The 57,671-nt window shown below is 55.8% G+C and carries 46 protein-coding genes (1 of these 46 running past the window's edge); 25 read left to right on the top strand and 21 right to left on the bottom strand.

Annotation, left to right across the window (positions count from 1 at the left end; all coding sequences use genetic code 11):
- Nucleotides 1-238, top strand: partial view of a sensor domain-containing diguanylate cyclase gene (locus tag C5Y96_RS19745; RefSeq protein WP_105356938.1) — the final stretch only. 1,055 nt of this gene lie to the left of the window's left edge; 238 of the gene's 1,293 nt are visible here — the last part of the coding sequence; the start codon falls outside the window, past its left edge; it ends in the stop codon at nucleotides 236-238.
- A 10-nt stretch (nucleotides 239-248) separates the two neighbouring features.
- Here the strand turns inward: C5Y96_RS19745 and prmC are convergent, their stop codons facing one another.
- From prmC to rpmE, 3 genes are all read right to left on the bottom strand, one after another.
- Complete coding sequence (prmC, locus tag C5Y96_RS19740; protein WP_105356936.1) at nucleotides 249-1,130, bottom strand: peptide chain release factor N(5)-glutamine methyltransferase; 882 nt, start codon at nucleotides 1,128-1,130, stop codon at nucleotides 249-251.
- A 52-nt stretch (nucleotides 1,131-1,182) separates the two neighbouring features.
- Complete coding sequence (gene prfA / locus C5Y96_RS19735) at nucleotides 1,183-2,259, bottom strand: peptide chain release factor 1 (protein ID WP_105356933.1); 1,077 nt, start codon at nucleotides 2,257-2,259, stop codon at nucleotides 1,183-1,185.
- 130 nt (nucleotides 2,260-2,389) lie between these two features.
- Nucleotides 2,390-2,617, bottom strand: coding sequence for a 50S ribosomal protein L31 (gene rpmE, locus C5Y96_RS19730; RefSeq protein ID WP_105356931.1), 228 nt, complete (start codon nucleotides 2,615-2,617; stop codon nucleotides 2,390-2,392).
- Nucleotides 2,618-2,858: 241 nt separating this feature from the next.
- Here rpmE and ubiE point away from each other — a divergent pair, with 241 nt between their 5' ends.
- The 5 genes from ubiE (at nucleotide 2,859) to C5Y96_RS19705 (ending at nucleotide 7,250) form a co-directional block, all read left to right on the top strand.
- Nucleotides 2,859-3,569 carry a bifunctional demethylmenaquinone methyltransferase/2-methoxy-6-polyprenyl-1,4-benzoquinol methylase UbiE gene (ubiE, locus tag C5Y96_RS19725; protein ID WP_105356928.1) on the top strand — a complete coding sequence of 237 codons (711 nt, stop codon included), beginning with the start codon at nucleotides 2,859-2,861 and terminating at the stop codon, nucleotides 3,567-3,569.
- On the top strand, nucleotides 3,566-4,219 hold the full coding sequence (locus tag C5Y96_RS19720) for a UbiX family flavin prenyltransferase (RefSeq protein ID WP_105356925.1): 654 nt from the start codon (nucleotides 3,566-3,568) through the stop codon (nucleotides 4,217-4,219). Before ubiE ends, C5Y96_RS19720 begins: the two co-directional genes overlap by 4 nt.
- Complete coding sequence (locus tag C5Y96_RS19715; RefSeq protein WP_105356923.1) at nucleotides 4,212-5,120, top strand: UbiA-like polyprenyltransferase; 909 nt, start codon at nucleotides 4,212-4,214, stop codon at nucleotides 5,118-5,120. The genes C5Y96_RS19720 and C5Y96_RS19715 overlap by 8 nt, the downstream gene beginning before the upstream one ends.
- A gap of 115 nt (nucleotides 5,121-5,235) precedes the next feature.
- Complete coding sequence (gene mqnE, locus C5Y96_RS19710) at nucleotides 5,236-6,387, top strand: aminofutalosine synthase MqnE (RefSeq protein WP_105356921.1); 1,152 nt, start codon at nucleotides 5,236-5,238, stop codon at nucleotides 6,385-6,387.
- Nucleotides 6,388-6,458: 71 nt separating this feature from the next.
- Nucleotides 6,459-7,250, top strand: coding sequence for a hypothetical protein (locus C5Y96_RS19705; protein WP_105356919.1), 792 nt, complete (start codon nucleotides 6,459-6,461; stop codon nucleotides 7,248-7,250).
- A gap of 68 nt (nucleotides 7,251-7,318) precedes the next feature.
- Here the strand turns inward: C5Y96_RS19705 and C5Y96_RS19700 are convergent, their stop codons facing one another.
- The 5 genes from C5Y96_RS19700 to priA all read right to left on the bottom strand — a co-directional run bounded on the left by C5Y96_RS19700 (nucleotide 7,319) and on the right by priA (nucleotide 15,841).
- On the bottom strand, nucleotides 7,319-8,776 hold the full coding sequence (locus C5Y96_RS19700) for a sulfatase (protein WP_105356916.1): 1,458 nt from the start codon (nucleotides 8,774-8,776) through the stop codon (nucleotides 7,319-7,321).
- Between the two features lie 83 nt (nucleotides 8,777-8,859).
- Nucleotides 8,860-10,956 (bottom strand): ATP-dependent DNA helicase RecG, encoded by a 2,097-nt coding sequence (gene recG / locus C5Y96_RS19695; protein ID WP_105356914.1) that lies wholly within the window; start codon nucleotides 10,954-10,956, stop codon nucleotides 8,860-8,862.
- A gap of 29 nt (nucleotides 10,957-10,985) precedes the next feature.
- Nucleotides 10,986-11,450, bottom strand: a complete 465-nt coding sequence (rnhA, locus tag C5Y96_RS19690; RefSeq protein ID WP_105356912.1) for a ribonuclease HI — start codon at nucleotides 11,448-11,450, stop codon at nucleotides 10,986-10,988.
- Nucleotides 11,451-11,532: 82 nt separating this feature from the next.
- A complete protein-coding gene (locus tag C5Y96_RS19685; protein ID WP_105356909.1) occupies nucleotides 11,533-13,440 on the bottom strand; it encodes a sensor histidine kinase in 1,908 nt (635 codons plus the stop codon).
- 115 nt (nucleotides 13,441-13,555) lie between these two features.
- Nucleotides 13,556-15,841: a primosomal protein N' gene (gene priA / locus C5Y96_RS19680; protein WP_233199028.1), complete on the bottom strand. Its 2,286-nt coding sequence runs from the start codon at nucleotides 15,839-15,841 to the stop codon at nucleotides 13,556-13,558.
- Nucleotides 15,842-15,969: 128 nt separating this feature from the next.
- On the opposite strand from priA, the gene nadD reads away from it, so the two are divergent.
- Nucleotides 15,970-16,593 carry a nicotinate-nucleotide adenylyltransferase gene (nadD, locus tag C5Y96_RS19675; protein WP_105356906.1) on the top strand — a complete coding sequence of 208 codons (624 nt, stop codon included), beginning with the start codon at nucleotides 15,970-15,972 and terminating at the stop codon, nucleotides 16,591-16,593.
- 4 nt (nucleotides 16,594-16,597) lie between these two features.
- Here the strand turns inward: nadD and C5Y96_RS19670 are convergent, their stop codons facing one another.
- On the bottom strand, nucleotides 16,598-16,858 hold the full coding sequence (locus tag C5Y96_RS19670; protein WP_105356904.1) for a hypothetical protein: 261 nt from the start codon (nucleotides 16,856-16,858) through the stop codon (nucleotides 16,598-16,600).
- A 225-nt stretch (nucleotides 16,859-17,083) separates the two neighbouring features.
- On the opposite strand from C5Y96_RS19670, the gene C5Y96_RS19665 reads away from it, so the two are divergent.
- Nucleotides 17,084-17,938 carry a sensor histidine kinase gene (locus C5Y96_RS19665; protein ID WP_105356902.1) on the top strand — a complete coding sequence of 285 codons (855 nt, stop codon included), beginning with the start codon at nucleotides 17,084-17,086 and terminating at the stop codon, nucleotides 17,936-17,938.
- A gap of 274 nt (nucleotides 17,939-18,212) precedes the next feature.
- The gene (aroF, locus tag C5Y96_RS19660) at nucleotides 18,213-19,238 is read left to right on the top strand and encodes a 3-deoxy-7-phosphoheptulonate synthase (protein ID WP_105356900.1); all 1,026 of its coding nucleotides are present in this window, start codon (nucleotides 18,213-18,215) and stop codon (nucleotides 19,236-19,238) included.
- A 43-nt stretch (nucleotides 19,239-19,281) separates the two neighbouring features.
- Here the strand turns inward: aroF and C5Y96_RS19655 are convergent, their stop codons facing one another.
- The 4 genes from C5Y96_RS19655 to C5Y96_RS19640 form a co-directional block, all read right to left on the bottom strand.
- Complete coding sequence (locus C5Y96_RS19655; protein ID WP_146115740.1) at nucleotides 19,282-21,387, bottom strand: hypothetical protein; 2,106 nt, start codon at nucleotides 21,385-21,387, stop codon at nucleotides 19,282-19,284.
- A gap of 25 nt (nucleotides 21,388-21,412) precedes the next feature.
- Entirely contained in the window at nucleotides 21,413-24,421 is a 3,009-nt protein-coding gene (locus tag C5Y96_RS19650) for a serine/threonine protein kinase (RefSeq protein WP_105356895.1), read from the bottom strand.
- Nucleotides 24,422-24,710: 289 nt separating this feature from the next.
- A complete protein-coding gene (locus tag C5Y96_RS19645) occupies nucleotides 24,711-25,754 on the bottom strand; it encodes a threonine aldolase family protein (RefSeq protein ID WP_105356893.1) in 1,044 nt (347 codons plus the stop codon).
- Nucleotides 25,755-25,856: 102 nt separating this feature from the next.
- A complete protein-coding gene (locus tag C5Y96_RS19640) occupies nucleotides 25,857-27,587 on the bottom strand; it encodes a DUF1559 domain-containing protein (RefSeq protein WP_105356891.1) in 1,731 nt (576 codons plus the stop codon).
- Nucleotides 27,588-27,792: 205 nt separating this feature from the next.
- Between C5Y96_RS19640 and rlmKL the strand changes: the two genes are divergently transcribed.
- From rlmKL to hisB, 4 genes are all read left to right on the top strand, one after another.
- Nucleotides 27,793-29,964: a bifunctional 23S rRNA (guanine(2069)-N(7))-methyltransferase RlmK/23S rRNA (guanine(2445)-N(2))-methyltransferase RlmL gene (gene rlmKL / locus C5Y96_RS19635; RefSeq protein ID WP_105356889.1), complete on the top strand. Its 2,172-nt coding sequence runs from the start codon at nucleotides 27,793-27,795 to the stop codon at nucleotides 29,962-29,964.
- A gap of 157 nt (nucleotides 29,965-30,121) precedes the next feature.
- Complete coding sequence (gene hisD, locus C5Y96_RS19630) at nucleotides 30,122-31,486, top strand: histidinol dehydrogenase (RefSeq protein ID WP_105356887.1); 1,365 nt, start codon at nucleotides 30,122-30,124, stop codon at nucleotides 31,484-31,486.
- Between the two features lie 301 nt (nucleotides 31,487-31,787).
- Entirely contained in the window at nucleotides 31,788-32,846 is a 1,059-nt protein-coding gene (gene hisC, locus C5Y96_RS19625; RefSeq protein WP_105356884.1) for a histidinol-phosphate transaminase, read from the top strand.
- A 21-nt stretch (nucleotides 32,847-32,867) separates the two neighbouring features.
- On the top strand, nucleotides 32,868-33,461 hold the full coding sequence (gene hisB / locus C5Y96_RS19620; protein WP_105356882.1) for an imidazoleglycerol-phosphate dehydratase HisB: 594 nt from the start codon (nucleotides 32,868-32,870) through the stop codon (nucleotides 33,459-33,461).
- A gap of 7 nt (nucleotides 33,462-33,468) precedes the next feature.
- On the opposite strand, the gene C5Y96_RS19615 is transcribed toward hisB, so the two are convergent.
- Nucleotides 33,469-35,070 (bottom strand): M60 family metallopeptidase, encoded by a 1,602-nt coding sequence (locus tag C5Y96_RS19615; RefSeq protein WP_158261327.1) that lies wholly within the window; start codon nucleotides 35,068-35,070, stop codon nucleotides 33,469-33,471.
- Nucleotides 35,071-35,335: 265 nt separating this feature from the next.
- On the opposite strand from C5Y96_RS19615, the gene C5Y96_RS19610 reads away from it, so the two are divergent.
- The 4 genes from C5Y96_RS19610 (at nucleotide 35,336) to C5Y96_RS19595 (ending at nucleotide 41,574) form a co-directional block, all read left to right on the top strand.
- Entirely contained in the window at nucleotides 35,336-36,127 is a 792-nt protein-coding gene (locus C5Y96_RS19610; RefSeq protein ID WP_105356878.1) for a hypothetical protein, read from the top strand.
- A gap of 109 nt (nucleotides 36,128-36,236) precedes the next feature.
- Nucleotides 36,237-37,994: a hypothetical protein gene (locus tag C5Y96_RS19605; RefSeq protein ID WP_105356876.1), complete on the top strand. Its 1,758-nt coding sequence runs from the start codon at nucleotides 36,237-36,239 to the stop codon at nucleotides 37,992-37,994.
- Nucleotides 37,995-38,045: 51 nt separating this feature from the next.
- Nucleotides 38,046-39,827, top strand: coding sequence for a hypothetical protein (locus C5Y96_RS19600; protein WP_105356874.1), 1,782 nt, complete (start codon nucleotides 38,046-38,048; stop codon nucleotides 39,825-39,827).
- A gap of 148 nt (nucleotides 39,828-39,975) precedes the next feature.
- Nucleotides 39,976-41,574 (top strand): hypothetical protein, encoded by a 1,599-nt coding sequence (locus tag C5Y96_RS19595; protein ID WP_146115739.1) that lies wholly within the window; start codon nucleotides 39,976-39,978, stop codon nucleotides 41,572-41,574.
- A 10-nt stretch (nucleotides 41,575-41,584) separates the two neighbouring features.
- On the opposite strand, the gene C5Y96_RS19590 is transcribed toward C5Y96_RS19595, so the two are convergent.
- Entirely contained in the window at nucleotides 41,585-42,688 is a 1,104-nt protein-coding gene (locus C5Y96_RS19590) for a hypothetical protein (RefSeq protein WP_146115738.1), read from the bottom strand.
- Nucleotides 42,689-43,694: 1,006 nt separating this feature from the next.
- Between C5Y96_RS19590 and C5Y96_RS19585 the strand changes: the two genes are divergently transcribed.
- On the top strand, nucleotides 43,695-44,693 hold the full coding sequence (locus C5Y96_RS19585) for a DUF1559 domain-containing protein (protein ID WP_105356867.1): 999 nt from the start codon (nucleotides 43,695-43,697) through the stop codon (nucleotides 44,691-44,693).
- Nucleotides 44,694-44,797: 104 nt separating this feature from the next.
- A complete protein-coding gene (locus C5Y96_RS19580) occupies nucleotides 44,798-44,983 on the top strand; it encodes a hypothetical protein (RefSeq protein ID WP_105356865.1) in 186 nt (61 codons plus the stop codon).
- 57 nt (nucleotides 44,984-45,040) lie between these two features.
- On the opposite strand, the gene C5Y96_RS19575 is transcribed toward C5Y96_RS19580, so the two are convergent.
- Nucleotides 45,041-45,493: an RrF2 family transcriptional regulator gene (locus C5Y96_RS19575; protein ID WP_105356863.1), complete on the bottom strand. Its 453-nt coding sequence runs from the start codon at nucleotides 45,491-45,493 to the stop codon at nucleotides 45,041-45,043.
- Between the two features lie 148 nt (nucleotides 45,494-45,641).
- Here C5Y96_RS19575 and C5Y96_RS19570 point away from each other — a divergent pair, with 148 nt between their 5' ends.
- The gene (locus C5Y96_RS19570) at nucleotides 45,642-46,232 is read left to right on the top strand and encodes a protoglobin family protein (RefSeq protein WP_105356861.1); all 591 of its coding nucleotides are present in this window, start codon (nucleotides 45,642-45,644) and stop codon (nucleotides 46,230-46,232) included.
- A 116-nt stretch (nucleotides 46,233-46,348) separates the two neighbouring features.
- Here the strand turns inward: C5Y96_RS19570 and C5Y96_RS19565 are convergent, their stop codons facing one another.
- Together C5Y96_RS19565 and C5Y96_RS19560 are read right to left on the bottom strand one after the other, a co-directional pair.
- On the bottom strand, nucleotides 46,349-47,242 hold the full coding sequence (locus C5Y96_RS19565; protein ID WP_105356859.1) for a mechanosensitive ion channel family protein: 894 nt from the start codon (nucleotides 47,240-47,242) through the stop codon (nucleotides 46,349-46,351).
- Between the two features lie 160 nt (nucleotides 47,243-47,402).
- Nucleotides 47,403-48,974, bottom strand: a complete 1,572-nt coding sequence (locus C5Y96_RS19560) for a sialate O-acetylesterase (protein WP_105356856.1) — start codon at nucleotides 48,972-48,974, stop codon at nucleotides 47,403-47,405.
- 603 nt (nucleotides 48,975-49,577) lie between these two features.
- On the opposite strand from C5Y96_RS19560, the gene C5Y96_RS19555 reads away from it, so the two are divergent.
- The 4 genes from C5Y96_RS19555 to C5Y96_RS19540 all read left to right on the top strand — a co-directional run bounded on the left by C5Y96_RS19555 (nucleotide 49,578) and on the right by C5Y96_RS19540 (nucleotide 52,685).
- On the top strand, nucleotides 49,578-50,276 hold the full coding sequence (locus C5Y96_RS19555) for a DUF1080 domain-containing protein (RefSeq protein WP_105356854.1): 699 nt from the start codon (nucleotides 49,578-49,580) through the stop codon (nucleotides 50,274-50,276).
- Between the two features lie 200 nt (nucleotides 50,277-50,476).
- Entirely contained in the window at nucleotides 50,477-51,262 is a 786-nt protein-coding gene (locus C5Y96_RS19550) for a site-2 protease family protein (protein ID WP_105356852.1), read from the top strand.
- On the top strand, nucleotides 51,256-52,053 hold the full coding sequence (locus C5Y96_RS19545) for an SGNH/GDSL hydrolase family protein (protein WP_105356849.1): 798 nt from the start codon (nucleotides 51,256-51,258) through the stop codon (nucleotides 52,051-52,053). The genes C5Y96_RS19550 and C5Y96_RS19545 overlap by 7 nt, the downstream gene beginning before the upstream one ends.
- Before the next feature lie 362 nt (nucleotides 52,054-52,415).
- The gene (locus C5Y96_RS19540; RefSeq protein WP_199188748.1) at nucleotides 52,416-52,685 is read left to right on the top strand and encodes a hypothetical protein; all 270 of its coding nucleotides are present in this window, start codon (nucleotides 52,416-52,418) and stop codon (nucleotides 52,683-52,685) included.
- Between the two features lie 328 nt (nucleotides 52,686-53,013).
- Here C5Y96_RS19540 and C5Y96_RS19535 read toward each other — a convergent pair whose 3' ends face one another.
- The 3 genes from C5Y96_RS19535 to C5Y96_RS19525 all read right to left on the bottom strand — a co-directional run bounded on the left by C5Y96_RS19535 (nucleotide 53,014) and on the right by C5Y96_RS19525 (nucleotide 56,050).
- Nucleotides 53,014-54,081: an Mrp/NBP35 family ATP-binding protein gene (locus tag C5Y96_RS19535; RefSeq protein ID WP_105356847.1), complete on the bottom strand. Its 1,068-nt coding sequence runs from the start codon at nucleotides 54,079-54,081 to the stop codon at nucleotides 53,014-53,016.
- 81 nt (nucleotides 54,082-54,162) lie between these two features.
- Nucleotides 54,163-54,609, bottom strand: a complete 447-nt coding sequence (locus C5Y96_RS19530) for a hypothetical protein (protein ID WP_146115737.1) — start codon at nucleotides 54,607-54,609, stop codon at nucleotides 54,163-54,165.
- 67 nt (nucleotides 54,610-54,676) lie between these two features.
- Complete coding sequence (locus C5Y96_RS19525; protein WP_146115736.1) at nucleotides 54,677-56,050, bottom strand: sigma 54-interacting transcriptional regulator; 1,374 nt, start codon at nucleotides 56,048-56,050, stop codon at nucleotides 54,677-54,679.
- A 229-nt stretch (nucleotides 56,051-56,279) separates the two neighbouring features.
- On the opposite strand from C5Y96_RS19525, the gene C5Y96_RS19520 reads away from it, so the two are divergent.
- Complete coding sequence (locus C5Y96_RS19520; protein WP_105356839.1) at nucleotides 56,280-57,458, top strand: M20 family metallopeptidase; 1,179 nt, start codon at nucleotides 56,280-56,282, stop codon at nucleotides 57,456-57,458.
- The last annotated feature ends 213 nt before the right edge of the window (nucleotides 57,459-57,671 follow it).

Genomic DNA, 57,671 nt, shown 5'->3' with positions numbered 1-57,671 from the left:
TGACGGAACGGTATTCGATTTCGATGGAGAAGAACTGGAGCTATCCGTCAGTGCTGGCGTCACGGAAGTCAAACCAGATGACACGGTTCCCAAGCTGTTCACACGAACGATCACGGCACTTCGGACAGCGAAAAAGAATGGACGCAATCGCACGTTCATCGACGAAGGATCGGGACCACAGCCCATTGATCCTCCAACCTACCAGATCCGCAACAAGGTCATCCTGGTCAATAAATAGGCCGGTCTGATTAGGCTGCTTTCTTCGCGATCAAGTAGCGATCGAGCTTCGCGAGATCTTTACCAATCGAGATCCGCTCGTAGAAGCCGGTTTCCTCAGCAATCTTGGCAACACGCTTGGCAACCATCGGACTGAATTCCAACAGCAGCCATCCGCCGGATTTCAAATAGCCTGCTGCCTGTTCCAGAATTCTTCGCAGCACAGCGATGCCTTCTTCTTCGGCGAACAATGCAACATGCGGCTCATGCTCGATCACATGAGCATCCATCAGCGTGCGTTCCGATTGAGCGATGTACGGTGGATTGCTGACAATAACATCGAATTGAGAACCGCTGGACACCGCATCGAATAGGTCTCCTGCGGCAAACTCGATCCGCTCGCTCACGCTGTGTTTCTCGGCATTTTGCTTAGCGACGGCCAACGCTTTCTCGCTGATGTCGGTCGCCAGTACACTGGCCTTGGGGGCCTGCTTGGCAATGGTCACCGCGATAATCCCGCTACCGGTACCGATATCGAGAATGCTGACCGGCTCGTTGGTCGAACGCCCTTTGAGCAGGTCGAGCGTCTCGATCACCAGGTGCTCGGTCTCAGGGCGCGGAATTAGAACGTCCGGCGTGACGACGAACTCCATCGAGTAGAACTCGCTCGTCCCCAGGACGTATGCAACCGGCTTGCCGGCGGCCCGCTGCTTGACCAGTTCGCGAAACTTGGCACGCTTCCCGTCGTCAACCACTTCCTCGAACCGAGCATAGAGCTGAATCTTGGGACACTCCAGGGCATGTCCCAACATCAGTTGGGCTTCGAGCCGAGCCTCTTCGCTTCCCTTCGATTCCAGGTACTCCGTCGTCCAATTCAAGAGACGGCCAATCGTCCATGTTTCGGCAGTCGACATGAGGGCAAATTTCGCCTTGTGGTAAGGGTGGGAACCGACGGCAGTCAGCGGCTTAGTCGAGATCTCCCATCTCGCCGCGAAGCTGCTCGCGATCGTGATCGATCAGGGCATCAATAACCGGCTGCAAGTGTCCGGCCATGACCTGATCGAGTTTGTATAGCGTCAGATTGATACGGTGATCGGTGATGCGGTTTTCCGGGAAGTTGTACGTCCGGATACGCTGACTTCGGTCACCGGAACCGACCAGGCTTTTTCGCTCGTCGGCACGCTCTTTGGCTTCTTTCTCGCGTTGGCTGTCATACAGCTTGGTCTTCAAGAGACGCAAAGCGCGATCCAGGTTCTTGTGCTGACTTCGCTCCTCACAGCACTGAACGATGACGCCTGTTTCCTGGTGAATCAGTCGCACGGCCGATGCTGTCTTGTTGACGTGCTGCCCACCGGGACCGCTACTAGCCGCGTAACGCTCGACCGTATAGCTGTCAGGACTGAGGTTGAACTCCACTTCTTCCGGTTCGGCCATCACCGCAACGGTCGCCGCCGAGGTGTGCACACGTCCCTTGGTTTCGGTTTCGGGAACACGCTGCACACGGTGGCCACCACTTTCGTACTGCATCTCGCGATAGACACCTTCGCCGTGGACCGAGATGATCACTTCCTTGAACCCACCCAACTCGGTCGGATTCGATTCCATGACCTCGTACTTCCACTTCTTCATTTCCGCGAAGCGTTTGTACATTTCGTACAAGTCACGAGCGAACAGTGCCGCTTCATCACCGCCGGTACCGCCACGAATCTCCAACACGATCTTATCGCGATCAGCATCTTCGCCGCCGATGGTCATATCGAGTAGATCACGCCAAATCTTCTCTCGTCTGGCCTTGAGGTCGACGAGATCCGCTTCGGCCAATTCGGCCATCTCGTCGTCATCCCCGTCCATTAGCTCTCGCGCGTCATCGATTTCGCTGACAACATCTTTGAACTGACGGTAACGCGTCGCGACACGCGCCAACGAGCCATGTTCGCGCGCGACATTGGCCATCTTAGACGAGTTCGACAACACGTCCGGATCGCTCATTTGCTTTTCGAGAAACTCGAAGCGAGCAAGCTTTTCTTCCAAAATCTCGCGCATGAGAGGCTTCGTCCTGAGAGATACCTGACCGATAGTAAACGGGGTCAGACCGATTGCGGGATTCTACGAAAACACGCGAGTCCCCAATGCCCGGAAACTCGCGTGATGATGACGTTCAAATTGGAAGAAGCTACTTCTTCTTCTTCGACAGACTGGCGTAGTTGCCAGCGAACTTGTTCTTGAACTTCTCGATACGGCCGCCCGAGTCGACGAAGCGTTCCTTACCGGAGTAGAAAGGATGGCACACGTTACAAACGTCGACCACGATTTCCTTTCGAGTGCTGCGCGTGCTGAACGTATTGCCACAACCGCATTTGACGACGGTTTCGTTGTACTTAGGGTGGATGTTTTCTTTCATTGACCTTCACTCCGTGGCAAGTTCGCGGACGAGCCCTGCGCCGGTCCGTTCCCTTGATGTGCTGGAAAACCTACGATTATAGAGGCCTGCTGCCAGATCGGCAATCGCAGATACCCCCCTATCCCTGGGCTTATCGGCAGAATGCGATTCCGGGGGCATGGGATGTTACCAGAGAGTGACAATTCCGGTAAATTAAATAGTTTCACCCATTAGGCTTAAGACAATTCAGGCCCAAGCACGCATGGCGATCGACAAATCGGGGACACGCGTTAAGCAAATGTTCTCGGAAATCGCGGGCAATTACGACCGCATGAACCATCTCTTGTCGATGAATATCGATAAGTACTGGCGTTGGCGGACCGTTAAAATCGTCCCCCCGACTGGTGATAGCCCTATTCTGGACGTCTGCACCGGCACCGGCGACCTGGCTCTAGCCTATTACAAAGCAGCCGGCGGCAAAGTCCAGGTCGAGGCGACCGACTTTTGCCCCGAAATGCTCGAGGTGGGGGAAGTCAAGAAGCAAAAACTGGGCATCAATGGCCAGGTTCGCTTCCAAGAGGCCGACACGCAGCACCTTCCCTTCGAGGACAACACGTTTCAGATCGTATCCGTTGCGTTTGGCCTTCGGAACGTAGCCGATACCGACCTGGGGCTGAAAGAGATGGCACGCGTCTGCCACCCTGGCGGAAAGGTCGCCGTGCTGGAATTCTCGCAGCCCCGCTATCAGCCGTTTCGTGGGGTGTATCAGTTCTACTTCAAGAACATCCTTCCCCGGGTCGGTCAGGCCTTGGCGAAGAACAAGCAAGATGCCTACAAGTATCTGCCAGACAGCGTCGGCGAATTCCCTCATGGCGAAGCCCTGGCCGAGCGCATGCGGGCAGCCGGTCTGAAGGATGTCTTCTACAAGCCGTTCACCTTTGGCGTGGCAACTTTGTACGTGGGGACGAAATGAGTCTGCCCGTTGTCGTGGCGATCACCGGAGCAAGCGGGGCCGTCTATGCCCAGCGGCTTCTGAATGTGCTGCACCACAGTGGATACGACGTCCAGCTCTCGATCAGCCCCTCGGGCAAGATCGTGTTCGAGCAGGAAATGGGCATCCGGCTGGAACTCGACAACTTCGATCCCGAAACGCTCATTCCCCTGACTGTCGACTCTGGCGACAAGCGACTCCTTGAGACGATCGAGCTGAACGAGGCCACCAAGCCCGGCTGCTTTCAGTACTACCATTACACGAACTTTATGTCCCCCATGGCCAGCGGATCGGCGCGTTCGGCAGGGATGATCGTTTGCCCATGTTCGGGTGGCACACTGGCTGGGATTGTTAACGGCACGTGCACGAACCTCATTCAACGGGCCGCGGAAGTCCATTTGAAAGAACGCCGCAAACTGATCCTGGTACCGCGTGAAACACCCCTGTCGCTGGGGTACATCGACAACATGAAACGGGCCACCGAAGCAGGTGCCGTCGTCATGCCGGCTATGCCGGGCTGGTACCATGGGGTCAACTCACTGGACGACTTGATCGACTTCATGGTGGCCCGAATCTTGGATCAGTTGGAAATTCCACACGCTTTGATGCAACGCTGGGGAGAAGATGCCTGAGCGACTTCGTCACATCCTGGAAATGATCCGCTTCAGTCATACGGTCTTCGCCATGCCGTTTGCCGTACTGGCAACGATCATGGCCTGGTGCCTGCCGGCTCCGGAAGGGGAAACCGTCTCGCTCTCCTGGCAAGCTGGCCTGGGGATTGTGCTGTGCATGGTCTTTGCCCGCAGCGCGGCGATGGCGTTCAATCGGCTGGTCGATCGCAAAATCGACGCCGAGAACCCACGCACTGCCACGCGACATCTGCCGGCCGGAATCCTCTCGGTACAGAGCGTCATTCTGTTCACGGTTATTTGCAGCATCAGCTTCGTGGCCTCGACGCTGCTGTTCTGGCCCAACTGGCTACCGCTGGCGTTGTCGGTGCCAGTCTTGGCGTTTTTATGCGGATACAGCTATACCAAGCGATTCACCTCGCTGGCCCACTACTGGCTCGGTATCTCGCTGATGCTGGCCCCCATTTGTGCCTGGGTAGCCATTCGCGGCGAGGTTGTTCTGCAGCATCCGGCCGATCTCCTGCCGGCACTGATGCTGGGGCTGGGCGTTTTGTTCTGGGTCGCTGGTTTCGACATTATCTACGCCTGCCAAGATGCCGACTTCGATCGCGACGCCAAGCTGCGGAGCGTGCCAGCTAAGTTCGGTGTATCAGGGGCTTTACGGATTGCCGCGGTTAGCCATTTTCTGGCCGTGCTGGCATTCGCCGCCCTCCCCTTTACGGCGTCGTCACTGGGAATCATTTACTGGATCGGCCTAAGTGCCGTTGCCGCACTTTTGCTGTACGAACACGCTTTGGTTCGCCCGAACGACCTGTCGAAGGTCAATCTGGCGTTCTTTAATGTGAATACGGTCATCGGGCTGGGTGTTCTGGCGTTTACCAGCATCGACCTACTCTGGAACTGACCCACCTTGCGGCCTGACGCCCAAATCGCGACCATAAACGTTAAGAATCGCGCCGGCAGTGCGGTTCCCCTAGCATAAGAACATTCTCTCCCTTTACTGAGCCAAGCGACCTGGAATGATTCGAGCAGACAAGATTTCGTTGGATACGATCGGCAAGAAGGTCGAGAATGGCGAACGCCTGAACCTGGACGAAGGGGTTTTCCTGTACCAGGACGACGTGCCGCTGAACGAAGTCGCCGAGCTGGCCAACATGGTCCGCGAACGGAAGAACGGCAACTACGCGTATTACAACATCAATACGCACTTGAACCCGACCAACGTCTGCGTCTACCGTTGCAATTTCTGTGCGTTCCGCGCCGACCTCCGCGACCCACGCGGCTACCTGATGAGCGACGAGCAGATTCTCGGTCGCGGCCAGGAAGCGATCGACAACGGCTGTACCGAAATGCACATCGTCGGTGGTCTGCATCACCAGATGAAGTTCGAGTGGTACGTCAACGTCGTGAAGATCCTGCACGATGCCTTCCCCAAGCTGCACCTCAAAGCCTGGACCGCGGTCGAGATCAACTGGTTCGAGTTCCTCACCAAGAAGTCGGTTCGTGAATTGCTGGAAATTCTGCGTGACGCTGGCCTCGGTAGTATGCCAGGTGGCGGTGCCGAAATCTTCCACCGCGAAGTCCGCGACCAGATCTGCGAACATAAGGCCGACACCGGCAAGTGGCACGAGATCCATCGCACGGCTCACGAGATGGGCATCAAGACAAACGCCACGATGCTGTACGGTCACATCGAGAACGCCTATCACCGTGTCGATCACTTGATTCGCCTGCGAGAAACGCAGGACGTCAGTGGCGGCTTCCAGACGTTCATCCCGCTGGCCTTTCACCCCGATAACACCGAACTGGCCGAACTCAAGAAGCTGAAAAAGCCTTCGGTGATGATGGACCTGCGAACGATGGCCGTCTCGCGTCTGATGCTGGACAACTTCCCCCACATCAAAGCGTACTGGATCATGCTAGGTATTGGTACGGCGCAAACGGCCCTGTCGTACGGAGCGGACGATATCGACGGCACGGTTCGCCACGAGTTGATCTACCACGACGCCGGTGCTACCACCCCGGAAGTCATGTCGGTAGAAGACATTCAGCGTTTGATCGTTGAAGCTGGTCGAGAACCGGTCGAACGCGATACGGTCTACAACCGCGTCATCCGCGATCCGCAGAATATGTCGGAGTGGACGACCGGCGAACCGCTGGAAGTGGGTTAATTTGACCCTTCATCGAAGATTTTTCGCGTAAGATAGGGAACACCGTACCCTAAACGCGGAGAATCTTGTCCGTGAGTGATCTACTTGCCATCATCTTTGCCCCGCTGCTCGTACTAATCGAGGCCTTAATGGGCCTCGTTCTGGCTTTTGCTACGCTTCTGGGTGAGCTTGTCGGATTCTTTCTGGAACTTCTCTTCCACGCGTTATTCCATGGAATTGCCTCCACGAAGGATCGCTATCGCCAAGGTCCTCGCAAGTCCGCTGAAGTGCCGGTGCCCGTTATCACGGCGATTGGCTCGGTGGGATTCGTGATCTTCCTGGCGATTGGCTTTACTTTTCTCATTCGCAGCGGAATCCAACACTCGCGAACGCAAACCACTCAGGCCCAAGTCGACAAGCTGGCCGATGCCTATATCGCACAACGACTAGCCGAAAAAGGAGGAGGAACACTATCGCCCGGCCCTTCAGACCAACACGATGCCTGGGGCCATGCGATCGTGCTGCGAGAGAAAGACTACGTCGTCGGCACCCAAGTCGTCGTTCGTTCGAATGGCCCCGACGGGCGGCCCAATTCTACGGACGACATTTCAGCGATTCGCTATCACAAGACAACCGCGACAGAGATCCGCGATCATTTCTTCGATAAAGCGGCTAAAAAGTTTGGCCAGTTCTTTGCCAAGCAAGATGAAGCTCAAGCCGAGTTAGAAGTACAGAACGACGCCCCTAGTATTGCCCGGTCACTTAAGATTGATCCCGACAGGGCACTGCCTTCCGAAAATGCGGACCTAACCACACAGGACGAAAACAAACACGTCTGGAAGCTCCCCACGTTCAGATTTAGCTGGGGCGAGAAAGACGAGTAGCCCTCATTTAGTTAATCCAGTACGAGAATGCTGACTGGGATGATGTCGACTGCCCGACGTAACTAACGCTAGTGCTTGGGAGCATGCCGACGCAGCAAGGCATCCAATTCCTTGATCTTATGCTGAATCTCAGGCCGTGGGTCGTGAATCAGGTTGTGATTCTCGCTAGGGTCTTCCGCCAAATCGAAGAACTCGTCGCATCCATCATTGTGATCATCGCGTACCAGTTTGTAGTGATCGGTTCGGTAGCAGCGCAGAGAAGCGGTCGCGTAGTGGATCATGTCGTATTCGGCGTAGACGTCGTTATTCCAACCATCCGGCTGCTCTCCCTTAAGTAGCGGAAGAAGGCTCCGTCCTAATAGCTTTGGGTCTGAATCCACACCGGCCACTTGCGCAAGTGTGGGAAACACATCCAGCGCGGTGGCTGTGCTGCTGATGACGGTTTCTGGCGCAACCATCCCAGGCCAACGCACGATTGCGGGAACACGGAGAGACTCGTCGTACAGATTGGGGCGATACTTGTCGGAAATGACCCGCACACCGTTGTGGTACTCACCTGGTGGCTGTTTCTTCGTCGCCCACAAGCCGTTCCCTTTGTGCCAGATGCCATGGTGCCCCATGTTGAAGCCATGATCGGAGGTGAAGATCACGATCGTGTTGTCAGCCAAATGATTCTTTTCCAATGCGTCGAGTATTCGCCCCAGGTTGCGATCGACACCAGAAGTACTGGCCAGGTACTCGCGCATCATCTTCTTGACCCGCATGATATCGAGCCCCGGATACTTGGGAATCGTGGGGTCTAACTCGGCGTAAGGCTTCCAGTCTTCCGGTGCCACCGGCAACCACTTGCCATGGGGTGCCCTGGTCGCCAGGCACAGAAAGAAGGGATGCTCTCGATTGCGTTCGATAAAGCCAATCGCTCGATCGGTCAGAATGTCGGTCGTGAGTCCCTTGAACTTGCGAACTTCACCATCTTCTTCCAGCATGGGACTGTCTGGTGTCGTACCACCACCGGTGAGCCCCATGAAGTAATCGAACCCATGCCGCATGGGATGAAACTTCTCGTTGCCTGGTGCCGTCCAGTCTCCCAGGTGCCATTTGCCGACCAGGCCGGTACGGTAGCCTGCCCCTTTCAGAAGCTCGGCGATCGTAACGGTGCCGTCCGGATCCAAGCGAGCTTCGTTGTTTGGGTCGTACAGCTTATGCCCAGGCTGAGGAATGAAGTCGGGAATCCCCAGTTCACTGGCATACCGACCGGTCATGAACGAAGCCCGAGCAGGGCTACACACAGGCGTCGTGCAGAAGAAGTTACGAAAGACGGCCCCTTCGCTGGCCAGTCGATCGATATTGGGTGTCGCCGCCGCCGGCACATCTTGGAATTGGCCAGAGCGAACCGCCGAACCAAATGCCCACGGTGCCTGGTCGTCGGTCAGCACGATGACAATGTTTGGCTTGGCTGCCGACAACGACGTAACGGTCGCGAGCGACAACAACACCGCGAAGAGAACGTATACACTTTTTGACATGGAAGGAGCTCGACGCACAAGTGACACTGGTATCCCAGCAGTATACCAGCTCTCAGACTCCACTCAACATTCCGCAAGCAGGCTTATCCCAAGTCGCCGATATCAAGCGATTTTCCGTAGCGGATCATCACCATCCGCTGCAGCTTTTCCCACTTTGCTCCGGCCAGGTTGGGGTCGCTGTCGGTGATCGAAAACGCATCTTCGCGGGCTTTCGCCAGCAGTTCGCCATCGCGCTGCAAGTCGGCGATTCGTAGAGGAGGCATGCCATGCTGCTTCCAGCCGAACAAGTCGCCGGGGCCTCGAAGTTTAAAGTCGACTTCGGCCAGTTCAAATCCATCGGTCGTGCCAGCAAATGCTTCCAGACGTTCGCGCGAGGCGTCTGTGGCCGGATTGGCGAAGACGCAGAGATAACCAGGATGCTTCCCTCGACTGATTCGCCCGCGTAGCTGATGAAGCTGCGCCAAGCCGAAACGCTCGCCACTTTCGATCGTCATGAGCACGGCGTTGGCGACGTCGACCCCCACTTCCACGACCGTGGTGGCAATCAACACGTCGATCTCGTGATTGGCGAAACGCTGCATCACGGCATCCTTCTCTGCCGGCGGCATACGTCCGTGCAGCATCTCTAAGCGAAACTCTTCGAGTTCGCCGTTGGCCAGGTGCTCTAGAAGTTGCTCAACACCCCCGAGCGTGTCATCCCGCTGAGTTTCGTCGACCAGCGGTGCGATGACATAGCCTTGCCGACCTTCGCGTAGTTTCTTACGAAAGAAATCCCACCACTTGGCCCGCTGTTCGTCTTCGGCAATGTACGTGCTCACCGTCTGCCGACCTGGCGGTGCATTGCGAATGGTCGAGATATCAAGATCGCCAAACATTCCCAAGGCCACCGTACGCGGAATGGGTGTCGCGGTCATCACCAGGTAGTGCGGATCGTTGCCGGCACTACGTAAAGCGGCACGTTGGCGAACACCAAACTTATGCTGTTCGTCGATGATTACCAGGCCAAGCTTCTGAAAGGTAATTTCGGTAGCGATGATGGCCTGAGTACCGATCAGCAGGTCGATCTCGCCAGCGGCCACATCGGCCAGCAGCTTGGCACGTTCCTTTTCTGTCAGCGAGCCTGTCAGCACACCGATGCGGACCTTTGCGTGGCTCAATAGCTTACCCAGCGTTCGTGCGTGCTGCTTAGCCAAGACTTCCGTCGGTGCCATTAACGCGGCCTGGGTCTTGGCGGCCACCGCGGCTAGCATGGCATAGACCGAGACCATCGTTTTGCCAGTACCCACATCCCCTTGTAGCAGCCGGTTCATGGGGATGGTGCGATTCAAGTCGTGGCAGATTTCGTGGATCGCTTTGTTCTGGTCTTCGGTCAGTTCAAACGGAAGCAGCTTGCGAATCCGTTCATCGACGCGAAAATCGACCGGAATCGGCAGCGCACTTTTGCGTTCATTGAGCTGATGTTTCCGCAGCGACATCGCCAGTTGCAAGACGAGCAACTCCTGATAGATGAACCGCTTGCGAGCCTCTTCCATTTCTTCCCGTGAATGGGGGCGATGAATCTTGTTTAGCGCATCGTGAACCGAAAGGAGCTCGTGCTGTTTCAGGAATGAGTCGGGCAAGACTTCTTCCAGGTCGCTTCCATGAATTTCCAATGCTGTGTGTACCATCTTCCGCATCAACCCCTGGCGAATGCCTTCGGTCAGCGGATAGATCGGCAGCAGCTTGCCCCCTTCGGGATGATCGCCAGGCTCGACGATATCGACCACCGGATGGGCCATCTCCCAGCGATTACCTTGCAGCCGTGGCCGTCCCGAGACGATCACGTGCTGCCCTGGCTGGAATCGTTTCCGTAGAAAGGGCTGATTGAACCAGACACCGCGCACATACGATTGATTGTCGCGAACCAGCACGCCCAGGATACTGCGGCCTGGGCCGGTTCCGCGGAAGTCGACGTCTTCGATCACGCCGGTAATCGACGCCGGCTCATCTTCCTTGAGATCATCGGCCGGGACGATCTCTAACAGGTCTTGATAGTCGCGTGGAAAGAAGAAGATGAGATCGAGTGCCGTGTAGAGCTGCAGTTTCGCCAGTCGCTCGGCACGCTGCGGCCCGACCCCTTTCAGGAACTGAACCGGCGTACGAAGACGCTGCAGCGGAGTCGATTCGCGGCTATCTGACATTCCGTCCTCACCAGGGCGATCCGTCGGGGTTATCGATAGGGCTGATAGGCTGCCACGGCTAATTCATCGCAGCGATCGTTCTCGGGGTGGCCGCTGTGGCCGGCGACGCGGGTATATTTAACGCGATGCTTTTGCAGTTGCTCGTCTAGCTGTTTCCATAGGTCGTCATTCTTGACCGGCTTCCACTGCTTGCCTTCTTTACGCTGCCAGTTGTTTTTCTTCCACTTCGGCATCCACTCGGTCATTCCTTTGCCGACGTAGACGCTATCTGTAAACAGTTCGATATTGCATGCGCGGCTCAGGGTTTGCAGGCCCTGGATAACGGCCATCAATTCCATGCGGTTGTTGGTCGTTTCGCGCTCGCCGCCTGACTTTTCCATTTCTTTGCCGGTCGACGGATGACGCAAGATGAACGCCCAGCCGCCTGGGCCGGGGTTACCGCTACACGCTCCGTCCGTGTAAAGAAGAACTTCAGGCTCGAAGGTGGCCGCCATGCACTACTCCCAATAGATCGATCGCTAAACGAGCGATTATGTCCCGGGATGCGGTCGGGATAAAGCCCCACCTGGAAGATGCTTAGTTTCTCGTCGTCGAATCAATTGTTTCCGGCGTTTCGACCTGGCGAGACCCTTGAATGCGGACGAAATCGCCGTGCTTGGTTTTGGTGATCTCATCGATTCGGGAAGTAAACGAATCTTCGCGAACATCAGGACGGTCTTCGATCACCCATGGAATGTCCACAAAGAACGTACTTCCCTTACCTAGCTCGCTCTCGGCCCGCACCGTGCCACCCAGCAGTTGACAAAGCTCGCGGACGATCGATAAGCCGAGCCCGGTGCCGGAGTACTCGCGTGTGAGCGTGTCCCCTTGTGATGCGGTCCCTTGCCGGAACTTCTCGAAGATGATTTCACGATCTTCTTCTGCAATCCCCACGCCGGTATCACTCACCGAAAGCTCGAGGCGATTGTTGATGCGATTTGCCCGCACCACAATGCGTCCCCCTTCCGGCGTGAACTTGATCGCATTGGAAAGCAGGTTCGTCAGGATCTGCTGGAACTTCGATTGATCCTGCAACGCCGGCTCTTCATTCGGATCGACGTGGCAGGTCAGATCGATATTCTTTTCTTCGGTCAGAGAGCGAACCATGTCACATGCACCACTGACGACCGAAGCGACCGAGAACCGCGACGGGCGGACTTCCATGCGTCCACTTTCAACCTTGGCCAGGTCGAGAATGTCGTTGATCATGTCCAGCAGCAACCGCCCTGACTTCTGAATGTTTTCGACGTATCGCTTCTGCTTGTCATTCAGACTGTCGATCCCACGCAGCACATCCGAGAACCCCAAGATGCTGTTGAGCGGCGTTCGCAGTTCATGGCTCATGCTGGCCAGGAAGTCACTCTTCAGGCAGTTCATTTCGTACAACTGCATATTGGCCTGAGCCAATTGATCGACCTTGCCGTCGAGATCACGGTTCACATAGGTCAGTTTGTTCTGGGCATCGATCAAGTGAGCCAACATGCGATTGAACGAAGTCGCCAGGTCTTCGAATTCGTCGCCGGTGTAGATCTCGGCCCGCACGTCCATGTGACCTTGGCTCACCTCATCACTCACGTCACGCAGGTGGGTCAGAGGTTTCACAATGATGTATCGCACGATCAAATACAACGCGATCATCGAAAGCGCCACCGTGATGATCGCCGTGGCCAATAGGTAAGCCCGGTTCTTGGTCAAAGCGATTTGCGTGATCTTGTCGTCCTTGACGATCTTGATCACGTTGAACGGTAGTTCGTTCCCTAGCGGAAATCCAGTCGTCGAAACGGCTAGTTCCAAGTTTGTGTTGTGACAGGCAACGGTACACGTCCGCTTCCAGTAGATCGGCTGGTAGTAGATATACTCTTGATTTTCCGCATCGTAGAAGGCTTCCGATGCCGGCGAATAGGCAATGGTATCTTCGTCGGTGTCGGGATCATTCCCTCCTAGCTCAACGAATTCGTCCGTCGTCTCTTGAGTGGTTACTCCAGGCGTATTAAGAAACTTCTCCAGGATCTCCTTGTCGCGTGTCTGCTGGATTTCCTTCAGTCGCTGGAGAATCTCGGCTTCCTTTTCATTGGCAGGCAGGTGAATTCGATCGTCCGGCCGACTGGTTGCCGCCAACTTGCGGTCGGCAGGATCGAGCGTCATCACTTCCCACCTATACTTCATATACTCCAAATCAAGGCCCGTATCACGGACATGCTCGTCCCACCCTTCAGGGTTCTTTTGGGCCTGGGCGTCATGCTTCCAGTGGATCTTCATCAACACCGCGTCGACCAAGTGACGACCTGTGCTGAGGTTGTTGTTGTGCACCAACTGTTCGGTCGATTGCCCATACCACCAGAAGCTACCGGTAATCAGCAGCAGCAAGCACGTTCCGTACAGAAAGCGGCACTTTCGCTCGAGATTGGTCTCGCCGAGAACGCGCTTGATGGAACGATACGACATAAGTAGTTTTCAGTGCTCAGTTTGAAGTGTTCAGCCGGAACACCTCGGGAAACGATTACCTTTGAATTCTAGGAGTTTCCCCCTTCTGAAACTACCCAGATTTCCTGTCTGTCGCCTACATCATGTCGATCGGGTCGACATCGGCAATCCACAACACCTCGTCCGGAACGGCCACCTTTTCCCGGCAGCGAAGCACCGCGGCACGCATTAACAGTCGATCGAAGCTATGCAGTAGCAAGTGGTAGCGGTAATTGCCCCGTAGTTTTTCGATCGGGGCGGGAGCCGGACCTTGCTGCGAGATCTCTCCCCCCTGCTCTTGGGAGAACCGTGCCAGTTCTTCGGAAATCTGTTGCATGAACAGTTCGACCGCCGGCTGCGAGGGGCCTCGAGCGATGATCCGAACCATATGCGCAAAAGGTGTCATCTGAAAGTCGCGGCGAAACGGTAGCTCGCGTTCAGCAAATAAGGCATAGTCATGCCGCGTGGCCGCTTCGATCGCCGGATGATCGGGGCTTAACGTCTGCACCAGCACTTCCCCCCCTAGATCGCCTCGACCGGTTCGTCCGGCAACCTGGGTGATTAGCTGAAACGTCCGCTCACCGGCGCGCACATCCGGAAAGTGCAGTGCCGTGTCGGCATTGATCACCCCCACTAATGTCACGTTCGGAAAGTCCAACCCCTTGGCGATCATCTGGGTGCCGACCAGGATCTTCACCTCGCGATTACGAAACCGCTCGAGCGCCGCTTCGTGCGACCCAGGCTTCTTCATCGTGTCCGAATCCATCCGAATGATCGGGTACGATCCGAACTTCGACTTCACTTCCTGTTCCAGCTTCTGCGTTCCAATGCCAGAAAAACGAATCCCCGTGTAGCGACACGTGGGCACCGGGCAGACGCGTGGTGCTGAACTGCGGTAGTCGCAATAGTGGCAAACCGTGCTGCCGTCGGTGATATGATGCGTCAGCGGAATTTCGCAGTGAGGACACTCTACAAGGTGACCGCATGCCGGGCACTGAATATGGGTACTATGCCCGCGGCGATTCAGTAGCAAGATGATCTGACCATCCTGCTCCAGCGTACGTTTCATCGAATGATAAAGCTGACGGCTGATCGCCCCGCGAAAGCTGGTTGTTTTGTCGTAGCGCATATCGACGGTGCGCACGGCCGGCAAAGGCCGATTGCCAATCCGGTGGGGCATCGAGATCAACTCGTATTCCCCCTGTTGAGCGCGGTAGAAGGTCTCGAGCGAAGGAGTGGCCGTACCCAGGATCAGCGGGATTCTCTCGTATTCAGCCCGCTTGGCGGCAACTTCCCGTGCATGGTACCGCGGTACCGAGTCTTGCTTGAACGAGCTGTCGTGCTCTTCATCCAGGATGATCATTCCCAGTTGTGGTGTCGGTGCGAAGACAGCACTGCGGGCCCCGACCACCACATTGACGATCCCTGAAGCGATACGTTTCCACTGCCAGTGCCGCTCGACATCGCTCATGTGGCTGTGCAACACGGCGATCCGATCGAACCGCGAAGCAAACCGCTGCTTGGTTTGCGGCGTGAGGCTGATTTCAGGAACCAGGACGATGGCCTGCTTCCCTTGATCGATCACATGCTGAATGGCCTGAATGTAGACCTCGGTCTTGCCACTACCGGTCACCCCATGCAGCAAGATAGGCTTCGGCTGAGGCGCGTTGACCTGCGCGAGGATGGTCTTCAGGGCCGACGCTTGAATCTCGTTCAACGTTTTGACGGGCTCGCGTTCGATATCGATGTCATCGAAGTGAGCATGACTCACCCGTCGAACTTCCGATGTGATGAGCTTCTTTTTGCGCAGCCCAGAGATGGGGGCTTGGGTGCAGCGGCACTTATCGGCCAAATCCCCCGGAGTCATCGGCTTACTCGAAGCGGCCAGGGTCGCCAGTACCTGATGCTGCTTTTCTGGCAGCTTGATGTTCGCAATCCTCATGGCAACTTCCTGAGGAACGCTCAAGAGGGTCACTTCGCGGGTGCCAGCGTTTCCACGAACGGCCGCCGGAATGACAGCATCGAGCACCTGCCCCCAGCTAGCCAGGTAATATTCGGCCATCCACTGGGTCATCTTCAACATCTGCGAAGAAAGCAGCGTCTGCTGATCGAGAGCCGACAGCACGAATTTCAGCTTGCGGCGACCATGCTCCTTTCGCTCGACCGCCACGCAGTAGGCCATCACCCGGCGGTTGGACCTCCCCAAGGGGACGTAAACCCTTCGCCCAGGCAAGATTTCGCCTACCAACTCGTCGGGAACCAGATAATCGAACGTCTGCTCAGGACCGGTCGACATCACAACCGACGCGACCAGCCCTGTCTGGGCATCGTCTTGCTCCCAGGGGGTCGAATCGTCGCCGAAAAGTCCCTTTTGATTCTTCACAAAAACTCGAAATGCTGGCAGTCGAAACGTTCATTCTGGCCAATAGAGCCCAGGACCGATACGATAGCAGTTTGAGAGCGACCTTCCCACCACGCCGATGATCGGCCAGCAGCGAAAGGGGGAGTACCATGCGACTGGGAATTTACGGGGGTTCATTTTCCCCCATACATAACGGGCATTTGCTTCTCGCTGAGTCTTGTCGCGAGCAGTGCGCATTGGACGAAGTCTGGTTCTTGCCGGCCGCTACCAACCCGCTGAAACAAGACGGAGTACTGGCCTCGGATGCCCATCGCGTGGCAATGATCGAACTGGCGATCGCGGGCAACAACGCGTTCAAATGCAGCCCCCTCGAACTCGAACGCGGTGGCCTCAGTTATACCGTCGAGACGCTACGAGATTTACAGAAAATCATCCCCCAGGCCGAGTTATTCCTGCTTGTCGGCGGAGACTCGTTCGCGTCCCTCTTCCACTGGCACAAGATCGAAGAAATCTGCGAGCTGGCCACTATTTGCACCGTAGGGCGGCCTGGCAGCGACTTGGACGACTGGGGACGTCTGTCAGAGGTCCTTGATGACGACCAGATGGCCCACATCAAGCAGCACTTCGTCAAAATGCCGCTGATCGGCCTTTCCAGTACCGACATCCGACGGCGGATCGCTAGCGGAAAATCGATCCGCTACATGGTGCCACGCAGTGTCGAGAAATACATCGAAACGCAGCACGTTTTTCACAAGCAAGTGACGCCAGCATAATTCCCTACGCTGCGCGACGACGACCAAGCACCTGGCCGAGTTGCGGCGTGAGGGTTGTTTGCTCTAAGGATGGATCGCTCTTGAGCGCTTCGAGAACCTGCTCTAACTGTTCCATCGACGAGAGGCTGAGGTCGAGAAAAATCCAGCGTTTGCCGGCAATTTCGCAGACGCCTCCCCCTTGGCCGTCGAGCCATTCGCGGCGAATCTGGTAGCCCAAATCTTGTGCGGTAACGATGGCCTGGTCGAGCAGATCGAGGGTGTGCATCCTTGCGAACTCCGATGATCTAGGTAATTTGCATGAGCAACCATAAAGGTTGCCGGTTATTCCGTCGCAAATTGTAGCGGTCAAAGGGGGATCGTCGATAGACATATTACGGGCCAGTACGACAAGGCCATCGATTTCGTTGAAAGGATTCTGCGATTTCGATTCATGCCAACTGCTAGCTCGACCGCTCACCAGTCGCGATTAACTACGGAAGCAGGGTCAAGGATGAACCACTCGCAATCCCCCTCGGATGCTTCGCTGATTGAACGTCAGGCGAAGGAAATTGAAATCTTGAAGCGTCGTCTGCTTGAAGCGCAGAAACTGACTGCGATGGGGGAACTCGTCAGCACCACCACCCACGAATTCAACAACGTGCTGATGGCCGTGATCAACTATGCTCGCATGGGGCTGCGTCACAAGGACGAACAAACCCGTAATAACTGCTTCGAGAAGATCGCAGCCGCCGGGGACCGAGCCGCCAAAATCACCACCGGTGTGCTGGCAATGGCCAAGAACCGCGGCGACCGTATGGAGCCGACCGATCTGTCGAAGATCGTCGACGACACCATCGTGCTGCTGGAACGTGAGCTCCGCAAATATCGGATCGAGCTCGAGTTTCAAAATGAAAATGCGCCCCAGGCGCTGGCCAACGGCAACCAGATTCAACAGGTTCTGTTGAACTTGATGATCAATGCCCGCCAGGCGATGCCTCAAGGTGGGCGATTGATCCTGAAGCTTTCATACGACCAGTCGAGCCACATGGTCGACCTGTTGGTGCGAGATCACGGTACCGGTATCCCTGCCGATCAACTGCCGCACATCTTCGACGCGTTCTACACGACCAAAACAGGTCCCGATGAAACGGGCAAAGGGGGAACCGGCATTGGCCTGGCCGCTTGCCGCGACATCATCGAAGCCCACCACGGCAAGATCCGCGTGCAAAGCACCGTGGGCATGGGCACGGCCTTCACGATCCGAATTCCGGCCGCTACCGCGAACCCAACGGCAACCTCAGCTGTCTCCAGCGGAGTGCCGATCGCAGGCAGCGAAATGCTTCCCACGTCGCCTGTGCGGCACTAAGCAAGTTGGATACTTCACAGCAAGTTCTTGAAATTCGGACTTGCCACAAACGAAAACGCGCACATAATTAGCGTTATGAACAACTGGCAGTTTACTTTCGGATTCTACTTTACCTACTTTCCGAGTAGGGCCGAGGATTCTTTGTAAACTGCGAACGGCAAAACGCGAGAACTCCAAAAGCCCTGAATCGGAAAGCGATTCAGGGCTTTTTTTGTTTCTATTGCCAACTTTACGACCTGACACCTCACCAAATCAAGCCTGGGAAGAGAAAGCAATGATTATCGTTATGAAACGGGACGCCACCGGCGACATGATTCAACATGCCGCCGAAAAAGTCGAGAAATTAGGGCTCAAAGCCCATGTTATCCAAGGGACCGAAAGGACCGTCATCGCCGCGATTGGCGATAAACGCGAAGAAATGCGGGAGTCGCTGGAAACAGTAGCCGGGGTCTCAAAGGTCGTGCCGATCCTCGCCCCTTACAAAGTCGCCAGCCGCGAAGTGAAACCAGAGCCAACGCTTGTCAAAGCAGGCAGCCTGGAAGTGGGCAACGGCAAGTGCGGCGTCATCGCTGGTCCTTGTAGTGTCGAAAACGAAGACCAGATTGTTAAGACCGCCAAGGCAGTCAAAGCCGCCGGTGCTACAGCGCTGCGTGGTGGTGCGTTCAAACCACGCACCAGTCCTTACTCGTTCCAAGGGCTGAAGGAAGAAGGCCTGAAGATGCTGGCCACGGCCCGCGAAGAAACCGGGCTGGCCATCGTCACGGAAGTCGTCGCCTCTGAAGATGTCCAGCTTGTCGCCAAGTATGCGGACGTTTTGCAGATCGGTGCTCGCAACATGCAGAACTACCGCCTGTTGGAAGAAGTCGGCCGAGTCGATCGGGCCGTGCTGCTTAAACGCGGTCCCTCGGCAACCATCGACGAACTGCTTCTCGCCGCTGAATACATCCTCAACGAAGGGAACAGCCGCGTCATGCTGTGCGAACGAGGAATTCGCACCTTCGAGTCGCACACGCGTTTCACCCTTCCCTTGGCAACGGTGACGTACCTGCACCAGAAGACGCATCTACCGGTTGTCATCGACCCCAGCCACGGCACTGGCCATGCTTCGCTGGTCCCGGATATGTGCGTTGCTGCCGTGGCGATTGGTGCGGACGGAATTATCGTCGAAGTGCACCCCGAACCCGATGAAGCGATGAGTGATGGTTACCAGTCACTTGATCTGCCGACCTTCGCAGAAACGATGAAACGTTGCCGCGCGGTAGCAAATGCCATCGGTATTCAGTGCGGGGCCGACGTTTAAGCCCAGAGGTGTTCAGGCTGGAAAACTCGGGAAGATCTCCGCGTTAGTTGGAGATCTTCCGCTGCAAAGCGAACTGCAGTCGCTGGTGATCGTCTTTCGATAACAGCGCCAGCAGGCGTTTGCTGGCAGGATCGTACAGCAGATCGCCGTAGCCAGTCTTACGAAGATCGGTCAATTCACGTTTGGCGTTGTTGATTAAAGCCGCGGCTTCGGACTTACCTAGTCCTAAGTTGCTGACATCGTAGAACTCGAGCCACGGCATGATCGGCACGCTACGCTGGCTGACCAGTTGCACTGTCGTCGGATTGATCGGCAAGGCCTCCAGCTTCCAAGCTTGGCAGAACTGGTCGAGCGCTTGCTGCACGGTCACGCCGGGTGCGGTTAACGTTACTGGAGTCGCAGGACCCAGCTTATTCATCGCCAGAGAATCCCAGTCGCATAGGATCGTCAATCCGCTCTTCTTCTCTAGTTGGTCGATCACCTTGTACAACGGGGTCGGCACGACGATTTGCAGCTTCACATCTTTCTGCAAAGCCGGCGAAAGCTGATCGCTGCGAAGAGTGAGGTCGAATTGATCTTTCGAGAAGTTACTTCGAATCGGAAGTCCCCGAGCAACTCGCAGTTTTTCCATGAACACCACGGCATTGAAGTGGGCCACTTCGCTTTGCGTAATCATGATCTTGCCCGGATCAATCCGATAAAGACCATCACCGCGAGACTGCTTCCAGGAAAGAGGCTCGACCAGGTGCGTCATCAGGTAAGCGATATCGGCAACCTCTTTCTGATCCTTGGCCAGATCGTCGACCAGTAGCTGCGCGACACGTTTATGGCCATCCAGAGGCTGCGTGATACGTAGCCGAGCACTCTTATCGGTGGCTTCCACTTCCAAGCCAAACGGGCGTACGGCTGCTTCCAAAATGCCTTCGACGGAAGTCTGCGTTTGTTTGACCGAGATCGGCGTTTTGGCGTTGATATCCGCCGATGCCAATGCGATGGGATCGATGGTGACCGGTACAGTGCTCATCTGCGTCACGAACGAAGCAAACTCGTTGAGCGGCATGTTATCGAATTCAATCCGCACGATCGGGTCGCTCAGCCGCCCTGCGACATCCACTTCCGGAATTCGGGGCACCAGTTCCGCAGCGGTGGAAACTTCGACTTGCAGAGCAACCGGCGCTGCATCGGCGGGTCCCGGATCGACGCTGGCCGATTGATTGAATGCTGCTGGATCCAAGACAGGAAACGCCTCACCAAATACTTCGTAAAGCGGGTCGTCCTTGAGTTCTAAGATCGAAGGTTGGGAAGTGGCGACCTTGGGCTTACCCGAATCGATATCAGGTGTTTCCACTACAGGCTTTTCCGCAGCTGGCGCACCGGCCGGATCGTCGAATAAAAATGGATTGTCTTTGTTGGGCATCGCCGGCTTAGGGGACGCTTCAGCGGCGGCCTCCGGCTGAGTCGGCTCTTTGCTGGGCATTGGCTCCAGAGCAGGTTCTTTCGCGGGCTCTTCAGCCGCTGGCTGCGGTGTTTCTTCGATCGGGGCTGGCTCGTTCTCGCCAGATGGTTCTTCTTCGGCCGGAGGCTCGAACTGGGCGACCTGGATCGGTTCTGGCTCTTCAGGTGTGACCGGAGTCTGATCCCTACCGGAGAAGACCGCGTAGCCAATCACCGCGAAGGTCACGATTGCCATGATCGATGTCCCACCGATCAGGGCCATGTTCCGCATCTTGCTAAGGGAAGCGCTGTCGGAAAAACGATTGACCTCGGCGGCCGCAGCCGGCTCTGTATCGGCTGAGTTTGGCTCTTGGGGCGTAGATGATCCGGCCAACATCTCGTCGAGGTTGTCGAACGCTTCGTCCGAAGTGGAGGGTTCGACAGTCGTCACTGGTGGCTCAGCGGCAGAGGTTTCCGGACCAGGAGTTTCCGGCGTAGGGCTTTCCGGTACCGGCGGCTCTGGCTCGGAAGCAACCGGCGCAGCGACAGGAGGGGCCTTGGCATTCGACGTTTCGGTCGATGCAGGCGAATCTGGTGCGGCGATCTCGACCATGCTCCCACACTTCGGACAGTTGACAATCTGGCCGATGAGGGAATGGCTGGTCACCTTCAGGCGAGCAGCACAGGTCGGGCATTGAACTCGGAATAGGGTCACGCGATTACTCTCGCACGGAAACAGGCTATTTGATTTTGAACACGTCAGGCAACGTGTACTTATTCTTTTCCGCGGCAGCGCGGGTGGTGACTACCAGCTTCTTTGCTTCGTCGGGACCATCCATGGGGTCAATCACGTAAATCAGCTTCTGAACTTCGGTATTAGAGCCAGGCGAGGGTTCGGGGTTGGCCCTGACAAGTAGTTGAGCCAGGATCTCGCCAACGGGTTTGTTATCGTGAGTGAATTCCTTGATCTCCTTGTTGCGCGTGATGCCATCCAGCTGCAAATCGGTTCCCTTGATTTCGATCGGAATGCCAGCCTCTTCGCCAATATCACGAAGAGCAAACTCAAGCGAGTTCTGCGGGAAGGAAATACTCATCGTACTGGCCAGCTTCTCTTCGATCGTTTCAGGCTTTTTCGCTGCCGGCATCGCTCCGCCACCGGCAGGCGCGGCAGCGCCGGCTGAGTTGGCCGCAAGCATCAGTTCGGCCCCGGCAACCATGTTTTGACCAGCTGCCGAAGGCAGCATAATGTTGACGACAGCCTGGTTGTTTTCGACGCCGGTTCGTGTCTGCTGGTAGGCAAACTGGACCATATTCGGGAAGCGAGTAGCCAGACGACGCCAATAAGGGGACGGATTCACTGCCGGCACGGCATCTTCCAGTTTACGCGATACGCCGTTGATCTTTTCTTTGACCGAATTGGCCAAACTGGGCGGATCCAAACTGAGCGAACCCATGCAGCGCATTTCAAGGTAGAGATTTTGACCGATGTGTCCACTCACAAGCACCGCGCGAATCCCCTCGCCGAAAAAGTCCTGCACGCCTGCGGTACCAGCGGCTAATTCGCCGCGCATAACCTGGCTTGACGACGAAGTGAGGAACTGCGGTTCGACCAGCAAGCTGACCGTTTGTTGATCGTCCGATTCGCGACGAAGTTGCTCCAGTTCGCGCGTCAACTGGGGTGCGGCAACACCCCGCTGGGCAATCGCTTCCACAACGGCCTTCGAACCGGCAACGAACTGGCGGTCTTCCTTGCCAGGGATCGGCATGACGGTCCACCCTTTCACGTCGTACATGGCCGGGATGCCGCTGGCTGCTGGATTAGGATTGCCCCACAGCGAAAGCAGATTCGTTCCTCCTTTCAGCTTCGCCACCAGGCACGGCGGCCCACCGGCGGTCGATGCACCAAAGCTGACCGTTAGCGACTCGAGTTGCTCGAAACGAACCCCTAACTCCCCTTCCAGTTGCTGTCGCAAAGCGGCGAAGTCCGGTCCCAAGGCCCGCAGGATACGGTCCCCTTCAGGATTGCCAGTAAGGTCGCTTGTTCGCACAACCAGGGCCAGCCGCGTGTCGTTTGGCACACCGGTCAGGTCGATCGGCTGACCATCGGTCGGCGAGGCCCACAGCGTTTGGCCATCGTCTTGCACCAATTGCGGCCCCGTCGGAGCGGCAGGCACCGGATCGACATCCGGGGTTGGATCAACTGGCGGCGTATCTGGATTCTCTTCCGGTGGATTTTCGACCTGCTCGCCATTGTCGGCGATGTCGTCAGGGCTGAAGACCAACTGGTAGCCGTAGATTCCACCCACCACGGCTGCAATCGCCATCACCCCCAACACAACCAGGCTGGTAATCTTGCGCTGCAGTTTCCGTTTGCGAATGCGTTCGGTCAAAGCGGTCGCGCGACTGGCTCCCCCTTCTTGAGCCGGCTGTGCCGCAGGAACCGCGGTGGCGACGGCTGCTTGGGGAACGGCAACCGGAGTTGCTACCTGGGCAACTATTGGCTGAGCAGCGACTGGCTGAGGTGGGGCAACTGGCTGAGGCATTGCTCCTGGAAACGGTGCTGCCGCCGGAGGAACAGGCTGCGGAATGGGCGGAGCCTGACCAGGAAAGGGAACCGCCGCTGGTGGAGGTACTGGGGCAGCTGGTACTGGCGGCGCTGTGGCTTCGCTGGAATTCGTCGCCAAGTACTGCAGGTAGCTTCCCATCGTCGGCAAGGCATCGGCGATCGGTGGCGAGAGCTGACCGGCATCGACAAACGGCCGCAGTGCTTCGGCCACATCCTGAGCGTTTTGGTATCGACCGCCAGGGTTCTTGGCTAATAGATACTGAATGATCTGCATCAAGTTGCCAGGAATGTAGGGGGGCGAAGGTATCTGGGCAGTGGCGTGCTGCTGTAGCCTCTCGGCGATGCTCCCTTCGACGGGCGGTTTGCCTGTTAGAAGATCGAACAAGATCGCTCCGAGCGCGTACAAGTCGCTCAACTTCGTAGGAGCGGCACCTGCTTGTTGCAGTTCCGGCGCGGCGACATTGGCCAATGCGTTCAAGCGTTCGGCCTGAGCTTCATCTGACCACGGAATTGCTTCAACAGGACGCACCGGCAGATGCAATAGCTTGAGGTTGCCAGTCGGTTCCAGCCACAACTGATTCATAGTCAGGTCACCCAGGACCATGCCCTGGCTGTGAATCTGCGTCGCACCAAGTGCTGCTTGACGCACCAGGCGAGCACAGTCAGGCGTCGGAATCGGCACTCCTTCGCCCGGTCGGCTTTCGGCCAACAGGTTGCCATCAAGTTGTTCGGTTACCAGGTAGCTTCGCTTAGAACCCTGACGCAAATGGAAGCAGCGAATCAGGTGGGGATGCGGAACGGACGATCGCAGCTTGCACATCTGCTGAACGATCGGGAACCGGACCGAATCTGCCTGGATCTCAGGCGCAATGGGATGCAGCCAAACCGGATGCCCTGAACCAGTATGCTTGCCGGCATACGTTCCTTGCAGCGGTCCTTCTTCCAGGCGTTCGGTGATCTGGTATTCACCGATGTTGATGGCCTTCGCGCGGCCAGCCAACAACAGCCGAGCCTGATACGTGGTCAGATGTCCCCCTTTGACCAGCCAGGTAGCCAGTGCTCGGGCATCGCCATTATTGGCCGTCTGTTGATACTGATCATGCAGCGGCTTACAGGCCTCTTTGGTCATTAGGCCTGATTCGAGGATCAGCTTCCAGAAGTCGTTCGTCTTGGTAACTTGCATGCTTGTTTGCGATCAGTCTCTATTGTTCCATTACGACGCGGACCGCACGGCTACCCCCACATCCACCAGTTGAGCACCTGAATCAACCGTTTCCAGTAGGCGTAAACCGTTTTCCGTCAACCTATTAGTGTACCGCGCAGGTTCCTAGAAGAGCAAAACTTCGGTCAGGTTTTCGTGGCTTGTGGAATCGTTGCCTGAACGGCCCGAAATACCAGGACAGGCGGCAGAACCGTATCGCGAAAATACCCCTTCGCGCGACTCCCTCAGGCAGTCTGCTGCCCCGCCCCGTTTACGCTAACGCAGGAAGCGTTTGCTTGATAACTTCAATCGCCGTATCGATTTGCGACATCGATACATCCAGGTGAGTCACCATCCGGATCTTTTGGGGGGCGACTGAAAGGACCCCAACTCCACGTTCGGAGAGTACCGCCTGAAGCTGTGCCGCGGTGCCTAATTCGTTGTCGATGCTAAAGATCACAATATTCGTTTCGACCGGGTCGACATCCAACGTAATCCCCTCGGTCTGGCGGACTGCTTCGGCCAACTTGGCGGCTTTCTCATGATCTTCCGACAAGCGAGCCACGTTATTTTGAAGCGCGTACAGTGCCCCAGCCGCGATGATGCCTGACTGACGCATTCCTCCGCCGAACAGCTTGCGGGCTCGTTTTGCCTGCTTGATAAACTCCGCTGGCCCAGCAAGCGCACTACCAACCGGTGCCCCAAGTCCTTTGCTGAAGCAGACACTGACCGAATCGAACATCCCGCTCCAATCGGCCACCGAGATACCAGTGGCGGCGGCCGCGTTGAAAAGCCGAGCCCCGTCGAGGTGCGTCTGCAGACCACTGGCATGTGCCCAACTGGTGATCTTCTGGACGGTATCAAACGGCTGCACTTTGCCAGAACCACGATTGTGGGTGTTCTCCAGGCAGACCAGTTTGGTCCGCACCAAGTGATCGTTCTCGGGACGGACTTTGCCTTCAAACTGCTCGGGCTGCAGCACGCCGTGTTCGCCTGGCAACGTGCGAGCCACCACGCCGCTTAGCTGAGCAAACGCTGCTTGTTCGTAGTTGTAAACGTGACAGTTCTCTTCGCACAAGAATTCATCCCCAGGCTGACAATGCAGCCGGATTGCGATCTGGTTGGTCATGCTGCCTGAGGGCATGAAGATCGCAGCTTCTTTGCCGAGCATCTCGGCGGTGAGTTTCTCGAGTCGCTCGGTCGTCGGATCGATATCGATGACGGCATCACCCACTTCGGCCTGGGCCATGAATTGCCGCATGGCGGGACTGGGCTGGGTAACCGTATCACTGCGAAGATCGATTGCGTAGTTCATGGTGGCCTGAGCAACGTGGAAAGGTGAAATGAAAAAGCCTCCCTACATTTTGCAGGGAGGCTTTGCGAGTGCCAAGCACGTGGAACGAATTAAACGTGCTTGCTAGTTGCGAGGCAAAACCTGGCCATCGTTACGCTGGAACCAAAGCTTCAGGAATTTGTCACCCACGTTCTTACTGATGAACTGGACGCTTCCGTCAGCGAAGAGACCATTGAAGCCACCCAGTTGAGCCTCGCCGAGCCCGTTCCAGACATTCATCAGATCAACCTCCAGGTCGCTCGGCTTGGTCCAGATGACGGCATGATCGTCGTTAACTTCGACACACATAGCCGTGTTGGATAACCCGTCGGTGAAGTGTTGGAATCCCAGTCCCTTTGTCATCATTTGTCCTTCTGGGGTCGGCTTCGAGTCAGGCTCGAAAGCCATTCCTTTTCCGACCGGAACCAGGTAGGTCGTGTAGCCAGCAGGGGCTTTGCTATTGGGGCGTCGATAAGCTTCAGGCATCTGTTTGATGAACTGCTTGTTGTGTTCGCTGTCCCAAGGTTCATCCATATGAAACTGATCGAACATTGTACCCTGTTCGATGAATGGCAAGATCATCACGCGCCACGACAAAAGCGGTTTGCCCTCGGCATCGGTCTTTGCCTGAGCCGGTAGCGATCCGAATGTGTCGTGGAAGTTGTGCATCGCCAGGCCGATTTGCTTCATGTTATTGGAGGCCTGCACGCGACGAGCCGCCTCGCGTGCCGCTTGAACCGCCGGCAGAAGCAGCGCGATCAGCACACCAATCACGGCGACGTTTGCCCCCATGACCGCTTCTTCGTTCTGCTGGAAGTTCAAGACGAGCGAGTTGCCTTCCTTCTTGGGGCGCAGCGCATCGATCATGCTTTCTGAAACGCGAACCTGGTAGCGTCCCATGGCGGCCTCGACTTCGTCTTCGCTGTTTACCATCTTATCGGCCTCCGACAGGATGGCTTGCTTTGCCAGATCGAGCGAGAAGCGGAGCATGTCATCCAATCGCCCGGTAGCCGCTTCATCTACGCCGTTAATCTTCAGTGTCGCCGCCAACTTTTGCGTGCAATGGCAGCTCAGTGTGATCGACTCGGTGTAGTTGGGAACCTGCTTGTACATGGTGAACGGTGGAGGAATCTGCTGCTGCGACAGAATCGCATTAAGTTGATCACGAACTGGTGCCATGTTGAATGCGATGTACCCGTCGGCACCGTCGTTTGCCGCGGCCAAAGCTTCGGCGGGCTTGGTCAGTTGGGCATTGGGCCCTTTAGTGACAATGTCCCCCATCATCCCCAACGAACCGAGCATGAACGTATGCTCGTCCAACATATGAACGGCCAAGTAGTCAAATGGGTAGGCATCGGTATAGAACGCTTTCCCCTTGAGCCCAGGAAACGCGTCTTTGATATCTTCGTCTTCGGCCATGCCGTCTACAAACGTCTCGATTCCTGAAAAGAACGTTTCTTCGTTCAATGTTTCCGACGTTTTGATAATCGAAAACATATCAGGCTGCGGAAAGTCGGGCGAAGGAGGAGTGATCGCAAAGGTGATCGAGGTGATCTTCATGGGATCGAAGCCGAGATACTTTTTGCCGAAAGCTTCGACAACTTCGACCGGATAGGCCTGCATCATGGGGTTCGTCAGAAATCGATCGGCCTGCACAAAACCAACACCGACGGCGTTCTCAGGCACATAATTCAAGCCTGGCAGCGTGCCTTCAGCAGTCGGGGCCGCAGCCTCCTGGGCCATCAATAGCTGCGGCGGAAACGCCATCGTGGCCGTCAAAAATCCGATTAATAGGGCACTCAATAGATGTCTCATGGATTGCTCGCCTCCGCGTTTGCCATGCTGCTGGTAGAAAAGGACTCACTTCACAAGAACGTGGTTATAAACCGATCTGGCAGGAGCTTACAGCAGTTTTTGATGAAGTTTTTACACCCCACGCTCAGCCGAAGCACACTATGCCTTCTGTCGACTGGCACGTACTATGAAGAATTCCCCCAACCTTGCCAGGTAACTTAAGCGCGTGAATCTATCCAGTCCCCTCCAACTTCTGGCCACTACGGCATTCGGCATCGAGGCCGTTACGGCCCGCGAATTGCAAACGCTGGGCTTCGAAACCGAGATCCTCGGTTCCGGTCGTGTGCGGTTCGCCGGCAACTACACCGACGCTATGAAGGCCAACTTGCACCTGCGCACGGCCGATCGCGTACTGGTGGAAGTTGCCCAGATTCCGGCCGGTGATTTCGACGCATTGTTCGATGGTGTGAAAGCGTTGCCTTGGGAGGACTTCATCGACGCTGAAGGGGCCTTTCCGGTCAAAGGCCGCAGCTACCAATCGCAGCTGACGAGCGTTCCCGCCGTTCAGCGAGCGACCAAAAGAGCCATCGTCGAGCGGCTTCAATCGGCTTACGGAGAGAACCTACCGGAATCGGGCGCAACCTACACCGTCGAAGTCGCCATCGCCAAGGATGTCGCTACGCTCACGATCGACACCTCGGGGGCTGGCCTTGCACGACGTGGATACCTCGATCCCGAGCGGCACTCTCCGATGAAGCCGACGCTCGCCGCGGCGCTCGTTCAGTTGAGTCACTGGAACCGTGATCGTCCGCTGGTCGATCCCTTTTGTGGAAGTGGCGTCCTGCTGATCGAAGCGGCGATGATCGGCCGGAACATGGTGCCAGGACTCTTGCGTGACTTCGCGCTGATTGACTGGCCGGCCGTCGATCAGGAAGCGTGGCTCGACCTGGTGGAAGAGGCCCGTGCCCAAGTGCTCGAGACGCTGCCCGAATCGATCATTGGCTACGACGAAGACGCCTCGGCACTGCGTCTGGCCCGGCAACAAGCAATTGCCGCTGGGGTCGACAGTAACATTCACTTCCAACGGCAATCGTTTGGTGAACTTACCAGCAAGCGCAAGTACGGCTGCCTGATCACCAGCCCACCGTACGACGACCACTCGCGTGCTCGGCGTGCCCAGTGGGACTTCTATCGCGGCTTCCCCGACGTCTTGCGTCAGCTACCCACCTGGTCGCACTTCATCCTGACGGCCTTCCCCGAGTTCGAGCGGGCTATGGGGCAGGAAGCGAACCGTCGCCGCAAGATGTACAACGGCCGCAGCGAATGCCATTACTATCAGTATCATGGTCCTCCACCGCCAAAAGCAGGCGACGAGTCGTCTGCCGAGCCAAACGAAGAAAAACCGAAACGCACCTTCACGCCAGCATTTGGCGGGCTCGATGACAAGGCGAAAGAGCAGGCCCAGTTGCTGAAAAACCGGCTCGCCAAGCGGGCACGCCATTTCCGCCGCTGGCCTAAACGCGGCATCCACTGTTATCGCTTGTACGAACGCGACATTCCCGAGATTCCGCTGGTGATCGATATCTATCACGATTACCTGCACATCACCGACTACGACCGACCGCACGATCGCACGCCAGCGCAGTACGCCGACTGGCTCGATCATTTAACCGAAGCGGCTCGCGAGGTGCTGGAGATTCCCGAGGGGCATGTCTTCGTCAAACATCGTACGCGGCAGTCTGGCAGCACGCAGCACGAGAAGGTTTCCGAAGAGTCGAAGATTATCGTCGTGGAAGAAGGAGGCCTGAAGTTCGAGGTCAACCTATCCGACTACGTCGACACCGGGCTGTTCCTCGATCACCGCAACCTGCGCAGCCAGTTTCGCGACGAATCCGCCGGCAAACGCGTACTGAACTTGTTCTGCTACACCGGTGCGTTCAGTGTGTACGCCGCCGCAGGCGGAGCGACTTCGACCACCAGCGTCGATCTGAATGCCAATTACTTGGACTGGGCTGGCAGAAACTTCCAGCTCAACGGCCTATCGATCGCTAAGCATCACTTCATCCGTAGCGACGTAATGGAGTACCTGCGTAATCAAAAGCCGGAACCGAAGTTCGACCTGGCGATTGTCGACGTGCCGACATTCTCGAACAGCAAACGCACCGACGACGTATGGGACGTCCAAGAGGACCACGTCGAACTGATCGGCCTGACGCTGAACCTGCTGAGCGAAGGAGGCGTCCTCTATTTCTCTAACAACTTCCGCCGCTTCAAACTGGATGAAGCAGCACTCGAGAACGTGCAAATCCGAGAGATCTCGAAACACACCGTGCCGGAAGACTTTCGCAATCAGCGCATCCACCGCTGCTGGAAAATGGTGCGAAAGACCGGAGAGTAACCAGGGGACGTCCAACCTTGCCAGCGATGGATCGTCCCCTCCCCCAGAATCGGGAATCAACCGACTTTCGCCCCTTTCCACTAAGTCTCCTGTGCAGCAAAATAGTATGCTTGCCCAGTACTGAGATCGTTTGCTATCAAACCCCCAGAAAGCTGAAATGGATCTGAAGTCGAAAATCGCCCGGATCGATACCCGGCACGACGACGTCGAATCGCAATTACAACAGGTACGCGATAAGCTCAGCCCTAAGGGGGATGTCGTCAGCGAAGCTGGTCGCAAGCGGACGATAGAGGTCTTTGGCGAACCGTTAAGCCCGCTGCAAGTGGTGCAGCGAATCTGCTCCGACGTCGAACGTCGCGGGCTGGCTGCCGTTCTGGAATACGGCAAGAGCCTGGACGGCAAACAGCTTTACGCTTCGACCATTCGCGTTTCGGACGAAGAGCTTCGCATGGCTCACGAAGCTGCCGATCCTGCGTTTCTGCAAACGATCCGTGACATTCGCGAAAACATCCTTCGCTTCCAGACGGCCATTCTGCACAAAGACGTCGAAGTTCCGATCGAACACGGCGGCAAGCTGCGGCACCGTTATGCTCCGCTAAAACGCGTGGGGATCTGTGTCCCTGGCGGGGCAGCCGCGTACCCGTCGACCGTCCTCATGACGGCTGTTCCGGCGATGGCTGCCGGCGTGGAAGAGTTGGCCGTAATCGCTCCCCCCACTCCGTTTGGTTCGTACAACTTGGACCTGCTGGCTACCTGCGTCGAAATCGGCGTGAAGGAAGTTTACCGCGTCGGTGGCGCGCATGGCGTGGCAGCCCTCGCCTACGGTGTCGAAGGCATTCCCAAGGTGCAGAAGATCGTCGGCCCCGGGAATCTTTTCGTCGCCTTGGCCAAGAAGCATGTCTTCGGCGAAGTCGATATCGACTCGATCGCCGGACCGAGTGAAGTCGTCGTCGTGGCCGATACCACGGCGAAACCCCAGTACATCGCCGCCGACATGCTGGCCCAGGCCGAACATTCGCCCGGCAGCAGTGTCTTGATCAGCTGGGACGAAGCGCTAATCGACGCTGCGCTTACGGAACTTGAAAAGCAAGTCGCGGTGCTGGAACGTTGCGATCTGACGGTGCAAAGCTTGATTGACTTTGGTGCCGTGATTCTCACCAAGGACGAAGTCGAGGCTTGCCGCATCGCCACCGACCTGGCACCGGAACACTTACACATCACCACGACCAACAGCGAAGCGACGGCGGAAAAGATTCTGACCGCCGGTGCGACCTTCCTGGGCAATTACACCCCGGTGGCCCTGGGGGATTATGCGGCTGGTCCTTCGCACGTTTTGCCAACTGGTGCTACCGCCCACTGGGCCAGCGGCCTATCGGCCAACGACTTCCTGCGTTCGCGCAGCGTGATTCACTTCACTGAAGACGGACTCAAGGCGATTGCCCCACTGGTGACCACCTTGGCCGACAAAGAAGGCCTGACCGCCCACAAACGCAGCGTAACGATTCGCACCGAAGACAACTAAGACAACTCAAGAACTAGCAAAGAGGAGTAACCGCTGATTTCGCGGATGACCGCGAGCAAGAAGAAAAACTGCAATGTCAGCCCCAACGGGGCGGCCGAACTCAGAGCACATTGCTTCGACCGCCCTTTCAGGGCTTAAGACTTAGATTGAGAACTTCTTTCCAGGGGCTTCCACCCCTGGCTATTAACGGTCGCTCCTTGGGAGCTAAAACAGACCGACAATGTCTAAGTCAGCCCTTCTTCTTATTCGCTTCCATCCACGTTTTCCGCAGTTCATCTCCCAATTGAAATGCAGGAACACCATGGGCTACTTTCGTCCTGAGATTGAAGCGATCGCTGGTTACAAGCCTGGCGAACAACCGCAAGGCGGGAAGTTCATCAAGCTGAACACCAACGAGAACCCCTACCCTGCCTCGCCCAAGGTTGCCGAGGCCATTCGTCAGCGTCTCGACCAGGGTCTCGAAAAATATCCCGACCCGGTCGGTACCGCGTTTCGCATTCGCGCAGCCGAAGTGCTGGGAGTTGAGCCTGACTGGATCCTATGCGGCAACGGCAGCGACGATATCTTGACCATTCTTACACGCGGCTTTGTTGGCGATGGCGAGTGGCTCCGACTGCCCACACCTAGCTACATCCTCTACAAGACCCTGGCCGAGATCCAAGGTGCCGACAGCGAAGAGATTCCGTTCAACGAAGACTGGACACTGCCGGAATCATTCGGCACGGCCAGCAACCACTTGAAGCTGGCGTTCCTGCCTAACCCCAACAGCCCCAGCGGCACGGTGGTACCTAAATCGCAGTTACGCGAGATCGCCGATTCGCTCCCCTGCCCTCTGCTGATTGACGAAGCATACGCCGACTTCGCCGACGATAACTGTATCGATCTCGTGAAAGAGAACGAGAAGATCATGCTCTCGCGGACGCTCAGCAAGTCGTACGCTCTGGCCGGTCTGCGATTCGGGTTCCTGGTCGCTCAGCCGCAGATGATCGAACAATTGACAAAGGTCAAAGACAGCTACAATTGCGATGCCCTTTCATTGGCCGGCGCGCTGGCAGCCATCGACGATCAGAAATGGGTCGCCGAAAACAAAGCCAAGGTCGTCGTTACCCGGGCCAACATGACCCAACGGCTGCGAAAAATGGGCTTTACCGTGCCTGATTCGCAGGCCAATTTCGTTTGGGCGACACGGCCAGGCGTCAAACTCAAACCGATTTACGAATTCCTCAAGCAGAACCACGTTCTGATCAGATACATGCAATACCCGGGAATTACCGAGGGAATTCGAATCTCGGTCGGCACCGATGGCCAAACCGACGTATGCTTGGACTTGATCGAGCAGTACCTTCAGCAGAACTCTTAGAACCCGCATAATCGCTCGCCCATGACCCGCACCGCCAAAATCGAACGCGACACGACCGAAACGCAAATCAAGCTTGAACTGAACCTCGATGGCTCCGGTAACTTCTCCGGCAGCACCGGCGTGGGATTCTTCGATCACATGCTGCAGCTCTTCACGCGGCATGGGTGTTTCGACTTGTCGGTTGAAGTGAACGGTGACCTGCACGTCGATCAGCATCACACGGTGGAAGACACCGGTATCTGCATCGGCCAGACCATTCGCCAGGCAATTGGCGACAAGAAGGGAATCCGCCGCTACGGTCACTTCACGCTGCCGATGGAAGAAACCTTGTGCAGCACCGTATGGGACTTGAGTGGCCGGTACTACCTGGTCTTCAACGCTCCATTCACGACCGAGAAGATCGGCGAGTTCGATACCGAACTGGTCGAAGACTTCTGGCAGGCATTGGCCGCCAATGCCCTGTGCAACTTCCACGTGAACATTCACTACGGCCGCAACAACCACCACATCAGCGAGGCGATCTTCAAGTGCGCCGCGCGAAGCTTGCGGATGGCAGTGGAGCTCGACCCACGTTCCCCTGGCGTGCCGAGCACCAAGGGAACGTTGAACTCGTAGGCTTTCGCTACGGAGCCTTTGCCATGGCCTGCTTCATCATGGGAGACTCCCATGCCGGAAGAGATTTGACCTCTTCCAGGGCCGAGTCGTTCACCTGTACGCCCCACTCAGTGAAGTAAGGGCCCAGGTTACTATTGGTAGCCCGTGACATGCGGATGAGAAAGTCGCTGGCTCGGTCGACATCAGACTTAGGGTGCTGATCGAGCGGCAGCTCTCGGTATTCGCGAAAGACCTGCTTGAAGGGCTCCCAGCCGAACTCGTACGACAGCATCGTGTAGAAGGCCAATCGTTCGAACAATGCACCGTTGACCGTCATCCAGTTTCGTTCTTCGATTGGACGACTCAGGTAACGCTGAGCATTTTCGATCACCGACTCACGCGTAGCACGCTCGTGAGGGTGTCCATAGATCTTCTCAAGTGCATACGCGGCAAAGATATTGACGGTGACTTCGCTGGTGCTTTGATAGGTCCAAGCGCGATGCTGATGCAGATGCCCCAGTTCGTGGGCGTGTCCCCACTCAGGCTCTCCACGGACGATCGCTTCCGCCCAGCCAAGCGGGGCATTGATGGGATATCCAGCGAACGCCGCGCCCCAGTTCACGTGGGCATCGATCAAAAAGCGGTGTGGAAAAGGCTTATCCTTCGGTCGGCCAGAAAGCTCGCTCATGGCATCGATCAACTCGTCCCACTTTTCCATGGCCAGGTCTGGCGTATCAAGTCGGCGGACGAACTTCGATGGCAACGTGAAAATCACCTTGTCACTGCCGATCTCGGCATAGGGTGCCGGGTAGCTGCGAATGGTGGCTCGCCACTCTTGCACGTTGGTTTCGCCATGCACATAACGCGGAGCTAGCACCACATTCGAGAACCGGATTTGCACCATCTTTTTTGGCGGTACATCGTAGTGATCGACCAGGTTGTAAATGTCGCTGTGCTTGGCCAGAAACGTCTTGGCACTGGGCGTGGGCAATTCAATGTACAGCAAGCCACCAAACGAACAGGCAACCTCGGTCGTCCGCTTCTTCAGATCATAAACGCGGTCGATTCGGGGAAAGCGATTCAGCTTGTTGTGCCTGGGAATATCGATGGTCGTGCTGTTGGCACCAATCCGCAGTTTCCAACCTGCATCGACGTACTCTTCCGGAATCATGACATGCACGACTTCCCCCGGCGGCGCGTAAAGTCCGGTGCTTTGCCAGCGATACGAGTTCACATCGATCTCACAAAAATGGGCCTCCGGTTTGATGGCCCGATGGATCGCCCCAGGAAACTTGTCGGCCGATGGATGCTTCTTCAATTGATCCGGCGGAAGCACGCTGCCGGCCAGTTCCGCTTCGACGATCATCCGCAAGGCAATCATCGGATGTTCCAGAACTTGGAACTTGTTCTCCTTCTCTGGACCGATCTCGACCGGCGGGGCATCTTTCAACTTGGTGATCAATTGCTGCATCGCGCCGGTTGACTTAAAACCGGACTTGGCCTCTTTAATGACCGCTTTCTTCACCGAGACAAATTCGTCTTCGGTAAGCTTCTCACCGCTGGCCGCTTTTTGTAGTTCCGCGTCGGTTGCCGCGTGCCCTGCAGCGACCACCCAAGCCACCAGCAACATGCCAGCCACAATGCGAAAAACACCCCTACGAGCCGATTTGAAAACATGAAAAAACAAACTATTTGCCTTACTTTCCCGAGATATCATCCCGTATAAGAAAAAGCGCGACATGGTCGAAAAGGTGATTATGCCGTGGGATCTTTAATATGACAAGCAAAACGTTTTTCAACCCTTGTCAGAACCAAACCGAACTTCTAATCGTCCTACTTAAAGTGAGTCCCCAGCACCAATTAGGTTGTCGCTTCCACCTTAAAGGAATCTTGTTATGGATTACCGCTACGCGCTCGCAGGGGTCATTTTTGGCTTCCTGACGCCGCTGTTGCTTCAGGGCCAGGAGCCGGTCGGCGAGAAGAACGTGATCGTCATTCCGCTCGACACCATGGTCGGGGCCAAGCGAGACGGCGACCTGCTGACTTGGATTCACTTCGGCTCGGTCAAGTTTGGCGGAACCGATCCGGTCTACCGGATACGTGTCTTAAAAGATGGGACAGCGATTGTACCGCCAGACAACCGACAGCGCGAATCACAACTGAAACTATCCGAGGAAGAAGTCAAGTCGCTGCGAAAGGTGCTTCTCGCAGACATCGATCTGCCAACAATTGCCGGCCCTTGGTTTAATAGTGAACCGAACCGCTGGGATGGCAGCCAAGATTGCTTTCTCGTACGCGACGCCCAGAAGCCGATCACGCTGACCTGCGAATACGGTTGGCCCTCTTCCAGCGCGAATCAAGATCTCATGATCCAACGTTACCTCCAGGTAATGCAAACCTACACCGATCTGATTTATCTGGTCCGCGCTGGTGGCAAAGAAGCGATTGCCCGGCAACTTCCGCTGGCCAACAAGGGGCTCCAGCAGCATTTGCCAGAAGCTGCTCCACTCACGATCGAAGACTTCGCATATGGCGAAGACTTTCCCGACAGGCATCGCCGCTTGACCTTCGTGCGAGAGGAGGAACTCGCCGAGGGGCAGTGGGAGAAAATACGCATTGAAGTCCTCGTACCAGACGAAGGTAAGCCTCGCCTGGGCGATATCACCATCAACGGCAAGCGATCTTAATCTCCTACCTATAAGACAAATCAGACCAAATCATTGCACGCCATCCTCCCCTCCGCTAGGGTAATACCGTACCTCCACCTACCCCCTGCTCCGAAATGAGGAGTTTACGATGCGCGCGTTTCTTGGGACGACTCTTCTGATAGCTCTGGCTGCGACTGGATTGATGGCTGAGGACAAAGCAGGCCATGCACTTCGCCCCATCAAAATCATTCCGCATCAGGCCTCGCAAACCTCCTTTGCCGAGGCGCAAAAATGGCAAAAGAAACTGCGGACCACGAAAGCCGATATCAACGTCATCGATACGCCGCTCCGAGATGCTTTACAGTTTATCTCAGAGCAAATTGACGTCCCCATTCGTATCGATCACCGTTCGTTGGATGAAGTTGGTTTGAATAGCGATGCGGAGCTTACTCTCGAGACCCACAAACTCGCCGCCGATACACTTTTGCAACTGCTTCTACGCCAGATCTCCCTTACTTATCGGATCGACTCGACCGGTGTCGTCGTGACCACCTGGGATGCCGCCGAAGCGAATATGGTTCGACGGGTTTATCCGGTGGGGGATCTGATCAACGTCGGCCCCCAATCGGATCCCGATTATTTGATCGACGTGATTGTCACTTCGGTCGATACGCCCCAGTGGGAAGAACTGGGCGGCCCGGCTTCGATTACCCACTTTCAGAACAGCTTGATCGTCGATCATACCAACAAGGCCCACCGCAAGGTCGAAAGCCTCATCGCCCGATTGCGTGAGGTGAAGAATTTGTCCAGCGACTCGTACGCGACCCAGGCCTTGTCCGCCTTTCCTCCCGACGAACAAACGGCGGATGTCGAAGCGAAGCTGAACTCGGTCAAGATCACGGTCGATTTCATCGACTTGCCATTGGAAGACGTGACCGCGTTCCTGGCCAAGACGAGCGAAGTCCCCATCCTGCTCGACAAGGAAACCCTCGCCGAAATTGGCATAGCCACCGACCAGCCCATCAATGTTACGGCCAAAGACCTTACCCTGCGACAAACGCTTAACATTCTTTCTCAGCAGCACGAACTCTCTTGGTATGTCATCGGTGGGATGATCATCGTGACGTCGCATGAAGAGGCCGAACGCGAGTTGGAAATCCGCCTATATCCCGTACGCGATCTCGTGTGGCACGGGCTCAGCGTTAGCGATCCGAAACTTCGCACGCAGTTGTGGGAAGTGACGCGTTCTGCTTCCCAAGAAAATGACCACCCCCTCGGGCGGACCAACTTGAATTCGAATGTTCTGCCAGAGATGCCTGACTACGATAATTTAACCAAGTCGATCACCTCCTCGGTTCGGCCCGAATGGTGGGAAGAACTCGGCGGACCAGGCTCCATCGCCAATTATCCGCTTTGCGACTGTTTGGTGGTGCAACAGACCCGCGAGGTTCACGAAGAGATTGCCGAGTTGCTCGCGGAAATCCGCTCGCAGCAAAACCCGACCGATAAGACAAAATTGGCACAGCAGATCGAAAAGCTCGGCCAGGAAGTCCTCACGGTGCGTTACATGCCGTCCCAGATAACCGACACGCCGTCCGATTTGACTCGCGAAGACTTCCAGGCGATCGGTCGTCAGATGCAGCAGCTGATCGAACCAGACAGTTGGCGTGATGACACCCATTTCATCCTCGCTACCCAAGGTGGTCTGATCGTCCGCCACGAGCGCAACACGCAAGAGAAGATCGCAAAACTCTTAGACCAAATCGGCATCGGCCTGCCTGTCCCGGCGAAGAACAAAAGAGATACCGGAACGGACAAGTCACAGACGCCAGCCACCCAGGAACCTGGCGGAATGGGATCCTCGTTTACGCCTCCTCAAGACGGCCAACAGGGTGGGTTCTTTTAACTTGCGTGTCATTGGACCTCTTTCTCGTTCGACTCCTAACTGGCATTCCTTATGTTCTCGAAGCTGACTCACGCTGCCGTGATTCGATTTCCGATCCCGCTACTGTTCTTCCTACTGCTGCCGACCGCCTGTTTGGGTCAACAAGAGAACTCCGCAGAGGGAACGCACATTCAAATCACGCCAGCCCCGTCGGCACTTACCGAGGCAGAGCGAATCGCCAAGATCGAAGTCCAACTGCGAACCAGCCGAGCCACGCTCGATGCAAAAAACCTGCCGCTGGTTGAAGTCGCTAAGATCCTATCGGCTCAAATCGAAATTCCTATTCGGCTTCACCGCAGTGGTCTTGAAGATGTTGGCCTCGCACCTGATACGCCGGTCACCTTTCGGTTACCGGATGTACCGACGGAAACTCTGCTGCGCATGATGCTGAGAGAATTGGACCTAACGTACGATATCGAAGCGGACGGAATCGTCTTTACCACATGGGACGAAGCCGAAGAGAACGTCCGGGCCCGGTTCTACAACATCGAAGAGATCATCCCTGGTCCCAATCGTGATTACGACGCAATCATCGAGCTGATTTCAACCACGGTCGATCCTGAATCATGGGATGTAGGGTCCGGTCCCTCATCGACCGTACCGTATCAAAACGGGGTCATCCTGTGTCAAACGCTGACAGTGCATCAAAAGATCGAGGCCCTGCTGGCCGCGCTGCGGGAAGCGAAAAAGTTACCGGCACAAGGCTATCCAGCCCAGGCGTTATTCGCTTCTCCCACTGGCTTCGCATCGGCTGCCGTTCACGATCGAATGCGTCAAGTGAAGCTCGACGTGGAAATAAAAGAGCAGCCGCTTCACGACGTGGTCAAAATGCTGGAGCATCAATCTTCCACGCCATTCTTAATCGACCGGAGGGCTCTGGACAATGTTGGGCTTAGCCCCGAGACATTAATCGACCTGTCGCTTGGCGAAACAAGCCTTCACCACGCGTTAGACGTCCTGGCCGAACAGTATGAAATGGCCTGGTACGCCGTGGGGGAAGTCGTTGTGATCACCTCGTCGGAAGAGGAAGAGACCGAACTGGAGGTGCGTGTCTATCCAACTCGCGACTTGACCTGGAACGGCTTGAACCCGGCCGACCCCCAAGTCAAAACACTGATCGATGCAACATCGAGAATCTCTCCTCGATCCTACGGCGGAGGCTTTGGGTATTACCCCCAGTGGCATAGCGATAGCCTGCATGCCTGGGAGATCCCCGAACTTCCCAGCGACCCGGAATACCTGATCGAGGCAATTGCCATTCATGTTCAACCCAATTCGTGGGAGGAGTCAGGCGGTCCCGGGGCAATCGCCTACTTCCAAGAGTCGGACTGCCTGGTGATCTTGCAGACACAGCAAGTCCATCAGAAAGTGGCCGGACTCCTGCAGACCATTCGCAGTCAACAAAAGCCGCTCGACCTGAAGGACCTTGCCGCAAAGATCCAAAAGGCCGACGAGGCCGACTTCATCATGTTCTACACGGTGCCACGAGATCGTGAAGGAAAGCCCAAGCTCAGCAAAGACGATCTGACAACGATTGCCGGTCGAATTCAGACGCTGTTCGGCAAAGGAACCTGGGACCAGGACACCCACTTTATCGACGTCACCCAAGATGGCTTAATCGTCCGCCATCGACGAGACGTTCAGTTGCAAATCAGCCGCTTCTGGTCGCATCTGGGGCCAGACGAATCGAAGCTTCAGCCTTGGCCAAACCACCCAGGCACCGGGAATCAACCACCCTTGCCGCAATCCCAGCAATCGCCTGGTCCCGTTCAACAGCCAGGCGGAGTCTTTTAAGAGGATATTGGAAAGTCGCATGCCCACCACGCCAGCTGTTGCCGGTTGCCTTCGTTGCTATGCAAGGTTCGCTTGCCTGATTGTTGTTTTCTCGTGTAGCACAGCAATGGCTCAGTTTGGCGGGCCACGTCAGGACGAGCCTACTCGCTTGGTACCACCCGATACTGGTTCAACCGTGTATCAGCAGATCGAGGCCATGGAGAAGCGAGTTCAAGCCGCGCGGCTGGGACTGCAGGTTGTCGATATGCCGCTGGATCAGGTGACGCGGGTCATCACGCAGCGGACAGGTATTCCCATGCGTATCGACGAGAGGGCACTCGAAGATGTCGGGCTCAGCACGGACACGCCAGTCACATTCAATCTTCCCGAGGTCGCCGCGGAAACTCTCTTGTATTTGATGCTTAAGGAGTTAGACCTCGTTTACATGATGGATACCGGCAGCGTTTTGATCACCTCGCCGGAGGAAGAAGAATCGAGCCTCCGGGCGAAGTTTTATGCGGTCGAAGACATCTTCAACGATCCCAATCCCAACTACGACATCTTAATCGAGATGATCACCTGCTGCGTTGAACCCGAATCATGGGAAGAACTTGGTGGGCCTGCCAGCATCGTTCATCTTCGCAACGGAGTGATCATTACTCAGACGTATCAGAACCACCGCTTGATCCAAGGACTTTTCGCGGCGCTGCGGCGGGTACAGAAATCGCCTCGCCAAGATGATCTGCCGGCAATGATCTCGATCTCCCCTCACTCCGCACAGTCCGAACGATTGGCCAAGCGACTTCAAGAGGTCAAAACATCGATCACGCTGACCGATGCCGAACTGGGAAACGCGGTTACCGCGATCTCCAATTTCGGCCGCATTCCCATTCTGATCGACAACCGAGCACTTGAAGATGTCGGATTATCGCCTGATGTCCCGGTTACTCTGCAACTTGGTGACGTGAGCATCGACTACATGCTCGATGTCATGCTGGAGAGGCTCGATCTAACGACGATGATTATTGGGGAAGTCGTCATCGTCACCACCCCGGAAGAAGCCGAAAGCGAGTTACCATCCATGCTTTATCCGGTCAAGGATCTCGTGCGCTACAATGCTTTCACACAAAGAGAAAACACCAAACGGGGCGTGACGCTGGAATTCGATGATTTGATCCAGGCGATTACCACCGCCGTGGAAGCGGAGTCGTGGGAAGAACTCGGCGGTCCTGGGTCGTTGGCTTCTTTCCCCTACGCCGACTGTTTGGTTGTCACGCAATTGCGGGATGTGCATCGCCAAGTGGCAGAACTGCTGGAACAAGTCCGCAAAGCGAAACCCAAAGTGACATTCACCCAGCCGGCAACCGTCGTCGTGCAATCGATGCCAGCCCCTTCCCGTCCGCCTGCGAGTGTGCCGGAAACGCATGAAGACGAAAGCATCATCGTGATGGCGTATGCCCCCGAGAAATCTCGCGAAGGGGATTTCTCACGCGAAGATTTTGTCCGCATTGCCCAGCAACTGAAACAGACGATCGCGCCGCAAAGCTGGAGTGACCAGGAACTCTTCGCCGATGCGACCCATAGCGGGTTGTTCGTCCGCCACAATCGGTCGGTCCAACGTTTGATTTCAAGCTACCTGGCCAACCAGGGACTTGTTGCACCGCCGATTGAAGAAGAGGATCCTCCGACGGTTTTAGAACGACAAACGTCAAAGGAAAATATCACTCCGCCGGCGATCAATGCCCGCCAAGGCGGAGATAGTTTCTAGACAACGCGAATTAAAAGCGACGCGTCAGCAGGATAGCGATTTCGCTGTCGAACAGCTTGTTCTCTTCATCCTTTAGCGGAGCCACGACGGCCGCCGTCAGCAAGTAGTCGTCTCCCAATTGGAAACGCAAACCGGCTGTCGCATTGACCACATCGAGTCGATTGTACGGGTTGGTCACGATATCGCCCGAAGGGCCTGCACTGGCCGTGTCGGTATCGTTGAGGGTGGTCGAATAATGAATTTCACCAATGACGGCTGCCCGGCGAACCAGTGCGTTACCGCAGCAATCTTCGTAGAACCAATGCCCCACCGAGTAGTCGAGGTACAGGAAGGTCTGTTCCTGGTAACGCCCGTAGCAGGTGCGAGTGCCACCGTCGTCGTCGAGATAGAACTGAGTCCCGTTCAGGTCAAAGTCGACCTGGGCGATGGCGGTCGACCACGTGCGCGACGAATGTTGACGGTAGTAGGCGACAAACGGCAGCAAGTGAACCGAGTCGTTAGCCACGGTTGAGACCAAAAATCCGGACGTATCAAATAGCTGACCATCCTGGGCGGTTGGCAAGTTCAAAGTAACACCCGCGGTCAAAGCCGATTGGTTACCGTTTTGCAGCAAGATGCTCTTGAAGATCAGATTCACGTTGCCAAACTCAACGGCCGTTTGATCTCCCGACTGACTCGCATTTTGAGTGGAATCGAGACCACCAACAATCGGCACACGGAATTCGATCGAGGACGACCCGTCGAGGAAGGTCTTTTCTAAACCCAACGTGACGCGGTCGACGTCGATACCGGCACCGCTAATATCGCGGACGGGCTGGCTGAAGTGGTTGTAGTTGACAAACCAACGATCAACCGGAATCGGGCTTACGTTTTCGGTAATCTTGTAGCGACGATCGCCACCGCCAAGAGGCATATTGAAGCCATCTTCCGGCAGGCTACTACCGTAGCTGGGACCGGAAATAAGCGCCGTGTTGCCGAAGAAGTCACCAATCGTGGCGTCACGGAAACCAATTCCTTCCGATGCGGAAGCGAACTGGGCGGATGTGGCAAAGGTGGTCGCCGGCGAAGGCATCGGTGGAAGATTCGCGTCCGGCTGCGTCAAGTCGTCCGCCATGGGCATGTCATCCATGGGAAGCATCGGCGGCTTCGCGTTGTTATCGCTGGGAGCCTCATAATAAGGACTCGGCTGACATGGTGAAGAGGGACAAGGACTGACGCACTGGCAGTTCTTTGGAGCGCAAGCGCAGTCGGCTGCCAGACTCACGGAATTCGTGGTCACAGAGGCCATCAGGGCAGCCAGCGACACCATCCATGTGCGGCAATCCATGAGTACGTCCTTGATTCGATTCAAGCGTTTGAGTTTTCGATACGTCCATGCGCAAACGCAGGCGTTGTACTCATTTCTCGGCATCCCCCACAGTGACTCTCCATGCTTGCATCATGGGAATCATTGGAGAAACCCGAAATTGTCGACTCCTCGAACATGCCAATCGGCACACCTTATCCAGACCCCTTAGACACGACGATTCTGCTAGCAGGCAACCGAACAACGCATCCAAGAACACCACGCATGTGGTAAACCGCGTTCAAGAATTACGGATTTCGTACAGCACGAATCAGGCTGATTACCTTGCTCCCTGTTGGAAGGGGCCTTTGTCGCAATCTCCCCCAGTCGTGCGATGCTCGCGTTCGCAAGAAGTAAGAAATATGCCTACGGGATCGACGAGTTCCAACATCGCTATCAAGAATACATCCCCCTTAGCGGGCAACTTTCATCGCCAACTCTTACCCTGCGCAAATGAAAGAGAATGCTTCGCATTGCAGAGAGTTCTACGCGTCCAACCACCTGCCATGAGGGAAACTTTTTTTACTATTGATCTACAAAAATGTCTTCACAGTCACACACTTCTTGGCTTCACTTTTCCTTCACGAACTCCAATTAGCTTTCCTGGCAATGCGAGCCAGTTCCCGGGAACGGACCCGGGAAACGTGGTTGAGCTCGCACGAAGAAACGGTCTCGACTTGCCCCCTTCTCCATAGGATCGCGTGGCACCCCGCCCACACGATTTTCACACCAACTTGGATCGGCAATCGCGACAGTACAGGAATTATCAAAGTCCATGTCCCACACTCCCAAACTGCACACATCCTTTCGAACTGGTTTTACGCTGGTCGAATTGCTGGTGGTGATCGCCATCATCGGCATCTTGATTGCCTTGCTTTTGCCTGCGGTTCAACAAGCTCGCGAAGCTGCTCGCCGCATGCAATGCACCAACAACCTGAAACAAATCGGGCTCGCGTTTCACAACTTCCAAGACACTTACGGCCACCTTCCGTTTGGTGGGGCCGATAAAACAAGCGCGATCGCGCTGGGTGCCTCGGACGATTGCTGCTCCGCTTCGCAACTCGACTATCTGAACTGGACCTACCACATCATGCCGTTCCTGGAACAGTCGAACCTGCATGATCTGGGTGACGAAAACGACGTGGCGAATTCCGCCAGCGTTGTGGCACGCAACCCGGTTGCCGCTTTCTATTGCCCTACCCGCCGCGCGCCGACCGCCTACAGCGGTTACTACCGCACCGACTACGCCGGCAACGCAGGCGAATGGCACGACGACGGCGTCAACAAAGGAACAAGCCCTGGTAAGCATGGGGTTGTTGTGAACAACAAGCTCGGCACGAAGATGGTGATCGAACGTATTCAGGACGGATCGTCCAACACGATCATGGTTGGCGAAAAAGCACTTCACCCTGATTCCCACGGCAGCGAAGGTGGCGACAACGAACGTTACGTCAACGCTGGCTGGGACCAATGTGTGATCCGCTGGGGCGCGTTCTACGACAACGACGACGCAACCTCGCACGGCTTGGCACCAATTCCGGATATCCAATCGGTGCACAAAAACGATTCCGGCACTTGGGTCTTCGACAACAGTGCATTGAGCTACGGCGGAGAGTTCGGTCAGTGGCACGCCTACTTCGGTTCGTCTCACCTGGGCGTTACCAACTTCTGCCTGGCCGACGGCTCGGTTCGCTCGGTTCCCTTCACCGTCGATAAAGACACCTTCCGTCGTGCGGCTCTGTCGGACGATCACCAGGTCTTTGAATGGCCGTAAGCCACCCGGCGATTCCGATTACCTCACTTGCCAACCTCCTCGCGAAGAAACCATCTCGCGAGGAGGACTTTCCCGCTTAACCCCATTGAAAGAAGTGTTGTACGATGAAACTGTTGAAGCTCTCTTTGCTGCTGCTTGGCCTGTGGACAACGGTCGGCTGCGGTTCGAGCACCCCCTCTGAACTTGTCACGGAACTGACCGCAGAAGAAGAAGCGGCCATCAAGGCAGAAATGGAAGCCGTCGAAGCGGATGAAGCCGCCCAGCGACGTCCCGTAAAGAAGTCTCGCTAAGAAGATACGAGGCCCGGCGAAGGATCTTCGCCGGGCCTATTCTATGCGCGGTTGGCGCTACTGTTTTTTATTCGAAGGCCGAGCGGATGGAAACTCGCACAGCGGTATGCTCGTTGTCGGCTCGGCAATCACTTCGGCCAGGGTCGTATCGCGGAAGGCCTCTTCCACGCTGGCCATCGCGTTATCCAAGCGGCGATGAAGTGGGCACAGGTTATTGCCGTGCGCCTTCAAGCCCAACGGACACGATGAAATCCGCACAATTGGATCGACCGCGTTAACCACTTCCAGAATCGTCAGCTCTTCCGGCGATTTGACCAGCGAGATCCCGCCGCCTACCCCCCGCTGCGATTTCACCACCCCAGCGCGGACCAATCCCTGCAGCACTTTCGATAAATACGCGATCGGTACCTTCGTGCTGTTGGCGATTTCTTCGGTGGTCGAACTTCCCGGAGCTGTGTAGGCCAAGTGGCAAACTGCCCGTAACGCATACTCAACGGTTTGTGAAAACATAGGTTTCCCACACCTGGAGCCAAACTGGACATTGACATCCAATTATTCGAATCGTAGATTGCAACATCAAACAGGACATTGGTGTCCTGATTTGAAACCGCCCCATTCAGTTTAGCCTAAGATTGCCCCTTACTCGATTGGGTTAGCTATGAAACAGATCGACGAAGCGCGTTTAGAATCAGATTTGGCCTATCGTTTCAGCTATTTGCTCGAATTTGTGGGCTTTGGTGGGGATGATATCGAAGCCATTCACGGGGCCGCCGGGGCTCTTGCTCCCTTGGTTCCTTCTTTGGTCGACGCCGTTTACGACAAATTGCACGGCTACGATGCCACTTGGCGACACTTCGTTCCCCGCCAGTTCGGTTACGAAGGGGACGTCCCCACGTCGGTCGAAGAACTTTCCATGGATCACGAGCAGATCCAGTTTCGCAAGCAGCACCTGGCCCGCTACTTGGAAGCTCTGGTTACCAAACCCTACGACGAAAAGATGCTGATGTATCTGGACATGGTCGGCAAAATCCATACGCCAGCAGCCGGCAGCAAAGCCCTGGATGTGCCGCTGGTGCAGATGAATGCCTTGATGGGGTTTGTCTCCGACGCTTTCATCGCCACCATCATGGGGCTCGGACTCGATCGGGAAACAGAAGTCAAAACGCTACGGGCATTCAACAAGCTGCTGTGGCTGCAAAACGATCTGATCAACAAACACTACGTACCTGTGCGTGAAACGGTGGCCTAGGAAGGGACACTTCACGCCCCAGCAAGGCAAACCAGGCAAGTTGCCTTGGCCCCACGTTCAAAGCGGTTACCGACAAGAGGACGGTGACCGCTTTTTCTTTTCTTGGAAGGCCGTCGCTATGCCGACTGCTGCGTTTCTTGATAGAGGTGCACATCCCGTTGCGGAAAAGGAATGTGGAAACCACGCTGGTCCATCCCCAGCTTGATCGTCTCCATAAGATCGCACCGCGTTGCCCACCAGTCTGGCGTTTGCACCCAACCACGCACTTTGAAAATGATCGCGCTGTCCCCTAACTCAAACACCCGCACTTCAATCGCGGGGTCCTTCAAGATTCGCTCGTCGGCCTCCAAGATCTCGATGAAAAGCTGTTTCACGGCACGAATGTCGTCGTTGTAGCCGCAGCCTATTTCCAGATCGACCATCCGCGTCGCATGCCCAGTGAAGTTAGTAATGATGTCTTTCGTGATTTCTCCATTGGGGATGACAACTCGCTTGTTGTCGACCGTTCGCATCACCGTATGAAAGACATGCACTTCCTGAACAATGCCGGTCGCCCCCCCCACTTCCACAAAGTCCCCTACGCCAAACGGTCGAAACATGATCAGCATGATGCCTGAAGCGAAGTTCGAGAGCGAACTTTGCAGCGCCAAACCAATCGCCAGGCCAGCCGCCCCGACCACCGCCGCAAGCGACGTCGTATTCACGCCCAATTGATTGAGCGCCGCAATCACCACCAGGACGATCACCAGCGCGTACGCGATGTTGGAAAGAAAACCTGACAACGTGTCGTCGATACGGCTGCGGGTCAGTGCCCGATTGAACAAACTACGAAACACCCGGGCAGCAACCCACCCCAGCAGCAAAACCACGATCGCCGCGACCACATTGGTGATCCAGTAGGGTCCCTGCTCGACGACGAACTTGATCGATTCGTCATAAAAATCGGACAGGCGAGTAATCGCGTCTGGCGGCAACTTTTCGTCGGTGCCGGCCTGGGCAAAGAGCAGCATAGATCGTTCTCCGGTCAATCGGTTAGGCATAGTGCATGGGCAATGCCTCCGATTATCGACACCGCTCGTATCACGCCAAGATCAATCCAAGAAACCAGTCAGGCCGCTGTCGTTGCCAACAGCGGCCTGATCATGGATCTAGCTCAATGGAAGTAAGCCGTTAGTTGGCGTTCTTCGTGACACCATCCCAGTCGTCGGTGCGGAACGGAGTCGCTGGCAGCCCCTGAGTGTTCTGCAGGTTCGAGACGGGGTTATCACCCCAGGCATAACGAACGGCAACCGGTTCTTTCACTTCCTCGCTGGAAACGCGAACGTGCGTCCCATCGACGATCGTGGCCGAGGCGTTCACAAACTTCTTGTCTTCGCCAGCGATGGTGAAGCCCTTGAGGGCCCGCGTGTCGAACGAGTCGAGTTGGCTACCGTACGTGTCGAACTCTAACACGATCGCACCACCGTCGACCTTCATCGACTTGTAGCGTGGGCTCTGGCTGACAATCTTGTAGCCATACTCGTTGGCCAATGCCAGGCGAGCCAAACGTTTGGCAACGTCTTGCTTGTTCTTTGGATGAATGTCTTCCGCTTCGCCCAGGTCGATGATCACCGCTTGCCCGGTGTGAGGCAGCTTGTCCAGCGTCAGCGTCTGTGCTTCACGCAGTTCGGCCCAAGCACTGTCCCCTGGCTGATCTCGTTCTTGCAAGAAGTCGGCCAGCTGTACCCAATAGAATGGGAATTCATCCTGGCCCCACTTATCACGCCAGTTCTGAATCATCATTGGGAATAATTCACGATACTGATAAGCACGACCGGCGTTCGATTCCCCTTGGTACCAGATCACGCCGCGAATGCCGTAGCCGATGATTGGATTCAACACGCCGTTGTAAAGATTCGCCGGACGATGCTGATTGGTCAGCGGGTTGCCTGGTGCCCTTGGCTGTCCGCCGGGTGCTGGCTTGCCTTCCTTCTTGGCCTGGGCGGCCTTTTCTTTCCAAGCTTCCAGGTTCTGCTTGTACTGCTGCAGAGCTTTCTCGTGATCGTATGTTGCTTCGGTCTTTTCCCAGCGTGCCATCAGTTCGTCGAACTTGCCGCTGCTCTTAAGCAGATCACGTTCGACCCAGGCTTCTGCCGAAGAACCACCCCAGGCGTTGTCGATCAAACCAACCGGCACGTTCAGCGTCTGCTGAAGCTGACGACCGAAGTAGTAACCAACTGCCGAGAAGCTACCCACCGAATCAGGCGTGCACACTTCCCACTTGCCGTTGAAGTTGTCTTGCGGCTCTTGTGTACCGACTTGAGGAACACTGATCAAACGCAACTGTGGATAGTTGGCAGTCAGCTTTTCGATGTCCGCATCGTTGGCTGAGTTCACGTCCCACTGCATGTTCGATTGGCCGCTGCAAACCCAGACTTCACCCACCAGAACGTCGGTGATCACCTTCTCGGCTTCACCACTGCGGACAACTACCTGGTGAGGGCCACCCGCAGGCAGCGGTTTCAGTTCGGCCTTCCACTTACCATTGTCGTTGGCAGTGATGGTTGTTTTCTGATCACCCAGCGTGACCGTAACTTCCGCGCCTTTGTCAGCGGTGCCCCAGATAAAGATGGGCTTATCGCGCTGCAGCACCATGTGATCGGTAAACAAGTTCGGCAGGGCCAGTTCCGCTTGGGCGGAACCAATCCAAAGCAATGCAATCAGCGTGGCAAGCGCGCCACTGTTGAACCAACGCAACTTCATGAGGGTATCTCCAGGTAGGAATTACTCGATGTCTGCGTAGCGAATCGAACAACAAGTCATGCCGATTCAATACGAATTCCGGGGTTTCCGTTGATCACCCCTTTCCCATTGCCAGTGCAGACATCATTAGGAACAGTAGTTAAGGCAAGACCGGTCACTATAGCACAGCTAGAATCGAGAAACAGCCAGATATTGCTTGCGCCAGTCCCCCGCTGCATCTCAGGTGAAATGGATACGAAATCGCGCCAACAAGACGCGTTCAGGGATGAATCCGGAGGGAACAACCACGGATTTCACGGATGAGCACGGATATCGATTTCTCGTCATCACATCAGCATGAATAAGGCCGGGCCGAAAAACGCTCTTCTGCCCCCGGCTCCCCCTTATCAGTGTTCATCTATGGGATTCGTGGTCACAACTCTTCCTTCTCCTCGGTGACCACTGTGTTCTCAGTGGCTAGACCAACGAATCTTCCTTGCAAAACACCCCTATTGCCCCAGAAGCCAAGGGATAGACACCGCATAGAAACTCAACTATTCTGAATTCGGTTAGCACCCTCGTCCCTCGCACATCCCCCAACAGATCAGTAAGGATATTTCCCCTATGAACCGACATTGGATCACCCTCCCCTGCGTCACCCTGTTGCTCCTGGCCGCCGGTACCGTTGTTGCCGAGAACGAAGAGAAGTTCGTTCCTCTGTTTAACGGCGAGAACCTGGATGGTTGGGTTCAGAATGGTGGCGAGGCCGAGTACACCGTGGAAGATGGTGTGATCATCGGTACTTCGGTCCCTAAGACTCCCAACAGCTTCCTATGCACCGAAAAGAAGTACGGCGACTTCATTCTGGAAGTCGAATATATGGTCGATCCGCTGCTGAACTCTGGCATCCAGATCCGCAGCAACGTTTACGACGAGCCGAAGACCTACAAAACCAGCGAAGGCAAAGAAGTGAAAGTTGGTGCCGGTCGCGTGCATGGTTACCAGGTCGAAATCGATCCTTCCGATCGCGCCTGGAGCGGTGGCATCTACGACGAAGGTCGTCGTGGCTGGTTGTTCGACCTGAAGAACAAGCCGGAAGCTCAAAAGGCTTTCAAGCAAAACGAGTGGAACAAGTACCGTATCGAATGCCGTGGCAACTCGATCAAGACTTGGATCAACGGTGTTCCTGCTGCTGACCTGACCGACGACATGACCGCAGAAGGTTTCATTGCCCTGCAGGTCCACGGTGTGGGTGGCGACGAAAAGAAAGTTGGCAAGCAGATCAAATGGCGCAACGTGAATATCATTGAACTGAACGACTAGTTCTCGTTCTTCGCCAAAGCTTGAATCCATAAGCCAGGCCGCGAACTCTTTCGTGGCCTGGCTTTTTTTTGGGTCAGGATTCAATTGAGCCAACGAAAAACGTTAAGATGCCCAAATCATGATCCCCATCGACGCAATTCAACGCGTAAGTCATTAGCGACGATGGACCAGTTCTCCTTGCGAAGAAGAAAACTCGCCGCATGTTCCTGACTGAACCGAATCACACTCCGTACGACCTCCACTTCTCGCTGTTCAAAATTCCCATTCGCATCCACCCAATGTTTTGGTTGGTCGCGGTATTGTTGGGATTCAATGGCAGCGATCCGAAGACGGTCGTGTTGTGGGTCGCGACCTTGTTGATCTCGATCTTGGTTCACGAAATGGGACACGCGCTAGTCATTCAATGGTACGGCTGGTCCCCCAGTGTCGTGCTGTACTCGTTTGGTGGACTGGCGATTCATAACCCCTACGTCCAATCGAACTTCGGTCCTGGACGGGGCCGGCGAAACAAATGGACACAAATCATCATCAGCCTGGCCGGCCCCGGGGCAGGTTTTCTATTAGCATCGCTGATCATTGCCATCACTTGGGGCACGGGACTTGCCCAATATGAAGTCACCACCTTTGGCGAAACGATGGTTCCCTCAGGCTACAACATGAATCCCAGCGATCGTTTGCTGACGTATCCCTACATCGCCCTTTGGCTGGATTTCATGCTGTACTTCAACATCATCTGGGGCCTGGTCAATTTGCTGCCAATTTTTCCGCTGGATGGAGGTCAAATCTCGCGTGAGTTGTTTCAAATGTTCGATGGCGGATTAGCGATTCGCAACTCGCTCGTCCTTTCCTTGATCTGTGCGATCGGTGTCGCCATCCTCGGTTTTCAATACGACCGCAAGTTCATCGCAATCTTCTTCGCGTTCATGGCAATTCAAAACTATCAAGACTTAAACGGATCGAATCGAAGCGGAGGCAACCCTTGGTAAGTGAAGAGAGCAACCAACTCGAGCGTCATCGTTTGATCGTCTTAGGCGCTAGTAACGTTGCCAAGAGTTTAGAGGTACTGCTCAACGTTGCTCCGCAGATGATTGCCAAACCTTTAGAAGTCTACGCGGCGATCGGTCGTGGACGCTCTTACGGCACGCAATCCAAATTTCTTTTTCGAAGACTTCCAGGAATTTTAGAAAGCGAACTTTGGCCTACTTTGGAAAGCAGGGCAATCTCTGCAAAGACAAGTTGCGTCATCACCGACATCGGCAACGACCTTCTCTACAGTCGCACCGTCGATCAAATAATTGATTGGTTAGAGCAGTGCATCATTCGATTGCGACTTACCGCAGGCCCCATCGCGATCACAGGAATTCCACTGGCCGGCGTTCGCAATCTAGCCCCTTACAAGTTCCGCGCACTACGCACGTTGATGTTCCCTGGATCGACGTTAGAACTAAGCACCGTGCAGCAGCGCGCGGAAGATTTAGACCAACGCTTGCAAACGTTTGGCAAAGAGGACGACATCACGTTTATCCCGCAAAAACCCGAGTGGTATGGCTTTGATCCCATTCACTGGAAGTCGCGCAAGCGGCCGGAAGTGTGGCACACAATTCTTACCGCGCTGGGTCATTCATCGTTTGATTACACACGCGTGCGATCGAACTTTTTTCATGAGATGAAACACTGGATGACGCGTCCTCATCAGCGCACCCTCTTTGGTGTTTCGCAATCAAAACAACAGCCCGTGATTCAGCGCGGCGAACATCTTACCGTTGCGTTGTACTAAGCACGATGCAACGTGCTGCGCGATGCGCGCGAATGCGTTTTGTTGATCGCGAACAACAACCGCGCGCGTTACTCTACTTCACGCGACCGACATTTTTTCTCAAAGAACTTTCAAGATGCGCGTGTTGAGATGTGGAAAACGTGTTGCAAAAAAAACGAATATACGTACAACTTACCTCAGCTTCTTTTGTGAATGGCCTTATTAAAGGCACCGGGCTGCATCGGAAGCTGCACTGCCCACAGGGCGCCCGGCTAGATTTTTAAGTTTGTTGCAACGTCGCACAGCGATGAACAAGTTCGATCGGTTCGACTTTGTTTTCATCATCAAGCGAATCGCAACGTGATCTTACGGAGGACGTTTACGTGGCCACAAAGAAGAAAACCGTGAAGAAGGCGGCACCTAAGAAAGCAGCAACCAAGAAGGCTGCACCAAAGAAGGCTGCCAAGAAGGTGGTTAAGAAGACCGTGAAGAAGGCTGCTCCTAAGAAGGCTGCCAAGAAGACGGTTAAGAAGACCGTGAAGAAGGCTGCTCCTAAGAAGGCCGCCAAGAAGACGGTTAAGAAGACCGTGAAGAAGGCTGCTCCTAAGAAGGCCGCCAAGAAGACCGTCAAGAAGAAGACTGCCAAGAAGTAGTAGTCATTTGACTCGCTTCGAAGAAAAGTAAGACCACAGCCGTCTCGCTTTTCCCTCAGCAAGATCACAACGAGACAGAGCCGTTTTCTAACTCAGAAGACGGCTCTAACATTTTCTTGTGATCCCCATCGACCCTCTCGCCGAATGGGATTCCCCGCTTCCTGTCCCTTCGCCCAAGGTGGTCTCAATTCTGGTCCTCTCGCCCCTGCGGGGAAAGGGTTAGGGTGAGGGTGAGGGGGCGAAGCAGGTACCAGCCCTCTCCCACAGAAAGGGAGAGGGAACAAAAGAAGATTACTTTCCCATCGATCAGATAACGAAAAGTCGTTATCTACAAAACAGTTAGCGTAGGAATCGGTGGCTTCTCGGCAGCCGAATCGGCCAGTTGTTTCACCAGGTTGTAGGCCAGTTGCTCGAAGCGCGGGGCGGTCACTGCATTCTGCAAGACTTCACTTGTCTTTCCTGCATCCCCCTGCTCACGAATCGAAATCGTGATCGGCACGTCACCCAAAAACGGCACGCCCAGCTCCTTCGCTTTGCGCTCGGCACCACCGCGTCCAAAGATGTCCCATTCCTTGCCGGTGTCGGGGCAAACGAAGCCGCTCATGTTCTCGACCATCCCCAGAACCGGGATCTTCACTTTGCGGAACATGGCCACTGCCTTGATCGCATCCAGCAGCGCAACCTCTTGTGGCGTACAAACCACCACGCTGCCAGTCAGTGGCAACAGTTGGCTGAGGGTCAACGCAATGTCACCGGTACCTGGCGGCATATCGATAATCAAATAATCGAGCGGTCCCCAGTCGGTATCGCGCAGAAACTGCGTCACCGCGCCATGCAGCATCGGACCACGCCAGATTACCGCTTCACCTGGCTCAACGATCAAACCCATCGAGATGACCTTCATCCCATCGACATCTTTCGGCTGGATCCGCTTCTCGATCACTTCCGGTCGACCACTGACACCTAACAAGTGCGGAACACTTGGCCCGTAGATGTCGGCATCCATCAAGCCAACCTTCGCGCCTGCTTTCTTCAGCGCGTAAGCCAGGCACGAGGCGACCGTGCTCTTACCCACACCACCTTTACCAGAGCCCACCGCAATCACGCTGCGCGCAGTCAAACCAATCTGACCGATCGGTTCGATCTTGCGCTGATGCTCGCGCAGTTCGACGTTCACTTCCGTCAGCCCTGGCACTTCTTTCAGTACCTGCTGTTTGACCAACTCTTTCGTTTCTTCCCACAGCGGAGCACTGTGCGTGGTCAGCTCTAAGATGAACGATGCCTTGGTGCCGTTCACATCGACTTCTTTGACCTGGTCGGTCGTCGTGATCGAACGCCCCGAGTATGGGTCTTTGATACTTTCAAGGGCTTTGATGACTTGTTGGACATCAGCCATGGAGAACTCTCCTTCGAGCGGAAGCAAAGGGCAAGGTCGTATAACCGTTGCCGGAAGCGCGTTGAATTGGTTGTTTCGGGGTTACCAGGGAAGCCAGTCGAGTGGATCGTGCTGATCGGCCGCCGGTTGTTCTTCTGCGGCCGGCAGCTGCGTCAGGAACCGCTGGATCGTGCGGCGTATCACCGGAAGCGATTGCGGCCCGATAAATACGAACCCACTGCCCATCTCCCAGCATGCCCGATGCCATGCGTCCATCCGCTCGTCTAAAAGCAGAAACACACGGCACTCCGGCCAGCGCTGGCGAACGTAGGCCACCTGACGCAATCGAGCGGCAACCTGAGCCGCCGTCATCGAACTATGCAGGGCAACCATCAGCAGTCGCCCGCTCTCCTCGGTAAGGAGCTTGGTGACCTCGGATGCCACGCGAACTTCAACCAGGCCAACCGTCGAGGTCGGCGAGAGCACCCGTAAACGGGGAGCCCAGCATGGTTGAGGTTCGTACAGTACACACCGGCCCGATAAATCCATGAAAACCCTCATTCATCGTAAAAAGCGAGGGCAAAAGCCACAACCACACGATATGCCCCTGCCCCACTCATTCGAGCCCCCATTGCTCGATCCGCCGATGCAGCCGGGCACGAGAAATGTTCAGCATATTAGCCGCCTGGGTCTTATTTCCCTTGGCCGCTTTGAGCGTTCGCACCAAAATCTCGCGTTCGTACGCTTCCAGAGCCGCGTCCAGGTCCACCACCTCTGGCTCCCTTATTTCGATCTTCTTCTGCGGTGTCCGCGCCACGACCGCCGGAAAGTCGGTCACATCCAACGTAAACCCGGTCGCAATCTGATGGGCCGCGGTCAACATCTCGTTCAACTGATCGATATTGCCCGGCCACTCTTGCTGCTGCAATCGATCGATCGCCTCGGTCGAGATCGATTGCAACTGCCGATCGGAAGGAATGTTCAACTCTTCGACCACCGCCTGGGCAATGTACGGAATGTCTTCCGGACGATCGCACAGCGGGGGCAGTTCAATCTCTAAGGTCGAAATCCGAAACGCGAGGTCTTCGCGAAACTGCCCACGTCGCGCAAGTTCCAACAGCGACTCCTGGGATGTCGAAAGAATCCGCAGGTCGATCCCCACCAGGTCCAACAGGTGCAACAGTTCTGTCTGCGCGCCCAGGTCCAGCTTCTCGGCATTCAATAGCAGTAGCGACGCATGGCCGGCGTCCTCGTCGTCTTGGCAGCGATTGGCAAACGCGCGGATCGTGGTCTGCATGATCTCGGCATCCATCAACTCCCCTTCGATGGTAATCACTGGGCCGGCGTGACCGGGGTGCGAGGCATAACAGATCGTGCGGGCAACCTGTTCGCGTCCGGTCCCTTGTTCGCCGATCACCAGCACCGGCACGCGCGACTGCGAAGCCAAATCGACCAGCCGCCGCACGCGAATCATCGCCGTGCTGATACCTACCAGGTGACTCACCGAATAACGTCCGCGGTACTCGTGACGCAGCGCCTGGAGCGTTGCATGAATTTCTTCCTGCGGCTGTAGCGGACCCCAGTTCGGATACTTCTCCGGCGGTGCGAGCATTACCACCACGTTGCGAACCAGCGCTACCGCTTCGGTGTCTGGTGCGTCGGTGATCGGGTAGAAGATACCTCGCCAATTCGTTTCGTCAGCGTCGGCCCCGGCAGCCAGCGTGATCTCACGCGTTGCCACTTCCCCCAGCCACACGTTGGAAGCGGGACACAGGTCAGATACCTGCTGCAAGGCCTTGGGCAATTGTCCCAAGCCATGATACCGGGCCGTTTGCTCCAGCAGTTCGTCGCGCGGAGTCCCCAAGGCCCTTTCGGCGGCTGGGTTCAAGTAACGCACCGTATTCCCTTCCCCAAACAACACGACCGGCCATGCCGAAAGATCGAAGGCTTGAATCAGAAACGTCGTCGGTTTTCGGGGAATCGATGGCACCAGTTCACATCCGCAGGGCACTAGGCAACGAAACAAACAAGATTTCGCCAAACTTCGTATTATAAACCAGCGTAACAATCGGCGTGGGATGCTTGTTTGAAAACCTGGAAACAAGACAATGATGAGTTTTAAGTGTTCGGTGTTCCGTTTTTAGTAGGTCAGAAAATTGGCGTTTCTGCACTGAAAACTGAACACTGAAAACTTCAAACTAAATCCGAAGGATTTCACCATGGATGTGGTCCAGCTGACGCAGCGGCTCGTGCAAGTTCCCAGCGTCAACCCAATGGGGCACAAAGTCGATCAGCCAGAGATTCAACTCGAACACCGCCTGGGAGACCTGTTGGAGCAGATCTTTCAAGAGATCGGTGTCGAGTACGAACGGATCGAAGTCGCCCCGCAGCGCGATAACGTCATTGCTTGCCTACCAGGCTCGTCCGACAAGATCATCGTCCTGGAAGCCCATCAAGATACCGTCCCGGTCGAAGGGATGACGATCTCTCCGTTTGGCGGTACCCGCGTCGAGAACCGCATCTACGGCCGCGGTTCGTGCGACGTCAAAGGAGGCATGGCCATGTGCCTGGCGGTGCTGTCGCGGTTGAAGGAGAACCCAGGCAACAACCTGCCGACCGTCCTGGTGGCCTGCACCGTCAACGAAGAGTGCGGCTTCACCGGCGCGCGGCACCTGGCCAGCACCTGGAAGAATGGTCAATCGAAATTGATCTCGAAGCTGCCAGACGCCGTCTTCGTGGCCGAGCCCACATTGATGAACGTGGTCGTCTCGCACAAAGGGGTCGTTCGCTGGCGATGTCATACCCTCGGCCAGGCCGCCCACAGTAGTCGTCCTTCCGTAGGCGACAACGCCATCTACCGCATGGGCAACGTGCTGAACATCATTCGCGAGTACGAACAAACGGTTCTCGCCCAAGCCCCCGACCAAGGCCCGCTCGGCCCGCCCACGATCAGCGTCGGCACGATCACCGGCGGCGTAAGCGTCAACACGGTGCCTGATTGCTGCACGATCGAAATCGATCGCCGCGTGCTGCCGGGCGAATCACAAGAAGAAGTCCGCCAGGAAGTGATCGACTTCATCGCTGCCAAGATCGACGACCCCGAGAAGGTCAAACACGATCCCCCGTACATGAGTTCCCCCGGCCTCCCGCTGGCCGAGTCGAATCAAGCACTCGCCCAACATATAGCCAGTGTCGCGAAAGAATTCGGCGTAACAAGCGACTTTCTTCAGGTAGCCTACGGCACCGACTCGCCAGCCTACTTCGCCATTGGCGTCCCCTCCGTCGTCTTCGGCCCCGGCTCATTGACCCAAGCCCACACCAAAGACGAATTCATCGAAGTCGAACAGTTGCATAAAGCTACCGACATCCTGGAAGCCGTCTGCCGCCAGTTCGTCTAACAACCAATTCCGTTCCCCACGCCCAACACTCACCAACAACCCCAATCATCCGGGTGCCACGCCCAAGTCCGCTTGGGCGTGCGAACCAGGTACCCGCTCTCTCACATTCCAAGAGAAGTGAACCGCGGATTACGCGGTTAAATTCCTTCCTCATCGCGCGTCCTCTTTTCTAGTTACAAACCGACTTTCTCGCCCGTTTTCCTCTAAATAAAA

The sequence above is a fragment of the Blastopirellula marina genome (assembly GCF_002967715.1).
GTDB lineage: Bacteria > Planctomycetota > Planctomycetia > Pirellulales > Pirellulaceae > Bremerella > Bremerella marina_B.
This window is presented reverse-complemented; position numbering and strand designations above follow the sequence as displayed.

Excerpts from the sequence above, each read along its gene's own strand:
- prmC (WP_105356936.1), bottom strand. The coding sequence starts at position 1,130 with ATGTCGACTGCCGAAACATGGACGATTGGCCGTCTCTTGAATTGGACG.
- prfA (WP_105356933.1), bottom strand. The coding sequence starts at position 2,259 with ATGCGCGAGATTTTGGAAGAAAAGCTTGCTCGCTTCGAGTTTCTCGAA.
- rpmE (WP_105356931.1), bottom strand. The coding sequence starts at position 2,617 with ATGAAAGAAAACATCCACCCTAAGTACAACGAAACCGTCGTCAAATGC.
- ubiE (WP_105356928.1), top strand. The coding sequence starts at position 2,859 with ATGGCGATCGACAAATCGGGGACACGCGTTAAGCAAATGTTCTCGGAA.
- C5Y96_RS19720 (WP_105356925.1), top strand. The coding sequence starts at position 3,566 with ATGAGTCTGCCCGTTGTCGTGGCGATCACCGGAGCAAGCGGGGCCGTC.
- C5Y96_RS19715 (WP_105356923.1), top strand. The coding sequence starts at position 4,212 with ATGCCTGAGCGACTTCGTCACATCCTGGAAATGATCCGCTTCAGTCAT.
- mqnE (WP_105356921.1), top strand. The coding sequence starts at position 5,236 with ATGATTCGAGCAGACAAGATTTCGTTGGATACGATCGGCAAGAAGGTC.
- C5Y96_RS19700 (WP_105356916.1), bottom strand. The coding sequence starts at position 8,776 with ATGTCAAAAAGTGTATACGTTCTCTTCGCGGTGTTGTTGTCGCTCGCG.
- recG (WP_105356914.1), bottom strand. The coding sequence starts at position 10,956 with ATGTCAGATAGCCGCGAATCGACTCCGCTGCAGCGTCTTCGTACGCCG.
- rnhA (WP_105356912.1), bottom strand. The coding sequence starts at position 11,450 with ATGGCGGCCACCTTCGAGCCTGAAGTTCTTCTTTACACGGACGGAGCG.
- C5Y96_RS19685 (WP_105356909.1), bottom strand. The coding sequence starts at position 13,440 with ATGTCGTATCGTTCCATCAAGCGCGTTCTCGGCGAGACCAATCTCGAG.
- nadD (WP_105356906.1), top strand. The coding sequence starts at position 15,970 with ATGCGACTGGGAATTTACGGGGGTTCATTTTCCCCCATACATAACGGG.
- C5Y96_RS19670 (WP_105356904.1), bottom strand. The coding sequence starts at position 16,858 with ATGCACACCCTCGATCTGCTCGACCAGGCCATCGTTACCGCACAAGAT.
- C5Y96_RS19665 (WP_105356902.1), top strand. The coding sequence starts at position 17,084 with ATGAACCACTCGCAATCCCCCTCGGATGCTTCGCTGATTGAACGTCAG.
- aroF (WP_105356900.1), top strand. The coding sequence starts at position 18,213 with ATGATTATCGTTATGAAACGGGACGCCACCGGCGACATGATTCAACAT.
- C5Y96_RS19650 (WP_105356895.1), bottom strand. The coding sequence starts at position 24,421 with ATGCAAGTTACCAAGACGAACGACTTCTGGAAGCTGATCCTCGAATCA.
- C5Y96_RS19645 (WP_105356893.1), bottom strand. The coding sequence starts at position 25,754 with ATGAACTACGCAATCGATCTTCGCAGTGATACGGTTACCCAGCCCAGT.
- C5Y96_RS19640 (WP_105356891.1), bottom strand. The coding sequence starts at position 27,587 with ATGAGACATCTATTGAGTGCCCTATTAATCGGATTTTTGACGGCCACG.
- hisD (WP_105356887.1), top strand. The coding sequence starts at position 30,122 with ATGGATCTGAAGTCGAAAATCGCCCGGATCGATACCCGGCACGACGAC.
- hisC (WP_105356884.1), top strand. The coding sequence starts at position 31,788 with ATGGGCTACTTTCGTCCTGAGATTGAAGCGATCGCTGGTTACAAGCCT.
- hisB (WP_105356882.1), top strand. The coding sequence starts at position 32,868 with ATGACCCGCACCGCCAAAATCGAACGCGACACGACCGAAACGCAAATC.
- C5Y96_RS19615 (WP_158261327.1), bottom strand. The coding sequence starts at position 35,070 with ATGTTGCTGGTGGCTTGGGTGGTCGCTGCAGGGCACGCGGCAACCGAC.
- C5Y96_RS19610 (WP_105356878.1), top strand. The coding sequence starts at position 35,336 with ATGGATTACCGCTACGCGCTCGCAGGGGTCATTTTTGGCTTCCTGACG.
- C5Y96_RS19605 (WP_105356876.1), top strand. The coding sequence starts at position 36,237 with ATGCGCGCGTTTCTTGGGACGACTCTTCTGATAGCTCTGGCTGCGACT.
- C5Y96_RS19600 (WP_105356874.1), top strand. The coding sequence starts at position 38,046 with ATGTTCTCGAAGCTGACTCACGCTGCCGTGATTCGATTTCCGATCCCG.
- C5Y96_RS19590 (WP_146115738.1), bottom strand. The coding sequence starts at position 42,688 with ATGGCGGACGACTTGACGCAGCCGGACGCGAATCTTCCACCGATGCCT.
- C5Y96_RS19585 (WP_105356867.1), top strand. The coding sequence starts at position 43,695 with ATGTCCCACACTCCCAAACTGCACACATCCTTTCGAACTGGTTTTACG.
- C5Y96_RS19580 (WP_105356865.1), top strand. The coding sequence starts at position 44,798 with ATGAAACTGTTGAAGCTCTCTTTGCTGCTGCTTGGCCTGTGGACAACG.
- C5Y96_RS19575 (WP_105356863.1), bottom strand. The coding sequence starts at position 45,493 with ATGTTTTCACAAACCGTTGAGTATGCGTTACGGGCAGTTTGCCACTTG.
- C5Y96_RS19570 (WP_105356861.1), top strand. The coding sequence starts at position 45,642 with ATGAAACAGATCGACGAAGCGCGTTTAGAATCAGATTTGGCCTATCGT.
- C5Y96_RS19565 (WP_105356859.1), bottom strand. The coding sequence starts at position 47,242 with ATGCTGCTCTTTGCCCAGGCCGGCACCGACGAAAAGTTGCCGCCAGAC.
- C5Y96_RS19560 (WP_105356856.1), bottom strand. The coding sequence starts at position 48,974 with ATGAAGTTGCGTTGGTTCAACAGTGGCGCGCTTGCCACGCTGATTGCA.
- C5Y96_RS19555 (WP_105356854.1), top strand. The coding sequence starts at position 49,578 with ATGAACCGACATTGGATCACCCTCCCCTGCGTCACCCTGTTGCTCCTG.
- C5Y96_RS19550 (WP_105356852.1), top strand. The coding sequence starts at position 50,477 with ATGTTCCTGACTGAACCGAATCACACTCCGTACGACCTCCACTTCTCG.
- C5Y96_RS19535 (WP_105356847.1), bottom strand. The coding sequence starts at position 54,081 with ATGGCTGATGTCCAACAAGTCATCAAAGCCCTTGAAAGTATCAAAGAC.
- C5Y96_RS19530 (WP_146115737.1), bottom strand. The coding sequence starts at position 54,609 with ATGGATTTATCGGGCCGGTGTGTACTGTACGAACCTCAACCATGCTGG.
- C5Y96_RS19520 (WP_105356839.1), top strand. The coding sequence starts at position 56,280 with ATGGATGTGGTCCAGCTGACGCAGCGGCTCGTGCAAGTTCCCAGCGTC.